The 57,671-nt window shown below is 70.2% G+C and carries 46 protein-coding genes (1 of these 46 running past the window's edge); 20 read left to right on the forward strand and 26 right to left on the reverse strand.

Annotated features, from left to right (window positions below):
* Positions 1-314: 314 nt before the first annotated feature.
* Positions 315-1,208, reverse strand: coding sequence for a (2Fe-2S)-binding protein (locus ACFYMC_RS19460; RefSeq protein ID WP_388526575.1), 894 nt, complete (start codon positions 1,206-1,208; stop codon positions 315-317).
* A 180-nt stretch (positions 1,209-1,388) separates the two neighbouring features.
* Between ACFYMC_RS19460 and ACFYMC_RS19465 the strand changes: the two genes are divergently transcribed.
* Positions 1,389-2,108 (forward strand): GntR family transcriptional regulator, encoded by a 720-nt coding sequence (locus ACFYMC_RS19465; protein WP_388526578.1) that lies wholly within the window; start codon positions 1,389-1,391, stop codon positions 2,106-2,108.
* Between the two features lie 17 nt (positions 2,109-2,125).
* Here the strand turns inward: ACFYMC_RS19465 and ACFYMC_RS19470 are convergent, their stop codons facing one another.
* Together ACFYMC_RS19470 and ACFYMC_RS19475 are read right to left on the reverse strand one after the other, a co-directional pair.
* Positions 2,126-2,899, reverse strand: coding sequence for a hypothetical protein (locus tag ACFYMC_RS19470; protein ID WP_388526580.1), 774 nt, complete (start codon positions 2,897-2,899; stop codon positions 2,126-2,128).
* 275 nt (positions 2,900-3,174) lie between these two features.
* A complete protein-coding gene (locus ACFYMC_RS19475; RefSeq protein ID WP_388526764.1) occupies positions 3,175-4,848 on the reverse strand; it encodes a PucR family transcriptional regulator in 1,674 nt (557 codons plus the stop codon).
* Between the two features lie 253 nt (positions 4,849-5,101).
* Between ACFYMC_RS19475 and ACFYMC_RS19480 the strand changes: the two genes are divergently transcribed.
* The 5 genes from ACFYMC_RS19480 (at position 5,102) to ACFYMC_RS19500 (ending at position 12,062) form a co-directional block, all read left to right on the forward strand.
* Entirely contained in the window at positions 5,102-5,998 is an 897-nt protein-coding gene (locus ACFYMC_RS19480) for an FAD binding domain-containing protein (protein ID WP_388526582.1), read from the forward strand.
* Between the two features lie 2 nt (positions 5,999-6,000).
* Positions 6,001-6,606 (forward strand): (2Fe-2S)-binding protein, encoded by a 606-nt coding sequence (locus tag ACFYMC_RS19485; RefSeq protein ID WP_388526585.1) that lies wholly within the window; start codon positions 6,001-6,003, stop codon positions 6,604-6,606.
* A gap of 2 nt (positions 6,607-6,608) precedes the next feature.
* Entirely contained in the window at positions 6,609-9,011 is a 2,403-nt protein-coding gene (gene pucD / locus ACFYMC_RS19490; protein WP_388526589.1) for a xanthine dehydrogenase subunit D, read from the forward strand.
* A 276-nt stretch (positions 9,012-9,287) separates the two neighbouring features.
* The gene (locus ACFYMC_RS19495) at positions 9,288-10,748 is read left to right on the forward strand and encodes an NCS2 family permease (protein WP_388526592.1); all 1,461 of its coding nucleotides are present in this window, start codon (positions 9,288-9,290) and stop codon (positions 10,746-10,748) included.
* A gap of 105 nt (positions 10,749-10,853) precedes the next feature.
* Positions 10,854-12,062 (forward strand): XdhC family protein, encoded by a 1,209-nt coding sequence (locus ACFYMC_RS19500; protein WP_388526595.1) that lies wholly within the window; start codon positions 10,854-10,856, stop codon positions 12,060-12,062.
* Between the two features lie 100 nt (positions 12,063-12,162).
* Here ACFYMC_RS19500 and ACFYMC_RS19505 read toward each other — a convergent pair whose 3' ends face one another.
* The 4 genes from ACFYMC_RS19505 to ACFYMC_RS19520 form a co-directional block, all read right to left on the reverse strand.
* Positions 12,163-14,412 carry a germacradienol/geosmin synthase gene (locus ACFYMC_RS19505; protein WP_388526598.1) on the reverse strand — a complete coding sequence of 750 codons (2,250 nt, stop codon included), beginning with the start codon at positions 14,410-14,412 and terminating at the stop codon, positions 12,163-12,165.
* Between the two features lie 354 nt (positions 14,413-14,766).
* A complete protein-coding gene (locus ACFYMC_RS19510) occupies positions 14,767-16,398 on the reverse strand; it encodes a glycosyltransferase family 2 protein (protein ID WP_388526601.1) in 1,632 nt (543 codons plus the stop codon).
* Between the two features lie 581 nt (positions 16,399-16,979).
* Positions 16,980-17,693, reverse strand: a complete 714-nt coding sequence (locus ACFYMC_RS19515) for a sigma-70 family RNA polymerase sigma factor (RefSeq protein ID WP_388526604.1) — start codon at positions 17,691-17,693, stop codon at positions 16,980-16,982.
* A 143-nt stretch (positions 17,694-17,836) separates the two neighbouring features.
* Entirely contained in the window at positions 17,837-18,490 is a 654-nt protein-coding gene (locus tag ACFYMC_RS19520) for a hypothetical protein (protein ID WP_388526607.1), read from the reverse strand.
* 247 nt (positions 18,491-18,737) lie between these two features.
* Here ACFYMC_RS19520 and ACFYMC_RS19525 point away from each other — a divergent pair, with 247 nt between their 5' ends.
* Positions 18,738-19,946: an MFS transporter gene (locus ACFYMC_RS19525; protein ID WP_388526767.1), complete on the forward strand. Its 1,209-nt coding sequence runs from the start codon at positions 18,738-18,740 to the stop codon at positions 19,944-19,946.
* Complete coding sequence (locus ACFYMC_RS19530; RefSeq protein ID WP_388526610.1) at positions 19,943-21,145, forward strand: sugar ABC transporter permease; 1,203 nt, start codon at positions 19,943-19,945, stop codon at positions 21,143-21,145. The genes ACFYMC_RS19525 and ACFYMC_RS19530 overlap by 4 nt, the downstream gene beginning before the upstream one ends.
* A gap of 95 nt (positions 21,146-21,240) precedes the next feature.
* On the opposite strand, the gene ACFYMC_RS19535 is transcribed toward ACFYMC_RS19530, so the two are convergent.
* On the reverse strand, positions 21,241-22,431 hold the full coding sequence (locus ACFYMC_RS19535; RefSeq protein WP_388526613.1) for an acyl-CoA dehydrogenase family protein: 1,191 nt from the start codon (positions 22,429-22,431) through the stop codon (positions 21,241-21,243).
* A 155-nt stretch (positions 22,432-22,586) separates the two neighbouring features.
* Here ACFYMC_RS19535 and ACFYMC_RS19540 point away from each other — a divergent pair, with 155 nt between their 5' ends.
* Entirely contained in the window at positions 22,587-24,491 is a 1,905-nt protein-coding gene (locus ACFYMC_RS19540; protein ID WP_388526616.1) for a CoA transferase, read from the forward strand.
* Positions 24,488-26,194, forward strand: a complete 1,707-nt coding sequence (locus ACFYMC_RS19545; RefSeq protein WP_388526619.1) for a class I adenylate-forming enzyme family protein — start codon at positions 24,488-24,490, stop codon at positions 26,192-26,194. Before ACFYMC_RS19540 ends, ACFYMC_RS19545 begins: the two co-directional genes overlap by 4 nt.
* A 187-nt stretch (positions 26,195-26,381) precedes the next feature.
* Here ACFYMC_RS19545 and ACFYMC_RS19550 read toward each other — a convergent pair whose 3' ends face one another.
* The 8 genes from ACFYMC_RS19550 to ACFYMC_RS19585 form a co-directional block, all read right to left on the reverse strand.
* A complete protein-coding gene (locus tag ACFYMC_RS19550; RefSeq protein ID WP_388526622.1) occupies positions 26,382-27,260 on the reverse strand; it encodes a metal ABC transporter solute-binding protein, Zn/Mn family in 879 nt (292 codons plus the stop codon).
* Positions 27,209-28,093: a metal ABC transporter permease gene (locus tag ACFYMC_RS19555; protein WP_388526625.1), complete on the reverse strand. Its 885-nt coding sequence runs from the start codon at positions 28,091-28,093 to the stop codon at positions 27,209-27,211. The genes ACFYMC_RS19550 and ACFYMC_RS19555 overlap by 52 nt, the downstream gene beginning before the upstream one ends.
* A complete protein-coding gene (locus ACFYMC_RS19560; RefSeq protein ID WP_388526628.1) occupies positions 28,093-28,728 on the reverse strand; it encodes a metal ABC transporter ATP-binding protein in 636 nt (211 codons plus the stop codon). Before ACFYMC_RS19560 ends, ACFYMC_RS19555 begins: the two co-directional genes overlap by 1 nt.
* 306 nt (positions 28,729-29,034) lie before the next feature.
* Complete coding sequence (locus ACFYMC_RS19565) at positions 29,035-29,757, reverse strand: YoaK family protein (protein WP_388526631.1); 723 nt, start codon at positions 29,755-29,757, stop codon at positions 29,035-29,037.
* A gap of 205 nt (positions 29,758-29,962) precedes the next feature.
* A complete protein-coding gene (locus ACFYMC_RS19570) occupies positions 29,963-32,758 on the reverse strand; it encodes an AAA family ATPase (RefSeq protein ID WP_388526634.1) in 2,796 nt (931 codons plus the stop codon).
* Between the two features lie 213 nt (positions 32,759-32,971).
* The gene (locus ACFYMC_RS19575; protein ID WP_388526637.1) at positions 32,972-33,388 is read right to left on the reverse strand and encodes a universal stress protein; all 417 of its coding nucleotides are present in this window, start codon (positions 33,386-33,388) and stop codon (positions 32,972-32,974) included.
* Between the two features lies 1 nt (position 33,389).
* A complete protein-coding gene (locus tag ACFYMC_RS19580; protein ID WP_388526640.1) occupies positions 33,390-34,910 on the reverse strand; it encodes an APC family permease in 1,521 nt (506 codons plus the stop codon).
* Positions 34,911-35,021: 111 nt separating this feature from the next.
* Complete coding sequence (locus tag ACFYMC_RS19585; protein ID WP_388526643.1) at positions 35,022-35,702, reverse strand: GNAT family N-acetyltransferase; 681 nt, start codon at positions 35,700-35,702, stop codon at positions 35,022-35,024.
* 388 nt (positions 35,703-36,090) lie between these two features.
* On the opposite strand from ACFYMC_RS19585, the gene ACFYMC_RS19590 reads away from it, so the two are divergent.
* The 3 genes from ACFYMC_RS19590 to ACFYMC_RS19600 all read left to right on the forward strand — a co-directional run bounded on the left by ACFYMC_RS19590 (position 36,091) and on the right by ACFYMC_RS19600 (position 38,288).
* Positions 36,091-36,294: a cold-shock protein gene (locus ACFYMC_RS19590; protein WP_388526646.1), complete on the forward strand. Its 204-nt coding sequence runs from the start codon at positions 36,091-36,093 to the stop codon at positions 36,292-36,294.
* Positions 36,295-36,480: 186 nt separating this feature from the next.
* Positions 36,481-37,965: a DEAD/DEAH box helicase gene (locus ACFYMC_RS19595; RefSeq protein WP_388526649.1), complete on the forward strand. Its 1,485-nt coding sequence runs from the start codon at positions 36,481-36,483 to the stop codon at positions 37,963-37,965.
* Positions 37,966-38,024: 59 nt separating this feature from the next.
* On the forward strand, positions 38,025-38,288 hold the full coding sequence (locus tag ACFYMC_RS19600; protein ID WP_388526651.1) for an SCO5918 family protein: 264 nt from the start codon (positions 38,025-38,027) through the stop codon (positions 38,286-38,288).
* A gap of 215 nt (positions 38,289-38,503) precedes the next feature.
* Here ACFYMC_RS19600 and ACFYMC_RS19605 read toward each other — a convergent pair whose 3' ends face one another.
* The gene (locus ACFYMC_RS19605; RefSeq protein ID WP_388526654.1) at positions 38,504-39,478 is read right to left on the reverse strand and encodes a hypothetical protein; all 975 of its coding nucleotides are present in this window, start codon (positions 39,476-39,478) and stop codon (positions 38,504-38,506) included.
* A 359-nt stretch (positions 39,479-39,837) separates the two neighbouring features.
* On the opposite strand from ACFYMC_RS19605, the gene ACFYMC_RS19610 reads away from it, so the two are divergent.
* Positions 39,838-41,919, forward strand: coding sequence for a M4 family metallopeptidase (locus tag ACFYMC_RS19610; protein WP_388526657.1), 2,082 nt, complete (start codon positions 39,838-39,840; stop codon positions 41,917-41,919).
* 112 nt (positions 41,920-42,031) lie between these two features.
* Here ACFYMC_RS19610 and ACFYMC_RS19615 read toward each other — a convergent pair whose 3' ends face one another.
* Positions 42,032-45,157: a tetratricopeptide repeat protein gene (locus ACFYMC_RS19615; RefSeq protein WP_388526660.1), complete on the reverse strand. Its 3,126-nt coding sequence runs from the start codon at positions 45,155-45,157 to the stop codon at positions 42,032-42,034.
* Positions 45,158-45,574: 417 nt separating this feature from the next.
* On the opposite strand from ACFYMC_RS19615, the gene ACFYMC_RS19620 reads away from it, so the two are divergent.
* Together ACFYMC_RS19620 and ACFYMC_RS19625 are read left to right on the forward strand one after the other, a co-directional pair.
* Positions 45,575-46,081, forward strand: coding sequence for a toxin-antitoxin system, toxin component (locus tag ACFYMC_RS19620; protein ID WP_388526663.1), 507 nt, complete (start codon positions 45,575-45,577; stop codon positions 46,079-46,081).
* Positions 46,082-46,091: 10 nt separating this feature from the next.
* A complete protein-coding gene (locus ACFYMC_RS19625) occupies positions 46,092-47,351 on the forward strand; it encodes an MAB_1171c family putative transporter (protein WP_388526665.1) in 1,260 nt (419 codons plus the stop codon).
* A gap of 60 nt (positions 47,352-47,411) precedes the next feature.
* On the opposite strand, the gene rox is transcribed toward ACFYMC_RS19625, so the two are convergent.
* Positions 47,412-48,848 (reverse strand): rifampin monooxygenase, encoded by a 1,437-nt coding sequence (gene rox, locus ACFYMC_RS19630; RefSeq protein ID WP_388526668.1) that lies wholly within the window; start codon positions 48,846-48,848, stop codon positions 47,412-47,414.
* 428 nt (positions 48,849-49,276) lie between these two features.
* Positions 49,277-49,660, reverse strand: a complete 384-nt coding sequence (locus ACFYMC_RS19635; protein WP_388526671.1) for a UBP-type zinc finger domain-containing protein — start codon at positions 49,658-49,660, stop codon at positions 49,277-49,279.
* A 275-nt stretch (positions 49,661-49,935) separates the two neighbouring features.
* Between ACFYMC_RS19635 and ACFYMC_RS19640 the strand changes: the two genes are divergently transcribed.
* The gene (locus ACFYMC_RS19640; RefSeq protein ID WP_388526674.1) at positions 49,936-50,949 is read left to right on the forward strand and encodes a MerR family transcriptional regulator; all 1,014 of its coding nucleotides are present in this window, start codon (positions 49,936-49,938) and stop codon (positions 50,947-50,949) included.
* A 33-nt stretch (positions 50,950-50,982) separates the two neighbouring features.
* On the opposite strand, the gene ACFYMC_RS19645 is transcribed toward ACFYMC_RS19640, so the two are convergent.
* The 3 genes from ACFYMC_RS19645 to ACFYMC_RS19655 are packed head-to-tail and all read right to left on the reverse strand — an operon-like array spanning position 50,983 to position 52,722.
* Positions 50,983-51,483: a DUF427 domain-containing protein gene (locus ACFYMC_RS19645; protein ID WP_388526677.1), complete on the reverse strand. Its 501-nt coding sequence runs from the start codon at positions 51,481-51,483 to the stop codon at positions 50,983-50,985.
* The gene (locus ACFYMC_RS19650) at positions 51,464-52,189 is read right to left on the reverse strand and encodes an SDR family NAD(P)-dependent oxidoreductase (RefSeq protein WP_388526680.1); all 726 of its coding nucleotides are present in this window, start codon (positions 52,187-52,189) and stop codon (positions 51,464-51,466) included. Before ACFYMC_RS19650 ends, ACFYMC_RS19645 begins: the two co-directional genes overlap by 20 nt.
* Positions 52,186-52,722 (reverse strand): DUF4383 domain-containing protein, encoded by a 537-nt coding sequence (locus ACFYMC_RS19655; RefSeq protein WP_388526683.1) that lies wholly within the window; start codon positions 52,720-52,722, stop codon positions 52,186-52,188. Before ACFYMC_RS19655 ends, ACFYMC_RS19650 begins: the two co-directional genes overlap by 4 nt.
* A gap of 204 nt (positions 52,723-52,926) precedes the next feature.
* On the opposite strand from ACFYMC_RS19655, the gene ACFYMC_RS19660 reads away from it, so the two are divergent.
* Entirely contained in the window at positions 52,927-53,106 is a 180-nt protein-coding gene (locus tag ACFYMC_RS19660) for a DUF6480 family protein (RefSeq protein ID WP_388526686.1), read from the forward strand.
* Positions 53,107-53,237: 131 nt separating this feature from the next.
* Here the strand turns inward: ACFYMC_RS19660 and ACFYMC_RS19665 are convergent, their stop codons facing one another.
* From ACFYMC_RS19665 to ACFYMC_RS19675, 3 genes are all read right to left on the reverse strand, one after another.
* On the reverse strand, positions 53,238-53,924 hold the full coding sequence (locus ACFYMC_RS19665) for a restriction endonuclease (protein WP_388526688.1): 687 nt from the start codon (positions 53,922-53,924) through the stop codon (positions 53,238-53,240).
* Complete coding sequence (locus tag ACFYMC_RS19670) at positions 53,921-54,220, reverse strand: hypothetical protein (protein ID WP_388526690.1); 300 nt, start codon at positions 54,218-54,220, stop codon at positions 53,921-53,923. The genes ACFYMC_RS19665 and ACFYMC_RS19670 overlap by 4 nt, the downstream gene beginning before the upstream one ends.
* Before the next feature lie 313 nt (positions 54,221-54,533).
* The gene (locus ACFYMC_RS19675; protein ID WP_388526692.1) at positions 54,534-55,694 is read right to left on the reverse strand and encodes a magnesium and cobalt transport protein CorA; all 1,161 of its coding nucleotides are present in this window, start codon (positions 55,692-55,694) and stop codon (positions 54,534-54,536) included.
* A 132-nt stretch (positions 55,695-55,826) separates the two neighbouring features.
* On the opposite strand from ACFYMC_RS19675, the gene ACFYMC_RS19680 reads away from it, so the two are divergent.
* Both ACFYMC_RS19680 and ACFYMC_RS19685 read left to right on the forward strand, forming a co-directional pair.
* The gene (locus tag ACFYMC_RS19680; protein WP_388526695.1) at positions 55,827-56,963 is read left to right on the forward strand and encodes a winged helix DNA-binding domain-containing protein; all 1,137 of its coding nucleotides are present in this window, start codon (positions 55,827-55,829) and stop codon (positions 56,961-56,963) included.
* A 299-nt stretch (positions 56,964-57,262) separates the two neighbouring features.
* Positions 57,263-57,671, forward strand: the 5' end (the start) of a protein-coding gene (locus ACFYMC_RS19685; RefSeq protein WP_388526698.1) for an AMP-binding protein. It continues 1,133 nt past the right edge of the window; only the first 409 of its 1,542 coding nucleotides appear in the window; its start codon is at positions 57,263-57,265; its stop codon lies beyond the right edge, outside the window.

Here is a 57,671-nt window from a genome sequence, read left to right on the forward strand (position 1 = left end):
AGGCATGCGTAGAAAGCACCCCGGAAGCGTGACGCTTCCGCGAACGCTTCCGGGCGGACGTCATCAGGCGGCAGACTCGCCATCACGGCCTTCGTCTCGGTCACGTGCACTCCTTGGTCGGAGCACAGAATCAGACGAAGGCCGCTCTCAGGACCGGCAAACCCCCAGGTGAGTGACCCCCGTACGAGACGCCGTTCGAGACCAAAAGAAAAAGAACAAGCTTAGGGCGGCGGCACGTAGATCAGGCGTGGTGCTCGCTGGGCGTGCCGGGTTTTCCCACGGCCTGGTGGCCGACACTGATCGTGGGAGCGTGCTCAAGGGCTGTCCGTCAGACGTCCGATCCGGTCGGCGTCGCAGGTGCGCGGGCACGTGGTGCAGGTGTCTCGCGGTCGGATCGTGTAGAAGAGGCAGCAACTCGCCCGGTTCCTCGTGGGCAGCTCCTGCCCCTGCGGGCCGACGAGGGTGCGGAAGCCCGCGGCGCCGGTGTACGGGGCGGTGCGGCCGGGCAGGAGGCGCTCCAACTCGACCATGGCCCGCGGTCCCTCACCGAGTAGTTGTCCCACGTACCAGAGCCCCTCGACGATCTCGTCGGTCGCCGTGCCCCAAAGTGCGCGGCGCCCCCTGCGCATGCGGGGCCCGAATCCCTCCAAGAGGGGTTGGAGGTGCTCGGCCACCGAGGCTCGTACCCGCGTGCGCAGGGCTTCCTCATCCGCCACGACCTCGGCCCCGGGGAGTGCTGCGGCGGGGTCCTCGGGTAGGCAGGCGAAGGTGTCGATGTGAACCGACATGCGTCCCGAAGCGCGGTGTACGGAAACCGAGGACACGGGCAGGCGGGGCACCCGTCGGTGGAGGAACCAGGGGACCGTGACCAGCAGGCAGGCCGGCCACGCGTAGCGGTGCAGTCCGAAGCTCGCCACCACGTCGGGGCGCGCTGATTGGCCGTAGTCCCGCCGTACCTGTGTCTCGTCGAAGTCGAGGAAGGAGTCGAGCGCTCCGGGATCGGCCGCGAGCTCGGCCGCGCTGAACCAGCCGTCTTCGCTGGGAGCGCCCAGCGCGGCGGAGCGCTCCTCCACCCGCAGTCCCGGGTACGCCTCGGTCAGGCGCGTGTAGGCCGCGGTGAGTGGTGATCCGCTCGATGGCGGGAGGGGTGTGGATGCCGGTGCGGGGCAACTGCGGGAGGTGGTGGGGAGCGTGGCCGTCGCGGTCATGGGCGTCACCGAATCAGCGATCGTTAGTAGGTAAAGCTTACCTTACCTGATATCGGATGTGCCTGCTGCTGTGCCCTGGGTCACGTCCCGCGTCCGCTGGTCATGGATGCGCCTATCGTGCAGGGGCGTACATTCGGGCAGTGCTCGGATCTGACCCGTGGACGAGGCGCAGCTGGGAGGATGGTCCGAGTGGAGCACGGAGCGTGCCCGCAGGGGGCGCGTGACCGGGTACCAGACCCCGACGCGCCTCTCGAAGCCAGCTCGGAACTCCCCGCCCAGAGGGTGTTCCGCCACTCGGTACGCGGCCAGATCCTGGACGCGCTGCGTGCGGCGTTGGTCGACGGGGACCTGGTGCCGGGCGAGCTCTATTCCGCACCAGCGCTCGGTGCCCGCTTCGGCGTGTCCGCCACGCCCGTGCGCGAGGCCATGCAGCACCTGGCGCTGGAAGGCGCGGTGGAGGTGGTGCTCAACCGCGGTTTCCGGGTCCTCGAACGCACGCCGCGGGAACTACGGGAACTGGCCGAGGTGCGGGCCCTGCTGGAAGTGCCCGTGATGTTGAACCTGGCGCGCACCGTGTCCGCCGACCAGTGGGCGGCGCTGCGCCCCCGGGCCGCCGCCACCTCGGCAGCGGCGGCGGCCGGCGACGTCGCCGGATACGCCGACGCCGATCGCGCCTTTCACCGAGCCGTGCTCGCCATGGCCGGCAACGAACAACTGCTGCTGGTCGCGGATCGCCTGCACCGCAGGGCGCAGTGGCCACTCCCGGGAGTTCCGGTCCGCCGCGCCGACCTGGTGGCCGACGCGGCGGAACACTCCGCCCTCCTGGAAGCCCTGATCGCCCGGGACCTCGTGGTGGTCGAATCACTCGTACGCGAACACTTCGCCGGCGCCGACCTCTGACGGGCCTGGCGGCCGGTTCAGATCCTTGACGGGGCCAACTGGGCGGCCAGCCACGTCGGCACCCCGCCGAGCAGTCGGAACAGTCGCAGGGCCTCGGCGCGCAGTCGGGCCGCCTCGGGCTCAGGCTCCGCCTCGGCCAGGGCGGCCAGCGCGGGTGCCGTTCCGACGAGGAAGCCGAGCTCCTCGCGGATGCGCAGGGACTCGGTGAAGCCGTGCCGGGCCTCGGCGAGCTCCCCGTCGCGCAGAGCGAGGCCTGCCAGGTGGCGCCAGGTGAAGGAGAGCAGCAAGGTGTCGCCGTGCGCCGTGGCGCCGGCGTGGGCGCGTCGGTAGGCGGGCCGGGCGCTCTGGGGGTCGTCGGCGAGGAACTCCGCGACCAGCCCCCGCCGGAAGTCCAACAGCGGACGGGCCCGGCAGCCGGGGGTCAGGAGGGCGGCGGCACGGCCCAGCGCGCTGCGCGCCTCGTCGGCCCGGTCTCGCACGCCCAGCACGGTCGCGGCGTAGGCCAGGTGGCCGCGCTCGCAGGCCGCTGCTCCGCGTTCGTCATCGTTGCGGGCCAGTGCCTCCGCGGCGCGCAGCGCGTCCTCCGCCTCCGGCCAGCCCTGACCGGTGAACAGGCACCGTTCCACCAACAGCGCGGTGCGTTGTAACGCGGGCCCTGGCTGGTCCGCGCGGTCCGTCAGCAGTTCCGCCGCGTCCGTCCAGCAGCCGCGCGAACGCAGCCGCCATATCGCTCTCTGGAGGGGGTCGTCCCCCCAGGCCGTTCCGGAACCGGACATGGCGGTGTCCGCCACATTGCCCTCCCCAAGCACGTCTTTGAGCCCTGGAGCGAATCTCAGCACGGATGAAGGTCATCGGCCAAGAGGTCAGGTGAATCTGTTCACAAAGGCCTGATCCATGCCTGCCGTGAACCAGGGGTACTGACCTGGCGGGCATCTTGGCACAGGATGCGAGGGCCGTGCTGGACTCCTGGGTCACTGAGCGGATCACTGACCAGGCCGGTGCCGCGAGTCGGGGGAGAGGCTGGGAAGCGGGCGGCCGGAGGTCCGTGATGGGTTCTGGTCGACCGTCAACTCATGCGCAGGGCAAGGAAGAAGTCCAACTTGTCCTCCAAGCGGGAGAGGTCGCGGGCCGTCAGCTGTTCGATCCGCCCCACCCGGTAGCGCAGCGTGTTGACGTGGAGGTGGAGTCGGCTCGCGCAGCGCGTCCACGATCCGTCGCAGTCCAAGAAGGCCTCCAGGGTCGGGATCAGCTCTGCCCGGTGGCGCCGGTCGTAGTCCCGCAACGGGTCCAGCAGCCGGGCGGTGAAGGCCCGCCGTACGTCGTCCGGCACGAAGGGCAGCAGCAGCACGTGCGAGGCCAGTTCGTGGTGACCGGCGGCGCACACCCGGCCCGGTCGTGCGGCGGCGACCCGCCGGGCGTGCCGCGCCTCCTCCAGAGCGCCGCGCAACCCCTCGGCCGAGTGGACGGCGGCACTGACCCCGAGGGTCAGTCGGCCGTCCTGGGCGAGACCGGCCGCGAGTGGCTCGCGTACGGTCGCCAGCAGGACGTCGGCGTGCAGCGCGGTGGTCTGCGGGCCGCCCTCCTCGGGGCCGGGCAGGGCCGGCAGCGGTACCAGCGCGATGGCTTCGTCACCCGAGTGGGCGACGGCGATGCGGTCGGAGGGCTCCGGCCCCGACACCTGGGGGTCCACCAGGATCTCCTCCAGGAGGGACTGGGCGACCGGGCCGGCGGGAACGTCCCCGTCCTCCCAGTCGACCCGGGCCACCACCACCTGCCAGTGCGGTGCGGTCCCCAGGCCCGGCAACAGCACCGGCGCGGCCACCCGCAACCGGGCGGCGATCTCGGCTGGCGGGGCACCGGTCTGGACCAGCTCCAGCACCTCCTGGGCGAGCCTGCGGCGCACGGTGCGGGCCGCGTCACGCCGATCGCGCTCCACCGCGATCAGTTGGGTGACGCCTTGGAGCAGGTCCAGCCGTTCGGCCGGCCAGTCCCCGGCGTCCGCCTCCACGGCCAGCAGCCAGTCGGACAGCACGCCCTCCCGGACATCGCGCGGACCCGGCCCCGTGGCGCGGGTGTTTCCCCGGATTGGGAAGAGCGAGTAGGTAATACCCTGAAGGGAGATCCGGTGCGGGCCTCGGCGGCCGGTGCGGACCGCGGCCATGTGCTCGCCGGCGAGCGTCGCGCAGACGGCGGGCGCCAGAGGCTCTCCGGCTCCGGCGATCTGCCGGCCGGTGGGGGAGAGCACCCATGCGCGCAGGTCGAGGTCGGTCGTGAGCAGATCGAGCACCACATCGGGTCCACCGCCCGCGGGCCCGGAGGTCATCAGGCGACGATGGCGGTCCACCACGGCTGCGAGGTCGCCCGCGCGCTCCCCGGAGACCTGCCGCACCACGTACTCCGTGATCGTGGCGAATGCAACGTCCTCGTTCACGGCGAACAGCGGGAGCCGGTTCCGCTCGCAGGCCGAGACGAGGTCCTGCGGGATGTCACCGAGCTCCGCCTCGCCCGCCGCGAGTCCGGCCACCCCCGCGCCCGCGAGGATTCGTACGAACGGCTCGGAGTCGGCTGAATCTCGCCGCCAGGCCAGTCCTGTGAGGACCAATTCGCCTCCGGACAGATATCGGCTCGGGTCCCTCAGGTCGGTGGTCATGACCCCGCGGACGCTGCGGTCGAGCTCTTCCTCGCCGCCGAGCAGCCGCAGGCCCAGTGCCTCGGTTTCCAGCAGTGCGCGCAGCCGCATGTCGTCGCCGCCGATCTGTCTCAATGTTGCCGTTGAAAATCGGCGAGATCATCCCGTCCCGCCTTTCATACGAATCTACAAGACGACGGAGGCCGCCAGCCAACTCCTTCATGGTTTCGGTGACTGCACCCGAGGGATGGGCGGCTTGTGTACTGACTCCACACCGCGTGAACACAACATGAACACCCAGTCGAGGGCCCTTCGCCCCACTGGCTCGAAGTGAACGACCCGATTACGTAGAAGAGAGCCACACATGGACTTCCTTCGCCCCGCCAGCTGGGAGGAGGCGCTCGCCGCTAAGGCAGAGCACCCCACGGCTGTGCCGATTGCGGGTGGCACCGATGTGATGGTCGAGATCAATTTCGATCACCGCCGTCCGGAGTACCTCCTCGACCTGAACCGCATCGGTCTGCTGCGGGAGTGGGAGGTTGGCGAGGAGGACGTCCGGCTCGGCGCCTCCGTCCCGTACGCGCAGATCATGGAGAACCTGCGCGCGGAGCTCCCGGGCCTGGCCCTGGCATCCCACACGGTCGCCTCACCGCAGATCCGCAACCGCGGAGGAGTCGGCGGGAACCTCGGCTGCGCCTCGCCCGCCGGCGACTCGCACCCGGCGCTGCTCGCCGCGGGTGCCGAGGTCGAGGTGGAGTCCGTACGTGGAAGCCGCCTCATCCCGATCGACGAGTTCTACACGGGCGTCAAGCGCAATGCGCTCGCCCCGGACGAGCTCATCAAGACGATCCACATCAAGAAGGCGGACGGCCCGCAGCAGTACTCCAAGGTGGGCACCCGTAACGCCATGGTGATCGCGGTCTGCGCCTTCGGTCTGGCGCTGCACCCCGAGACCCGCACGGTGCGCACCGGAATCGGGTCCGCGGCACCGACGCCGATCAGGGCCAAAGCCGCCGAGGAGTTCTTGAACGCCGCGCTCGCGGAAGGCGGCTTCTGGGAGTCGGGGAAGATCATCACCCCTTCGATCGCCAAGCAGTTCGGTGAGCTGGCCTCCGGGGCCTGCAACCCGATCGACGACGTCCGCGGTACGGCGAAGTACCGCCGCCACGCCGTCGGCATCATGGCCCGCCGCCAGCTCGTCTGGACCTGGGAGCAGTACCGCGGTACCGGAGACGGCCGCTCGCTTGAAGGAGCTGCATAAGCATGCGCGTCAATTTCACGGTCAACGGTCGCCCTCAGGAAGCCGACGACGTCTGGGAGGGTGAGTCGCTGCTCTACGTCCTGCGGGAGCGGCTGGGCCTGCCCGGCTCGAAGAACGCCTGCGAACAGGGCGAGTGCGGCTCCTGCACGGTCCGCCTCGACGGCGTGCCGGTCTGCTCCTGCCTGGTCGCCGCGGGACAGGTCGAGGGGCGCGAGGTGGTGACCGTCGAAGGTCTCGCCGACTTCGCCAAGCAGCGCGCCGAGCACGGTCACGGCGGAGCCTGCGGCACCGGCGGCTGTGGCTCCGCGCAGGGCGTCTCGATCGACGAGGCCAAGCGGTGGTCCGCCAAGCCCGGGGACTCGCAGACCGGTGAGGGCGCCGAACTCTCCGCGGTCCAGCAGGCGTTCATCGATGCCGGAGCCGTCCAGTGCGGTTTTTGCACCCCCGGTCTGCTGGTCCAGGCGGACGCGCTGCTGGAGGAGAACTCCGACCCGTCCGACCAGGACATCCGTGAGGCCCTGTCCGGCAACCTCTGCCGCTGCACGGGCTACGAGAAGATCCTCGACGCGGTCCGCCTGGCGGCTGCCCGTCAGGGAGAGGCGGTCTGATCATGACTCAGAACACGCGCACGGCTCCGGCCGGTACGCCCACCAACGTCACCCAGAAGCACAACCGGGGTGGCATCGGCGAGTCCACGCTCCGCCCCGACGGCACCCTCAAGGTCACCGGAGAGTTCGCCTACTCCTCCGATATGTGGCACGAGGACATGCTGTGGGGTCAGACGCTGCGCAGCACCGTCGCCCACGCCGAGATCGCGAGCATCGACGTCTCCGAGGCACTCGCGATGCCCGGCGTCTACGCCGTTCTCACCTATGACGACCTCCCGGCCGAGATGAAGAACTACGGTCTGGAGATCCAGGACACCCCCGTCCTGGCCAACGGTCGGGTACGCCACCACGGTGAGCCCGTCGCTCTCGTGGCGGCGGACCACCCGGAGACCGCCCGCCGCGCCGCGGCCAAGATCAAGATCGACTACCGGGAGCTGCCCGTCGTCACCGACGAGGCGTCCGCCCTGGCTGCCGACGCGCCGTTGCTGCACCCGGGACGCGATGACCACCACGCCGGCCACGTGCCCCACCCCAACGTCGTCCACCGCCAGCCGATCGTCCGCGGCGACGCCGCCGAGGCCGCCAAGCGCGCCGATGTCATCGTGACCGGCGAGTACACCTTCGGCATGCAGGACCAGGCCTTCCTCGGCCCGGAGTCCGGCCTCGCGGTACCGGCCGAGGACGGCGGGGTCGACCTCTACGTGGCCACCCAGTGGCTGCACTCGGACCTCCGGCAGATCGCGCCCGTCCTCGGCCTGCCCGAGGAGAAGGTCCGCATGACGCTCTCCGGTGTCGGCGGTGCCTTCGGCGGTCGAGAAGACATCTCGATGCAGATCCACGCCTGCCTGCTGGCCCTGCGCACCGGCAAGCCCGTCAAGATCGTCTACAACCGGTTCGAGTCCTTCTTCGGACATGTGCACCGCCACCCCGCGAAGCTCTGGTACGAGCATGGCGCCACCAAGGACGGCAAGATCACGCACATGAAGTGCCGGATCGTGCTGGACGGCGGCGCCTACGCCTCGGCCTCCCCGGCCGTCGTCGGCAACGCCTCCTCCCTCTCCGTCGGCCCGTACGTCATCGAAGACGTGGACATCGAGGCGATCGCCCTCTACACCAACAACCCGCCCTGCGGCGCCATGCGCGGCTTCGGCGCCGTCCAGGCATGCTTCGCCTACGAGGCCCAGATGGACAAGCTCGCGGCGAAGCTGGGCATGGACCCGGTGGAGTTCCGCCAGCTCAACGCCATGGAACAGGGCACCATCATGCCCACCGGTCAGGTCGTGGACTCCCCGGCCCCCGTCGCCGAGCTGCTGCGCCGGGTCAAGGCCCGCCCGTTGCCTCCCGAGCGCCAGTGGGAGAGCGCAGGTCAAGGGGCGGATGTCCGCGCCCTGCCCGGCGGGCTGTCCAACACCAGCCACGGTGAAGGAGTGGTACGCGGCGTCGGCTACGCGGTCGGCATCAAGAACGTCGGCTTCTCCGAGGGCTTCGACGACTACTCCACCGCCCGGGTGCGCCTGGAGGTCATCGGCGGCGAGCCGGTCGCCATGGTCCACACGGCCATGGCCGAGGTCGGGCAGGGCGGTGTCACCGTGCACGCCCAGATCGCCCGCACGGAACTGGGCGTCACCCAGGTGACCATCCACCCCGCCGACACCCAGGTCGGCTCCGCCGGTTCCACCTCAGCCTCCCGCCAGACGTACATGACCGGCGGGGCGGTCAAGAACAGCTGCGAGGCCGTCCGCGAGAAGGTGCTGGAGATGGGGCGCCGCAAGTTCGGCTCGTACCATCCGGCCTGGGCGACCGCCGAACTGCTCCTGGAGGGCGGCAAGGTGGTCACCGACGGCGGTGAGGTCCTCGCCGACCTCGTGGACGTCCTGGAGGGCGAGGCGGTCGATCTGGAACTGGAGTTCCGTCACCGTCCCACCCAGGCCTTCGACCTGGTCACCGGCCAGGGTGACGGGCACGTCCAGTACACCTTCGCCGCGCACCGCGCGGTGGTGGAGGTGGACACCGAGCTCGGCCTCGTCAAGGTCGTCGAGCTGGCCACCGCACAGGACGTCGGCAAGGCGCTGAACATGCTCTCCGTCGTCGGCCAGATCCAGGGCGGCACCACCCAGGGCCTCGGCGTGGCGGTGATGGAGGAGATCATCGTCGACCCGAAGACCGCGAAGGTGCGCAACCCCTCCTTCACGGACTACCTGATCCCCACCATCCTCGACACGCCGACCATGCCGGTTGACGTCCTGGAGCTCGCCGACCCGAACGCCCCCTACGGTCTTCGCGGTCTCGGTGAGGCACCCACCCTGTCGTCCACCCCGGCCGTCCTCGCGGCGATCCGGAACGCGACCGGCCTGGAGCTCAACAAGACGCCGATCCGTCCCGAGGCCCTCACCGGCACCTTGTAGGACGGGCATCCGTCCGGGGGCCGAGCGGCCCCCGGACCCCTGAACTCTCCGGGCGGTGCGGTCCCACAGGGAACGTCACACTTCCACGGCCCACCGCCCGGAGCTCGTGAGAACAGCACAACTGAACCCCCGTGATGCAGCGAACCTGTGATCCACCCCTTGAGTAGCACCGTTCGTCTCGGGCCGTCCCCCGGGTCGTGCAGCCCACGCACCATCCCAAATCCCGCGTCTCCAGTCCCCATGCGGGTGCCCCTTTGAACCTTGGGAGTAGGCACCATGACCCAGTCGTCAGTGGAGCCGAAGACCACCGCGGAAGACGCGGGCTCCGGCTCGCGCACCCCCGCCGGACGGTCTTGGCTCGACCGGTACTTTCACATAACCCACAGGAGATCCACGGTCGGAAACGAGGTCCGTGGCGGCGTCACGACCTTCATGGCCATGGCGTACATCCTTCTGCTCAACCCCTTGATCCTCTCCGGTAAGGACGCCGCGGGCGACACCCTCAGCCAGAAGGCGGTGATCACGGCCACCGCGTTCGCCGCGGCCGTGACCACGCTGCTCATGGGCTTCGTCGGCAAGGTCCCGCTGGCACTCGCCGCCGGGCTCTCCGTCTCCGGGGTCCTCGCCTCGCAGGTCGCACCCGTCATGACCTGGCCGCAGGCCATGGGCATGTGCGTGATGTACGGAGTGGTGATCTGCCTTCTGGTGGTCACCGGCCTCCGCGAGATGATCATGAACGCGATCCCGCTGGCGCTCAAGCACGCCATCACCATGGGCATCGGCATGTTCATCGCCCTCATCGGCCTGGTGAAGGCAGGCTTCGTACACGCTTCCCAGGGCGGCGGACCGGTGACCCTCGGCCCAGCCGGTGAGCTCGCCGGCTGGCCCGTGCTGATCTTCTGCGTCACCCTCCTCGCCATCTTCATGCTCCAGGCCCGCAAGGTCCCCGGTGCGATCCTGATCGGCATCACCGGCGGAACCGTCCTCGCGGTCGTCCTCAACGCGGTGGCCGACATCAGCCCCAAGGCCTGGCGCAGTGGCCCGCCGGAGCTCTCCGGCTCCGCCGTCTCGACCCCGGACTTCTCCCTCTTCGGGAAGGTCGAGTTCGGAGGCTGGGGCGAGGTCGGCGCCATGACGGTCGGCATGATCGTCTTCACGCTGGTGCTGGCGGGCTTCTTCGACGCGATGGCCACCATCATCGGTGTCGGTACCGAGGCCAAGCTGGCCGACGAACAGGGCCGCATGCCGGGCCTGTCCAAGGCCCTCTTCATCGACGGCGCCGGCGGGGCCATCGGCGGCATCGCGGGAGGCTCCGGTCAGACCGTGTTCGTCGAGTCCGCCACCGGCGTGGGGGAGGGGGCCCGCACCGGATTCGCCTCCGTCATCACCGGCCTGTTCTTCGCCGCCTGCATCTTCTTCACCCCGATCACCCAGATCGTCCCGGGTGAAGTCGCCTCCGCGGCCCTGGTCGTCATCGGCGCCATGATGATGCAGAACGCCCGCCACGTGGACTGGTCCGACAGCGCGGTCGCCATCCCGGTCTTCCTGACCGTGGTGATCATGCCGTTCACCTACCAGATCACCGCCGGTGTGGCGGCCGGAGTCATCTCCTACGTCGCGATCAAGGTCGCCCAGGGCAAGGCCCGGGAGATCGGCGGCTTCATGTGGGCTCTGACCGGCATCTTCCTGGTGTTCTACGCACTGCACCCCATCGAGGGATGGCTCGGCGTCAGCTGAAACATCCGGTTGCGGCCGGATCCACCGGCCGCAACCGGCCACCGGCGAACCCCGCCGGGGCCCGCGCACCCGATACTGGAAACCGATACCTCCGAGGAGGCCGACATGCTGGACATCGCCGAAGAACTGCACCGGTGGGTCGAGCAGGGACGTGACTTCGCCGTAGCCACCGTGGTGGCAGTGGGCGGAAGCGCACCCCGGCAGCCAGGAGCGGCCCTCGCCGTCGACAGCGAGGGCACCGCCATCGGTTCGGTCTCCGGCGGATGCGTGGAAGGAGCCGTCTACGACCTGTGCCGGCAGGCCCTCGAAGACGGCCGTAGCCTCCTGGAGCGCTTCGGCTACAGCGACGACGATGCCTTCGCAGTGGGTCTCACCTGCGGCGGGATCATCGACATCCTGGTCACGCCGGTGCGCGCGGACTCCGCCGGCCGCGCTGCCTTCGGCGCGGCGCTGGCCGCCGCCGCCGGCGGTGAGGCCGTTGCCCTCGCCCGCGTGAGCGAAGGGCCCGGTGAACTGATGGGCCGCGCCCTTCTGGTCCGTTCGGAGGGACCCCACGAAGGCGGCCTCGGTGGGCACCCGGAGCTGGACCGGACGGTCGCCGCGGAGACGCGTGCGATGCTGGACGCCGGTCGGACCGGCACCCTGGAGATCGGCCTGGGCACCGCCCCGACGGAAGGCGCCAGCGAGGACGGCGCCTGGCAGGGCGGACGGCTGTGCGGCGAGCCCCTCAAACTGCTGGTGGAGTCGAGCGTCCCCGCCCCCCGAATGATCGTCTTCGGCGCCATCGACTTCGCTGCCGCCCTGGTACGGATCGGGAAGTTCCTCGGCTACCACGTCACCGTGTGTGACGCCCGCCCCGTCTTCGCGACCGAGGCGCGCTTCCCCGAAGCCGACACCATCGTCGTGGACTGGCCCCACCGCTACCTGGCCGCCGAGTCGGAGGCCGGCGCCGTGGACGGCCGCACCGTGTTGTGCGTCCTGACCCACGACGCCAAGTTCGACGTGCCGCTGCTGGAGACGGCGCTGCGGCTACCGGTCGCCTACGTGGGCGCGATGGGATCACGGCGCACCCACGAGGACCGCAACAAGCGTCTACGGGAGGTCGGCGTCAGCGAACTGGAACTGGCGCGGCTCCGGTCCCCGATCGGCCTGGACCTCGGAGCGCGCTCGCCGCAGGAGACCGCCCTGTCCATCGCGGCCGAGATCGTAGCCAACCGCCGGGGCGGCAGCGGAGTCGCGCTGACCGGGGCGCACACCCCCATCCACCACGACCGGACGGCGGCAGTGGTCAAGAGGATCGGCTCGGTGGCCTGAACCCGAGCAAGCAAGGCGCGCCTCGTGCCGGCCGGCCTCCCGGCGGCGCGAGGCGCGAGGGGCCGCTCGGCATCGCCGGGAGGTCAGCTCCGCCGCCGCTTCAGCCGATCACCGCCATGCCTGTGGAAGGCGGCGATGCCGGCAGGCTCAGGCGCATCGCGGAACGGCCGAAGTCCGCCGGTAGCCCGCCGAAAGCGCCGACCTGCCCGGTGCCGAGGTCCCCCTCGCGGTAACGACGCGCGTGCTGGTGCCAGTTCAAGATGCCGGCCAACCAGTCCTGGAGCTCGACCACATAGCCGTCGAGTACCTCTCGCGCCTGAGCGTCGAGGCCGAAGTCCTCGTAAAGGAGGGGGAGCTGGTTCTGCGCGATGTGCTCGAACTCCTCCGTCCGTTGCTTCATCAGCGCGACACAGATGTCGAAGGCCTCCCGATAGCCGATATCGAAGAAGTTCTGCGTGACCAGGATGTGGTTGTGCACCTCACCTTCGTGCTCGATCTCCTTCTGGTACGAGAAGATGTCGTTGATCAAGCAGGCGACGTCCGCCGCGGCGCTCTCCAAGGAGCGCACGGTGCCGGAAGCGTAGATCTCGTCCGGAACTCCCCGCCCCTCATGGCCAAGCCGACACAAGTACATGGTCAGGTGCGAACCGAAGGTGTAGCGCCGCATCTCCGCGTAGTCGACCGGATCGGGAATGCGGTTCTCGATGGCGTTCTCCACCTCCCACACCCAACTCTCCAGCATCAGAACCAGCGTGGCGCGGAACTCCTCGCGCTGGCGGGTGCCCATGTCGCGAACCGTACGTGCCCACAGGTCCGCCAGGCTGCGCTCCATCGGGATCACGGGGGTCGGTGCCTCGTCGAGGTCGACGGGCAGCATCGAGATCAGCCGCGCGGTACAGGCCTTGGCCGCCGCCAGGTTCTTGCTCGCGCTGAAGACGACCGGGTAGTAGTCGTCCCCGTAGGTGCCCCAGGTGAGCCACTCGGCACTGAGGGTCAGCTGCTCCGGGCCGGCGTCCGGATCCAGGCCAGCCGAACAGAGGGCGAAGTCGTACCCGCGTAACCGGTTTTCGCTCCAGATGTGCGAGCCGGGGTCACCCGGATGCGGGTCCAGCAACCCCATGGACCTGGCCCAGGAAACCGATTCCTGACGTGCCACGTCCACATGGGGGTTCAGCGTCAGCTTGAACGGGAGGTCGAATTCGGGCAGGAGGCTCGGACCGACCTTCTGGAAGGGGACGTGACTGAAACTGCGGCGGCGCAGTTCCCAGGCACGGGGCTGGAAGACCGACCGGACGTCCAGGGCCGTGGTGCCGAGCCCGCTGGGCAGGAAGGGCAGTGCGAGTGGGGTCGTGCTGCGCGCGCCCTCGTTCATGTACCGACTGGAGACCATGTGCCATTCGTGGCCGCCGGACTGCCAGTCCTGTAGGCCCTTGGCGTAGGCCAACACCGCTGCGACCTCGACCGGGTTCAAGCCGTGCTCGGTGAACAACTGCGGGAGCTCGGTCAGGGCCGTGTGCTCGAACTGCTGCAGGCGCGAGGTCAACAGGTCGTTCGAGGCCTCCGCGGCCTGCTGCGTCGAGCAGCCGAGGAAGGTTTCCAACACGAGGATGGCATTGGACAGTTCGCCCTCCTCGCTCACTTCGCGTTCGTACGAGAAGATGTCGTTTCGGATGTGAACGGCATCGGAGAAGGCGTCCCGGAGCACACCCAGTGGCCTGGAGTGGGCCACCTGTGCGGGCACTTCGGCTTGGGCCGCGAACTCGACCAGCCCCGCCGACCAGGGTGCACCACCCACCTTGCGGCGCATCTCGATGTATTCGAGGGGGTTCGCGACGCGCCCGATGTCGATGTTGGAGAGCTCCCACATGGACTCGTTGAGCAGATTGCGTGTGCTCAGTGCGAAGCGGCTGCGCCAGTCCATCGACATGGCCGGTACGGTGCGGGTCCACAGGTCGGCGAGTCCGGCTTCCACGGGGTTGGTCGCCTCGGGGAAGCCCTCGCGGAGGTCCATCGGCATGAAAAGTGCCAGCCGGTCCAGATAGGACTTGGCCCCCGCGCGGTCCTGGGATCGTTTGAAGACCTCCAGGAAGTGGTCGTCGAAGAAGAAGACCCATACGTACCAGTCAGTGACCAGGGACAGTGTCGCCCCGTCGCAGTCGGGATGGGTGTAGGCGCACAACAAGGCGTAGTCGTGCGAGTCCAAGTCGCGTTCCTCCCAGACCCCGGACCCCTCCAACATCTCCAAGTCCCTTGCCCATTGCTTGGTATGAGCCCTCGCTTCCTCCAGGTGAGGGTTCAGTCGTGCCGGATACGGCACGTAGAAGTCCGGCAGTTGGAACGGCTGCGTCACGGGGCGGGGCCTCTCTGGGTCGGTGCGGGGGCCGCACCACGGCCCCCGCACGAGATCAGCACTGCACTACCCAGGATTCCTCCGCCATATGGGGGAGTTCACCTCATCAGGTGATCCTTCGATAAACCCGGCGCATGGGCGTTGGGTATGCCCGAAGGGCGATGCCGCAGGAGCGCATGAAGGGAGCTCCGTCGAGGGGATGTGCCCGCCAGAGGGAGGGACGGGAGCCCAGGGCGGCACGGCACGGTGCAGCCGCGGGACCCTCGCTTCCGGCGCGCTCGGGTGAACCGGCGCCCGGCGGAGCACTTCGCGCCCTCCCGCGACCCCGGCCCCGGGAGGCATCCCGGCCAGCCCCTAAGTGGCGCGCCCCGCCTGCACACGGTGGGCGATCCGCTGCGCCATGCCGCGTATGGGCCCCTTCGGGGCGGGCACGGGGGTCGGCTCGACCCGCACCACGAGGTTGTTTCCGGCGTCGAACTCCGTACCCACCGGCACGGGCCGTGCGTCGGGACCGAGGGGGAGCGGCCGGGGCCGGCCCTGAACCGCCACTTCCCTGGTGCGGGCCGCTCCGAGCCGTCCCGTCGCAGTCAGCCCGCGGGCGGTCGCGCTGATGCCCACCTCCCAGATCCCGCAGGGCAAGGGCGCCCCGCCGTTGACCGTGGCGAGGTCGATGACTGCCTCAAAGCCGGCCCGCCCGTAGTCGTAGCGCTCCTTGCCGCGGGCCGCCGTCAGGTGCGGCGTCGGAGTCTGTCCGGCGGCGACGGTGAGGACCTCCTGAGTGCCCCGCCGTCGCAAGGTGATCTCCGTCGTCAGCTTGTCGGTGTCCACCTGGTCGAGGTAGGCGTACCCCGCGAGTTTGATCCGGGTGCCCTCTTCGCTGAGCAGTTCCAGCCGCCTGCGCGGGCTGTTCCTGGCCATTTCCCCGGTGATATCGCAAAGATCCAGCGGTAGTTGCCCCGAGTGGCCCGATGCCGGCCAGGGGACAGTGGCGTACAGCCGGCCGTCGCGTACGGTGGCCCGGCCCGGCCGGCCTGCGAGGTCCCACCTGACGATCTCCACCAGTGCGTCGACGTGGCCCTCCCGCAGGCAGTGCACCCGCAGTCGCGCGGCTACGTCCAGCTTGGCCATGACCTCGGGGGTGACCCACTGGCGGGCGTACGGACGCGCGAGCTCCACCCACTCGGCGCGGGTGGCGGCGTCGGCCTCGACGAAGCGGCGGTCGAAGCGGCGCAGCAGCTCAACGCGGACATGACGGTAGATCAGATGAGTGCGTACAGGACCTGGTTCGGTGAGATCGGTGACCAAGCCGACCATCTCGGCGGCCTGTTCGACGACCTTGGAGTAGTCCAGGGAAGTGGAGGTGATGTTGCCGTCGTCGGCACGCTTCACGACGTAGTAGCAGTCGTAGTCGCCGACCACGGAGATCCTGCGGCTGTGCAGATAGGCGCGGGCGACGAAGTGTTGGTCCTCACTGATGCGCATGTGTTCCGGAAAGCGGATCGCATGCCTTTCGATCAGATCGCGACGGAAGAGCTTGAACGGCATCAAGGTGAAGTAGACGTCGCTGGCCAGCTCCGCCCGGTCCACGTCCTTCGCGAAGACCGCCTTGGGTACCTGCCTCCCGACCCCCACCAGCTTGGCGAGCACCGTGTCCGAGTCGTTGCGCTCGGCCATCGCCACCAGTCGCTCCAGAGCCTGCGGCCCCAGACAGTCGTCGGCGTCCACGAAGAAGACGTAGCGGCCCGTCGCCAGGTCCAGTCCGGCGTTCCGCGGCCGGCTCGGGCCACCGGAGGCCTTTTGGTGAAGGACGGTCATGCGCCAGGGCCGGGTGGTCCAGTGGTCGAGGAGATCGCCGCTGCCGTCCGTACTGCCGTCGTCGACGGCGATGACCTCCAACGCGTCCCTGCCCAGGGTCTGGACGTACAAGGACTCAAGGGTCCGCTCCAGGTAGGGCATGGCGTTGTGCACCGGGACGATCACGGACACGAGCACCGGGCTGGGAGTCGGGGAGTTCACCGAGAGCCTTTCAGTTCGACTGTCGGGAGGCCAACACCTTAACGGGGCACAGCCCTCGGCCGGGTGTACCGAGGGCTTTGGCGATCCGCGCCTGCGAGCACGGCCCCAGACCGTGTCCCGAGTGGACCTCCCTACCGGTAGAGATGAGGTGCATGGGTCATTGGTTCCCCCCGGGGCCCGGCGTGTCACCCCACCGTGTCGAGGGGCCCGTGCTCGTCGTCGCCGTCGGCCCACCGCCAAAGGGGTGTCCCGAGCGGCTCGACCGGGACCCCGACGGGTCCAGGGGGGCCGCTGCGGCACTCGCCACGTTGTCGGATCACCGCAGCGCGCTCCGTACGGGGGCGGTCCTCCACCGTCCGACGCACCGCATCCGACGCCGCACTGGTCCAAGGGGGACGGGACAGACCTGGCCCGGCTCGGCGACATGTGACGAAGGGCGGGTGCCTCGTGGGACTGCTCCTTGCGGTGTCGCGGTCACGCACCGGCGCGACCGCACGGCAGAGCCGGTGGGGGCCGGGCCTGGCCCGCGCCGTGGCCCGGCCCCGGTGGGCTCAGCCGGCCAGGGGCAGGCTCTGTCGGGCCTCTTCGGAGTCCGCGATCAACTGCATCAGCGTGCTACGGGCCCGTGCCACCCTGGAGCGCACGGTCCCGACCGGGATGCCGCCCGCCAGGGCGGCCTCGGCGTACGGAAGCCCTACCAGTTGGGTGAGGACGAAGGCCTCGCGCCGCTCGGCGGGAATGGCGGCGAGCAGTTCGGCGAGGGCGATTCCGTCCTCGAACCCGGGAAGCCCTTGTGGCTGGGCCTGCTCCGCCGCACTCTGCCAGTCATCGCGGTCGGAGAGGCGGGGACGGGCGGCGTTGTAGCGGAGGCTGTCGACCACCGTGCGGCGGGCGATGGAAAGGAGCCAGGTCCGCGCCGAGGAGCGGCCCTCGAAGCGGTGCAGGCTACCCAGGGCGCGCAGGAAGGTGTCCTGGGACAGGTCGTCTGCGGACTGAGGGTCCGCGGACAGGTGTGCGACGTACCGCCATACGTCACGTTGTAGGGCGCGCACGAACCCCTCCACGGCGTCCGGGTCCCCGTCACGGGCGGCGAGGGCCAGTCGGGTCGCTGACTCGTCGGCTGACTCCCGGGCGGCGGAACGAGGAGTCGGGGTTCGTGTGATGCCGGCGCGGGCGGTGTCGGTCGGTATTCGGCGCAGCCCCGCGGTGTGGGTGCGGCGATCGGTACCGTGGGGTGTGAGGCGCGAAGGCAGGGCAGTGGTCATCGCCAGGTGTCCTTCTCGAAGACGGGCCCGGGCCGCGCGCAGCTGGGCGGGGCGTCCGGGACCGGTGAAAGGTGGGTACAGGCCACTCGTGGAGTGGTCCGATGCCCGGGGTGCGTCGGATCGCGTCCCCGGGGAGCCGGCTGTCAAAGGACAGCTGTACCCACCGGTGGACCTCGCGAAGTGAGGCTGTAGACGAGCAGGAGACGCTTGGGCGCATCGGCGCGGTGGCCGATGCGGGGTCGCAGTTGCTGGTGCCCGGGGTTCAGGGCCCGACGGAGCAGTTGGCGAAGAGGGGCGAAGAGCCATCCGGCGAGCGCCCGCAGGAGGCGGAACGTGGCGCGTTCCCCGTGGCCGAGCCACAAGCCGCACAGCAGCGCCGCGAGGAGGTGGGCGCTGAGCATGCCGGGGGGTGGGAGGAGACCCATGTCATGGGCACCCGTCATCGGTGACATTGCAGTGTGGAGTACTTCGGTGCCGTTCGCCATCTGCTCATGAACGGCCGGCGCGACGGAAGCTGCGTGCGCTCCGTGCACCTGGTGCATGGCGTGCCTGGTGCCCGCCCCGTAGGGATCCGTGCCCGGCGAAGCCTGCGCCCAGGTGAACCCGATGTGCAACAGGGTCTGTGCACCGACCGCGGCGCCTGTGACCGCTGCCATGCCACGCTCACAGGAAGCCAGCGCCCACGCCGCTCCATAGGTGAGGACGAAGCCAGCGGACAACGACCACCACGGCACCCCCTGATCGGACATCAGAACGTGTCCCAGGGCCGCGAGCAGCACACACAGGGCTGCGAACACCGCAGCCCTCAACGCGCGACAACCCCGACCCGCCATCATGGCGCCCCATCCTCGCATCCGTGACTAGAGCGTCAACTGAGCCTCCACAAACTTGTGTTGCACATACCAAAGTCCATCGACTGTGACCGGTGACACAGCCCTTCGGGGGAACTGGTCCTCGCGCGGATCCGACCCCTGCAGAGACCAAAGAGCACTGAACACGGCGGGAAGGATGAGTTCGTTGGCAGCGGAGCACCGAGCGGCACCGATGGCCGGCACCGGTTCGCCGGCGCCCAAGGGCGTGACGGAACCCGGTCGGGACCGAGCACTCACGGCGCTGCTCACCAGTGCCATGGCCTACTCCATGCTGCAACTGTTCCTCCTGGGCGCCCTTGGGCCACGGCTCGTCGATGATCTGGGTCTGTCTCCCACGGTGTTGGGCCTGACCACCACCATCGGTTTCGGCACAGCAGCTCTGCTGTCTCCGGCCGGCGGCCGGTTGGTGGACCGGATCGGCCCGCGACGGGCTCTGGTGCTGCTGCTGCTCGTCTCGGCGGCAGCGCTCGCGCTGATCGGAGCCGCGCCCGGAGCGGGATTCCTGCTGTTCGCCGTCGCCCTGGGCGGTCTTCCGCAGGCCCTGGCCAACCCGGCCACCAACAAGGCGATCCTGGCCGTAGTCCCGGGCCCTCGCCGGGGGCCGGTGACGGGGGTGAAGCAGTCCGGCGTGCAACTGGGTGCCTTCGCCGCTGGTTTGCCCCTGACGGCCCTGGCGGCCGGAATCGGTTGGCGCGCAGCGTTGTGGACGGCCGCGCTCCCGGCCGTCGCGGTCGCGCTGTGGGCCGGGCGGGCGCTCCCGGCTGACCCCGCGCCGGGCCCGCCCCCCTCTGCTCGCCCCACCCTCGTGCCGCGCGGCACGATCGCCTGGCTCGCCGGCTTCTCCCTCTTGCTCGGTTGTGGAATCTCCTCGGTCAACACCTATCTGGCGCTCTTCGGCACGGATCGCTTGGACCTCGGGCCGACGGCAGCCGGCGCGCTGGTCGCGGTGCTCGGCGTGGCCGGCATCGTCGGGCGGGTGGGGTGGTCCAAGGCAGCCCGACCGGGGCGAGCTGAGTGGCTGCCGGGCATCCTCGCGGCGGGGTCCGTGGGCGCGGCGGTGCTCTTGTTCGCGGCGCAGGACGTACATGCCCTGGCGTGGCCGGCTGCGGTGGCGGTCGGGGTGTTCGCGGTGTCCGGCAACGCGGTGTCGATGGTGCTGGTCATGCAGCGGGCTGGCGCCGCCCGGGCAGGGCAGGACTCCGCCCTGGTCTCGGCCGGATTCTTCGCAGGCTTCGCCTTCGGTCCTCCGGTGTTCGGCCTGCTCGCCGCTTCCGGCCGGTACGGTGCCGGTTGGCTGCTGGTCGCCGTCGAGTTCGCGGCGGCCGGTGTGGTCGCGCTGCTGTGGGCGTACCGCGATCGTCACCGCGGAGCCGGTGCGTGAGCGCGCGAGGACCGGTGCCCGCTGGGCCGTCTCCGCTCTCCCGCTGGGCACAGCGGGAGTTGGACCAGGTGCTGGCCAGAGCCCGCGAGACCCAACGGGAAGTCGGGCCGCGCTACCCCCTGTTCGCCGACCCTGAGACGGGGCGGTGGAAGACCACCGGTCGCGGTTCGTGGACCGGAGGCACCTGGGCGGGGCTGTTGTGGCTCATGGCCCTGCGCAGCGGTGATCCCGAAGACCGCGCGAACGCTCTTGACTGCACGAGCCGCCTCGCCGTCTGGACGGATGCGGACACGGCGGCCCGCGGCTTGATCTTCTGGTACGGGACGGCCCTGGCCGGCGGGGCCGACGAGGTGGCCGCGATGCGCACCCGGGCAGCGCGGACCCTGCTGTCCTCCTTCGAGCCACAGCTCGAAATGGTCCCTTGGGGAACGGCGTTCGGCGGGCCGCGGTGGGTAGCCCGACTGGATGCGGTACCAGGAGTACAGCAGCTCCTGGCTCCCTTGGGGGAGGGCGGGGCGCGCGCGGCCCGGGGTCATCTGCTGCGCCACTGCGCCCTGTGGTCGGCTGATGTGGACGGATCGACAACGAGGGCGCGTCCTTCCGCCTGGCAGTTCCTGACGCCCCCGGGAGGCGGGGCGGAGCGCGGGTGGGTCGCCATCGGTGAACCGCGACCCGGTTGGAGCCGTGGCACGGCCTGGTTGTTGCTCGCGGTGGTCGATGCGCTCGTAGTGGCCGAAGGCGGCGAACGCCTCCCGCTCACTCCTGGCCGCACTTCAGGCTCCGAGGAAGCAGGTCGGCCGTCCTGCGCTGCCGGGGCCACGGCCGGCGAGGCCGCTGTCCTCATGTCGACGGCAGCGCTGCTGATTGGGGCCCTCGGGCACCCGGGCGGACCCCTGGTGCCGCCCGCCGTGTTGGGCTGCGCCCAGGCTCCCGCCGACACCTCCGCCGCGGCGATCACCGCGGTCGCCCTGCTCAAGCTCGCGGCGTTCGACCGGCCCGGGGCCGCCGCACACCACGAGCGAGGTGTGGCAGTTCTGGCTCACTTGGTACGCCGGCACTGCGTGCGAGGGCGTCTGCTCGACGGCTGCTACGACCTCGCCGGGGACCTGGCGGTACGTCACGAACTCGTGTGGGGGAACTTCTTCCTCGCGCTTGGCCTGGCCTCCCTGTGCGGCCTGGTGGACCTCCGCGCCCTGTGAAGGTCCCAGCGCGCTTCGGGGATCGTTCTCGCAGCCATCGTGTGCCCCTGCCGCCGTCAGGGGACTTCGGTGTCCGCCTGTCGTCGAGGCCCTGTTCAGTAGGTGCGCAGCACCCGCTTGGCCACGGAGGTGATGTGGAGCTCGTCCGGTCCGTCCAGGATGCGGGCAGCCCGCCCCGTGCGCAGGAGGGCGGGCAAGGGCGTATCGGGCCCGAGGCCGGCGGCGCCGTGGACCTGGATGGCGGCGTCGGCGATCTGGTGTAGGGTCCGGGCCGCCGCGACCTTGGCCAGGCCCGTCTCCACGTGGGCGTCCTCTCCGGCCGAGAGCGCTGACACCGCCTCGTAGACCAGTGGCCGGCAACTGCGCAGGGCCAGCAGTGACTCGAACACGTGCTGCTGCACCAGTTGCCGATCGGCGAGACGCCCCCGGCCGGCAGCTCTTGCGCACATCAGATCGAAGGCCCTGCGTGCCTGGCCCAGCCACCGTAGGCACCGCAGCGTCCGGCCCAGCTGGAGCCGTTCGGCGGCCACGGACAGTGCGTCACCGCGGGGACCCACCAGGTGCGAGTCTGGTACGCGAACCCCGTCGAGTGCGAACTCCCACTGCCCCGCGGCACCGAGCACCGGGAGCTCGCGCACCAGGCGGAACCCCGGGGAGGTGGTGGGGACGAGCAGGAGCGAGAGGCCGTGGCGGTCTTCTTCCTTGCCGTCCGTACGGGCCAGGACCGTGACGAAGTCCGCTTCTGCGGCGCCGGTGGTGAACCATTTGCGGCCGGTGACCACCCAGGTCCCGTTGTTTTCCTGGTGAGCCCTCGTGGTGGTCGATAGCGGTTCGGTGCCCGGTACGCCGGGCTCGGTCATCGCGTACGCGCAGTGCAGCTCTCCGTGAACCAGGCCCCGTAGAACCCGTTCCTGCACCTCGGGACGGGCGTGGTTTCGCAACATCCGCACGTCCAGCAGCGGGGCCGAGCCGAGCGCCGAAGCGCCGTGGTCGCTCGCCCCCTCGGCCTCGGCCAGATGGGCGTAGAGGTCGAGGGGCAGCCCCTGTCCGCCCAGTTCGACGGGTAGCGGCATCGCCCACAGGCCGGCCTCCAGAGCCGCCCTGCGCAGGTGGGACCAGGCGGCTGTGGCCGGCGCTCCTCCCGCGTCCAGCAGCCGCTCCGCCGGCTGCACCCGCTCGTGTACGAAGTCGCTGACGCGATCGCGCAACTCCTGGACGGGGGCTGGGCACCGGGGGGTTCCGAGGGTTGCGGGAGCCTTGGCCCCGGCGGGTTCTGTCGCCGCCACTTTTCGTCATTCCTCCTGCTTCGTCGGGAACTTCGGGGAACAGCAGTCCGACTGTCTGTCTGTGGAACTGGTCGGGTGCGCACGCCCCGGGGTTCCCGAGACCACACGCTTTTCGCGCGCCGGCCGATCGCCGACCACGCCAGGAGAGGAGAGGCATGGCGTCACCAGTCGCCACCACCAGCCACTCGACGGTCCGAATCCACGACGGAGTCGACCAACCCCTCGCAGGAGTGCACCTCGAATACAGCGGGCAACCGGAGTTGGTGGATCCAGTAGTGACCCACCTGCGTCTGCTCGGAGCAACTGCGGCAACCTCCGGCCGTCGAACGACGGAAGGCTGCCGACTGACCTTGAGCGGAGCCGAGTTCGAACCCGTCCATGCCCGACTCGGGTGGGGTGTGGGGCTGACGGGTGAAGCCGCCGTTCAGGCAGTGACCGGCATCATGGCGGTGCACGGACGCAGGGACGGCCTGCCGCGCGGACTCGCCGTCGACTACGCCGCCAGTGCCGCTGCGGTGCTCTCGGTCCAGGGTCTGCTGGCTTCGTTGATCGGCCAGTTGCGTGGCGGTCCGAGCGTCGAGGTCAGCTGCACCGCCGAGCGCGCGGCCCTGCTCGCCGTCTCCCAGTACCTGGCAGCAGCTGGAGCCGACGAGGCGGAGGCCGTGGAGCTCGCCGCGGGGGGTCCTCCTTTCACCTCCACCGACGGCGTGATGTTCGAACTGGAGACCCTCGACCCTGGGGCCTGGGCGTCCTTCTGGCGCGAACTGGGCGCGAACAAGGAGGAGATGCGTACCGGTTGGCGTCCCTTCCAGTTCCGCTATGCAACAGCCTGCGCCCCCTTCCCGCAGTCTCTCCACGGGCTCACCGCGCGGCACACCTGGTCACGGATCAGGGCAGCCGCCGAGAGGTCCGGGGCGCAGGTGTGTGCCCTGCGTACCCTGGCGGAGCGGTCGGTGGAACACGATCCGGGGCAAGCGCCCTGGTCGCTAAGTCCGTTCACCGGTCCGGTGCGGAAGCGCACGGCGTCTGCGGCGAACCCCACCGCCCGGCACCCGCTGGCCGGTCTGACCGTCATCGAGGCCGGGCGTCGCATCCAAGCTCCTTTGGTGGCGCACCTGTTGGGAAGGCTCGGCGCCGAGGTGATCCGCATCGAGCCGCCAGGCGGGGACCCGTTGCGTGGGATGCCACCAACCTGTGCGGGAATCTCCGCGCGATGGCTCGCGCTGAACCGGGGGAAGTCAGCGGTGGAAGCGGACATCAAGACCGAAGCCGGGCGGCGCAGGGTCGTGGAACTGGCCGCCGAGGCGGACGTCTTCCTGCACAACTGGGCTCCCGGGAAGGCCGCAACGCTGGGCTTGGACCGCCCGGACCTGCAACTCGCCAACCCCTCTTTGGTCTACGCCTACACCAGTGGTTGGGCCGACCGGATCACCGACGCCCCCATGGGTACGGACTTCATGGTCCAGGCGCGCACCGGGCTGGGCGAGGCCGCCCGGTGCGCGGACGAACTCCCGGCACCCTCCTTGATGACCCTGCTCGATGTACTGGGCGGTCTCCTGGGGGCCGAGGCGGTCCTCGCCGGCCTCCTGCTGACCGTACGGACCGGCGGCCGGGGCGTACAGGTGGACTCCTCCTTGCTCGGTGCCGCCGAGATGCTCACCGCGCCCGCGTTGGGTCGCATTCGCCGGGGAGAGCTCGGCCGTCGTCCCGCTGGCTTCCGGCGCCCCCTACGCACCGCCGACGGCTGGGTCGCGCCGGTCGAGGAGAGTACACCGGCCCTTACGGAGCACGGTCTCGACCGGCTGCCCACCGGCGAGGCGCTGGAGCTGTTGGCCGCACAGGGGGTGACGGCCGTACCCGTGGTCACTGATCTGCGCCAACTCCTGGACGCTGCACCACAGCCCGCGCCCCGGGGGGCCCAAGCCGCCGGTGCCCGTGCCGCGGTCGAACCGGACGCAGCCGCGCCGGTCGACGCCGCGGGGCCCCGCGTCCCCTCGTCCCAGATCGGCCGTGACGATCACGGCGCCCCCGTAGTTCCCGACCCATGGAGCTTCGCATGACCGTCGAACTGACCGATCTCCTGCCCGTCGAACTGCGCCGCTCCTGGGCAGCGGACGGCACCTGCCCGGACCTGGACCTCTACAGCCTCTACCGCGCTCGGCAGATCGCTGACCCGCACCGCACCGCGGTCATCGATGCCAAGGGCAAACTGTGCTACACCGCGCTCGATCGGAAGGTGCGCTGCCTGGCGGCCGGACTACACGGGCTGGGCATCGGCGAGGGTGACGTGGTGGGTGTGCAACTCCCCAGTTCGAGGAACGCCGTCATCGCCGACCTGGCCCTGGCCGCGCTCGGCGCGATCGCCCTGCCCTTCCCGGTTGGTCGGGGCAGATCAGAAGCCGAGAGCCTACTGAGGCGCTCCGAGGCCGTTGCCGTGATCGCCGCTGTCGAGCACCGCGGCAACCGGCACGCCGAAGAGCTCCTGGCATCCGCACCGGACCTCCCTGCCCTACGACAGGTCATTGCGGCTTCGCCGGGAACGGCACCCGAAGGAACGATCCCTCTTTCCTCCCTGCTCCGCTCGGACCCGGCAGCCTTCACCCCGGCGCGCCCCGATCCCGACAGCGCGGCACGCATCCTCGTCTCCTCCGGTTCCGAAGCCGAACCGAAGATGGTCGCCTACTCGCACAACGCGCTCGCCGGTGGCCGCGGCAACTTCCTGGCCTCGCTCATGCCCGAGGACACTCCGCTGCGCGCCCTCTTCCTGGTCCCGCTGTCCTCCGCCTTCGGCTCCAACGGAACCGCGGTCACGCTGGCCAGGCACGGCGGAACGCTCGTGCTCATCGACCACTTCACCCCCGAGGACGCCCTGGCCGCGGTACGCGAACACGCCCCCACCCACATCCTGGGGGTGCCGACGATGGTGCGGATGATGCTGGACCGGCTGGAGGCACAGGCCACGGCGGACGGGTTTGCCGGCGAGCTGCCAGTGCCCACCGCGGTGGTCCTTGGCGGCGCCGCGCTGGATGAGGCCACGGCCAAGGACGCCCGGCGGGCCTTCGGGTGTGCGGTGGTGAACCTGTACGGCTCAGCCGACGGCGTCAACTGCCATAGCGGGCTCGACTCCGACGGGGCAGAGGTCGGCGGCGCCGCAGGAGTCGTGGCGGGCCGTCCGGACCCGAAGGTGGCGGACATCGTGATCGCCGCCCCGCACCGGGAATCCACAGCGGATGGGGCTGCCGTTGCCGATCACGGCGAAGAACCCGAACCCGTGTCCGCCGGAACCATCGGCGAGATCATCGCGCGTGGGCCCATGACGCCCCTGTGCTACGTCGCCTCGCCCGAACTCGATGCCCGCTACCGCACGCGCGGCGGCTGGGTCCGCACGGGCGACCTCGGGTACCTGGACGAGGGCGGGACCTTGCACGTAGTCGGCCGGCTCAAGGACATCGTCATCCGTGGTGGTGCCAACATCAGCCCGGCTGAGGTCGAACGGGCCCTGGCCGCACATCCGTTGGTTCGAGACGTCGTGTGTCTGGGTGTTCCGGACGAGCTGATGGGCGAGCGCCTGGCCGCCTGTGTGGTGCCCCGCGGCGGCGAGGCGCCGACCCTGGAGGCGCTGACCGCGCACCTCGGTGAGCAGGGACTTGAGCAGCGCAAGCACCCCGAGCGATTGGTCGTACTCGGCGAACTCCCCCTCAATCCCGCGGGCAAGCCCGACCGCGCAGCCCTGCGTCAGCGGTTCGTGGCCCCGCAGCGCTGACGAACAGCGCGTCCGAGTAGGAACGCGTGAAGGGGCGTGCCGTCCGCAGCCGGTTCAACAGGCCTTGGCGGCACGTCCCTTGGGGAGCGGTGCCGGGGCCACCAACAACCGGGACGCACAGGTCCACGTGGTTCCCCGTGCGTCGCCGGTGGCCGGACGGGACCCGCCCAGCCACCGGCGAGCGGCCTCAGCCGCCAAGAGCCTTCTTCAACTCGGCCGCCGCGTTGCGGAACACCGGCATCAGGTCGAGGTCGTTGTCCGGGTAGTTGACGATGGCGATCTGTCGGGCCTTGGAACCGGGCAGTACCGTTCCGGTCGACATGTGGGCGTTGTCCAGTACCAGCGAGGGCTTCTTCGTGGAGAGCTCCGCCAGCTGCGACGGAGTGACGGCCTCGGGGCCGTAGGTGCCCACCGTGTTGAACCCCCCGAGCTCCGCTGACCAGACGGTGAAGAGCTGAGCCACCACCTGCGGGCGTTTTCCGCCCGGCCAGGCGGACTTGACCTCCTGGGACAGCGTGGCGTACTCACCCTTGAAGGACTCCTGCCACTTGGACGCAGCCTCCTGGGTGCCGAAGAGCGCCCCCAGCCGGCCCACTTCGGCCTCCACCTTGGCGGCACCGTTGTCCAGATTCACCTCGACCAGTTTCGCCTTGGAGCCGGCAGCCTCCTTGATCTTCGCCGCGTAGGGCTCGAACGGCGCGTACAGCACGAAGTCGGCCTTGGCCACGGCGGCGAGGTCCGAAGGCTTCGGATCGTAGTCCGGTGCGTGGTGGACCGACTGGGGGACTATCACCTGCACGTCCTCGGCGCCGGCAGCCTTCGCGAAGGCACCCTCCCAGGTGGTGGTGGCCACGACCACGGGCTTGCTCTTGTCGCTCCGCCCACCGGTCTGCCCGGTGCCCTTCGGATCCTGTGCCCCGGCCTGTACGTTCTCGTGGTTGCCCTCGTGCCCGTCGGCCGAGGCGTCGCCCTTGGTGCAGCCGGTGGCGAACCCACCGAGGGCCAGTGAACCGGTCAGTGCGACGAGGGCAGGGATCCGGATGATGCCGGCACGGATGCGCGCCATGAGGTGATTCTCCGATCGGGGATGAGATGGACGCCGAGGACCGCGATCCCGGCGGTGAGGACGAGGACGGGCCCAGGAGGCCAGTCCCGCCAGAGGGCGATGAGGAAACCCACGACGTTGACGGTGACGCCGATGGCCATCGCCCACAGCGTGATGGACTTCAAGGAGGTGCCCAGACGGCGAGCCGCCAGCGCGGGCAGCAGCGTCAGCGCGTCGACCAACAGCGCGCCCGTCAGCTTGATGGCACCGGCCACCGAAACGGCCACCAGGACCAACAGGACCAGAGTGAGGGCGCGCACCGGCACGCCCGAGGTCAGCGCCAGCTCGCGGTCGTAGAGCAGCAGCCCGATCTCTCGTCTGCGCCACCAGAAGAGGGCCGGTACGGTGACGGCGAGGACGGCGAGGACCACGAGGTCGGCGGTCCCGACGGACAGGATGGAACCCCAAAGGAGGGCGAAGGCGCCGGATGCGTTGACGCCCGAGACCGCGAGGATCAGCAGCGCGGCGGCGATCGCCAGACTCATCAGCAGCCCCATGGCTCCGGAAAGCCCGTCGGGGGTTCGGGCGAGGGGAGCCACGCCGGCTCCCGCGAGGGCGCAGGCGACGAGCGCGCAGAGCATCGGGTCCAGGCCGGTCAGCAGGCCGATGGCAATGCCCAGTAGGGCCACGTGCATCATCGCGAAACGCACCGGCATGATGTCCAGGCCGACGATGACGACACCGATTACCGGCAGACCCACCGCCGCCAGCAGGAGCGCGATGCCGGCCCGCTGGACGGGTACGAGCTGGAGCAGCGTGCCGATGTCGGCGCTCGCCAATGTGAGCGCGTCCATTACCGCACCTCCCGAAGCCGGCCGGCCGCCATCTCCAGGACGCGGTCGCACCGACCGGCCAGCGCGCGGTCGTGGGTGACCACGACCAAGGTGACAGGAAGGGCGGTGAGCACGTCCGCGGCCTCCTCCTGCCCGGCGAAGTCGAGCGCGGCTGTCGGTTCGTCGGCCAGGAGGACCTGTGCGCCGGCGGCCACACAGCCGATCGCGCGCGCCAGGTACATCCGCTGCAACTGGCCGCCGGAGAGGGTGTGCAAGGGGCGGGAGACCAGTGCGCCCACGCCGAGTTTCGCAGCGGCCTCGCCCGCTTCCCGGGGTGCGGCGCTACTCGCGAGTAGTTCCCTTCCCAGCAACGGGAACCGGCCTGTGGCCGGCTTCTGCGGGATCCAGGCGCAGGCGCGCCGTCGCCAAGCCCATTCGGCCGCCGTGCGGGTCTCCCGCCCGCCGACGGTGATGCGTCCGCTCGTCTGACGGTGCAGACCGAGCACGGCCCGCAGGAGCGTGGTCTTTCCGGAGCCGTTGGTGCCGGTCAGCGCCACGCGTTCGCCCGCTGCGATCTCCAGGTCCACGGCGGCCACGGCCGCTACCCGCCCGTGCCGGCAGCCGACCTCCCGCATCCTGATGTCCAGCCCGCCCATTCCGTGCCCTTCGCCTTCCCCATGTGCCCTGCTGCTGCAGTAGTCGGAGGGAAGGGCGGACTGGTTCCCGGGAATGCGTTCAGTCGGCTGCGGCGGGATCGGCATCGCCCGGGCCGTGCCTGTTCGGGGCCGGAGTCACCGGTGAGTACGCTCAATTTCCTCGATATGCGCCACCGCAGTGTCAGCCGTGACCGTGCACTGCTACACCTGACTTTCGAGTTCCGCCCAGCTCGCTCCGCTGCCTCCGCGCCGAGTGCGGGAGCCGCTGTCGGGCGGTGGGACGAGCCAGCTGCGTCGACCAAGCGATCAGCCGTGAGCTGTGTGGGGGGCGGGGCCGGGCGGGTGGGAGGCGGCCGACGCCCCGGCGACTGCCGCCAACAGGGCCAGTGCCAAGACCAGGGCCGCTGTTGAGCCGTGGTGCAGCTGAAGGAGCCCACCCACGAGAGCGCCCGCGAACATCGCGACGACGGCCGCCAGTCGCCGCACGCTCGCTGGCCCCGGACGGTCGGCGGCGAGCCCGGTGAGGGTCATCGTCAGGACGGTGGTGGTCAGATCGGGCACGGCGAGTCTGCGGACGACGGCGTTCTGTAGCCCCATGCCCACGGCCAGTAGCACGATGACGGCGGAGCGGGGCAGTTGCGCCAGCACCGCGCCGATCGCGCCACCCACCAGGACGGCGTGGGCAGCGACGAGTGTCGTGAACAACCGCATCGGCTCGTTGAACCGGTGGGCCACGAAGCGGCCCCCGATCACAGCGCCGCAGACGAAGGAGGCAGCCGCCAAGGCAGAGGCGGTGGCGGACAGCTCGCGGTCACCGGCCAAGGCGAAACCCAAGAGCACGACGTTCCCCGTCATATTGGCCACGAAGACGTGGTCCAGGCCGAGAAAGCTGACGGCATCGACCGCTCCGGTGACGAAGGTCAGCGCGATGAGCAGCGGAGGGAGGACTCCATGCTGCCCCTTCGGGTCCTGGCCCGGGAACAGTCGCACCGCCAACTGGCGAAGCCGCGAGACGAGCCGTGAGTCCATCGTGTTTCCTAGCGGCGAGGCTCGGCTCCAGCCGAGGGGGAATCGCTTCCCCGTCCTTGGTGGTCATTACAGATCGGTGCGGGACCGTTCGTTGCGGTCCTCGACCACGGGCGTGGGGTACCCGAGGCGCGGAGCGGCCAAAGAGGTGTTCCCTGTCCCTGCCCGGCGCCGCACGCAGTGACGCAGCAGACTTAGCCCTTAGCCCTTAGCCCTTAGCCCCTGCCGCTGCTCGACGTTCCAGCGCCGATCCGAGCTGGCCCCGAGCGGACACCCCCAGCTTGGGGAAGAGCCGGTACAGGTGGGTGCTCACGGTCCGGTGCGACAGACCGAGGCGGCCTGCTATCTCGCGGTTGGAGAGCCCCTCAGCAGCCAGGCGCACGATCCGCTCCTCCTGCGGGGTCAAGGCATCCCGGGGCGCCGACCCGGTACGGCCCCGGGCCGCGCCGGTTGCTCGCAGCTCCCGGCGGGCCCAGGTCTCCCAGGGGTGCGCCTCCAGCGCGGTGAACGCCTCCCGCGCGGCGCGTAGCGCCGACCGGGACTCCCGTACCCGGCGCTGCCCCCGCAGCCTCATTCCGTGGGCGAGTCGCAGCCGGGCGTGCAGCAGCGGCGCGTCGCGGGGGTCTCGGGCCAGTCCGGCGGCGAAGGCCTCGTCCGCGAGGCGGTCTTCGGCCAGGAAGGCCCTGGCATGCGCCACCCCGGCAAGCAACACAGGGGAGCCGGTCGCGTCGGCCACCGGCTCCAGGACATCCAGCCAGGAGCGGGCTTCGGCGATCGGCCGGTCGCCGGCTCCGGCAGCGGCCTCGGCGAGGTCACCCAGTGCGCGGTGCCGGACGAAGGAGTGGTACACCGGGTCGGCGCGGTCGAACACCCGGCGCAGCAGCCCGTAAGCCCTCTCGTACTGGCGGGACGCCAGAGCCGCGAGTCCGCGGGCGGTCTGCGCCTCGGCGAGCATCGGGCCTGCTCCGAGGGCGAGGAGGGGCTCTTCCCCGAGGGCGACTTCGCTCGCGCAGCGCGCACCGTCTCCGAGGGCGGCTGAGGCCCGGGCGGCGATCAGATGGGCCATGGCCGTGTGGTGGACGAGACCGGCCTGTTCGGATTCCTTCACCGCAGTCTCGGCAGCGGCCAGCGCCTCCTGGTGCCTGCCGAGTTGGAGCAGCGTCACCGCGTGGGCTGTGAGCATCTCCACCCGTGCTGAGGTCCCGCCGCTGTCGGCCGGCATCCGTACGGCCACCTGAAGGAAACGATGGCTTTCGCGGAAGTCGCCGAGCGCGCAGGCAGCCAGTGCGTAGTTGGTGAGGTCGGGCAGTGTTTCTGCGGACAACTCGGTCACCTGTGAAAGGCGTGCCCGTACCTCCCGAGCGGTATGTACGGGCGCCGCGCAGGCGAGCGCTGACAACAGTCGGGCGTCTTCATGCGGCAGCTGGAAGCGTCCGGCGCTCTCTGCGACCTGCTTGCGCAAGCCGTCGTCGAGTCCTGTCCACCAGCAACGCTGCGCCGCCGCGTGCAGGTACTCCAGGGCGCACTCCTCGCGGCCCGATGCGCGCATGCGTTCCACGGCGCCCACGGTCTGAGCCACCCGGTCTTGGTCGCTCCACGGGCCGGTGCCCAGCACCTCCAGGAACCAGGCCAACTGGGCCCGGTCCACCGGGCGCAGCGGGAGCCGGCCAGCCTCGGTGAGCAGCCGACGTGCCCTCGGGAACCGGCCGGCCCCGACCGCGGCGTCGGCTGCCCGAAGGAGGAGCTCGCCGCGACGGCCGGGGTCGTCCGAGAACGCTGAGGCAAGGAGAAGGGTTTCCACTGCTGCCGAGCAATCGCCCCGGGCGCCGGCCCGCCGGGCGGCGGACTCCAGTGAGGCCGCGATGTCGGGGTCGGGTGGCTGGGAACCGCAGGCGTGATGCCACAGGGCACGATCCGGCTGCGTCGCCAACTGTTCGGCGAGGGCCTGGTGCGCGGCCTGACGGGCCGTCGGCCCCGCGCTCTTGCGGACGGCGGAGCGCATCAGCGGGTGGCGAAAGAGTAGACGTCCGCAACTCGACTCGACCAGCCCGGCGGTGGTCGCCACCTCGACCGCTTCGAGAGTGACGGGCTCCTGGTCGGGTTCGGCGAGGCGCTGGGCGGCGCCCAGAGCCTCGGCGAGGCGGTCTCCGTCGTTGAGGGCGGCGGCCAGGAGCAGGGAGCGGGAGCTCGCGGGGAGTCGGCCGTAGCGGTGGGCGAAGGTCTGCTCCAACCGATCGGACAGGGGCGGGCGTTCTTCACCGACCAGGTCCGGCCCCACTGGCGCGAGGGGGAGTTCGACCAGCGCAAGGGGGACACCGGCCGCTTCGCGCAGGAGGCGTTGACGCATGATCGCCAGGTTCGGTCGGGTCACCCGCAGGGCAGCCATGGCAGGTTGGGCGTCTAGTAGTCGACCTGCTGCTCCACCGGGCAGTGGTGTGAGCGGAAGCCGCTCCAAGCCGGTGTCGTCGAAGTCGTTGTCGGGCTGACCGTCGCGTCTGGCGATCAGCATCAGGACGGGTACCGGGCGCAGCCGACGGGCCAGGAACGAGATCGCCTGGGCGCTGGAGGCGTCCAACCAGTGCGCGTCTTCGACCACGACCAGGAGCGGGCGGGCGTGTGCGCGGTCGCAGAGGAGGGCGAGGGCGGCCATGGCGACCTTGAGTCGATCGGTCCGAACGCTCGACGCGGTCATCCCCAATGCGCCCGACAGGCAGTTGCGCTGGGCTTCCGGCAGCGTCTGAGCTTCGGGTAGCACGGGGGCGAGGAGTCGGCGTAGCCCTGCGTAGGGCAGCGGGGGCTCGGGCTGGATGCCGGCGACCTCCTTGGTGCGGATGCCGCGTCGCGCGGCCCGATGTAACGCGTGGCGGAGCAGTGCGGTCTTGCCGATGCCGGGACCTCCGCTCAGGACGAGCGATCCGCCGGTTCCGGGCAGCGCCGCCAAGAGCCGGTCCAGCACGGCGGTTTCCTCCGCGCGGCCCACTGGTTCGGCTTCGTCCGCCCGCATCGCTGTCCGCCTCCCGGGTAGGGGGCGGCGGCCCGGGCACGCCCCTTCGAGGCGGTTCACCCTACCGGGGCGGCGGCCCGGGAAGATCCCGAACGGCGGTGTAACCGGTAAGTACTTCGGGTGGGTGACGCCCCGCCGCGAAGGGCCCCCGTGGCGGGTGAGCGGCCGGTCCGCACGCCCGTCCGCGGACCGCAGGGCCGTCGGCGGGCAGGTTCAGGTGTCGGTCGGCACGCACAGCACTGGTAGCGGCGAGAGGTGGAGGAGCTTGTGGGGGGTCGAGCCGAGGAGGGCGCCCCGCATCGGGCTCTCGCCCCAACTCCCGACGACGATCACCCTTGCATGGTGCCGCTCGGCCGCTTCGAGGAGGGCCTGGGCAGGCTTCGCGTCGAGGATCTCCATCGCCGAGGGGACGCCGGCTTCGTCGGCGAGCGCCACCCCGTGGGCCAGCGCGTTACGTCCGGCCTGCCGGATCGCCTCCCGGTGGGCGCCGGCTTCCTCACCCATGCCGCCGGGGGCGGCGGCCCCGTACACCAGGACCAGGGCCTCGCCGAAGGCCGCCGCGATCTCGATCGCCACCCTCAGGGCCCGATCGGCGCCCGGCGATTCGTCGTATCCGAGGACCACGGACATCTCAGCCCTCCTTCGCCGAGCGCCGGTGGTCGACCAGAGCGGGGTCGACCACCCCACGGCGCTCCGTCCAGAAGAGCCCCGACCGCAGCCGCCAGTAGCACATGAACAGCACACCGACGAGGGCGATGCCGATGCCGATCACCAAGGGCGGCCCCAGCCCGAACCAGGAGACTCCGCTGTAGGAATTCGCCGGGTTGGACATGTCCCCGATCGATTCCACGAGCAGCCAGGCCAGCAGCCCCGCCCCCACCACCGGCCCGATGCCGATGAAGAACAGGTTGTGCAGGCTCTCGGTGAGGTGCCGACGGTAGTAGATGGCACAGGCGAGGCCCGTGAGCGCGTAGTAGAAGGCGATCAGCAGGGAGAGGGCGGTGAGCGAGTCGAAGAGGGCGTTCTCGCTGATCTGGTTCACCACGAGGTACCAGGCGATGGCGATGCCGGCTACCCACCACGTGCTGACCTCAGGAGTGCGAAACCGCGGGTTGATGTGGGCCAGCTTCGCCGGCAGCGCATGGCGTCGGGCCATCGAAAGGGCGGTGCGCGAGGCCGGGATGATCGTGGTCTGGGTCGAGGCCAGAGCGGAGGTGCACACGGACAGCAGCACCACCCAGTCCCAGCCTCCCATCACCTCGTGGGCGAGGACGGCGAAGACGGCTTCCTCCTCGTCGGCGTTCTCGGCGAGGAAGGCGGTACCGGCGTAGGCGACCACTGCGAATCCGACCGACAGGTACGTGACCAGCAGGATGACCGTGGACCACAGGCCGGCCTTGCCCGGAGCGGTCGCCGAGTTCTCGACCTCCTCCGTCAGGTTGACGGCCGATTCCCAGCCCCAGTACATGAACACGCCAAGCAACAGGCCCCCGGTCAGGGCCGCGCCGCCGGCCCCGAAGGGATTGAGCCAGTCGATGGCGGGCTTGATCTCGTCCAACGAGCTGCTGTCGGTGTACACCCGGTAGATCGCTACGGCGGCGAAGGCCAGGAGGAAGAAGACCTGGGCCAGGATCAGGACGTCCTGGAGGTGGGCGGACAGCTCGGTGCCGATCACACAGATGGCGGTCATCACCAGGATCACCAGGACGGTCAGACCCTGCCGGACCAGTTCGTTGGCGGCCCAGCTGTCGAGGCCCACGGCCAGCAGGCCGAAGTTCACCGCCACGTCGGCGAGCGACCCGATCACCAGCACGCCGGTCATCGTGATGGCCCAACCGCCGAGCCAGCCGGCCCAGGGGCCCATGGCCCGGGTCACCCAGGAGAAGGTAGTGCCGCAGTCCTGGTCGACCTTGTTGAGGTAGTAGAACGCGGACGCGATCAGCAGCATCGGGACGAACGAGGCCAGCATCACGCCTGGCGCGTAGACCCCCACCAGGGCGACGATTGGCCCGATGACGGCCGCGAGCGAGTAGGCGGGCGAGGTGGAGTTCAGGCCGATGACGAGTGCATCGAGGAAGCCGATGGCGTTCGCTTTGAGGCTGGTGGGCGGGCTGCCCGCGGGCGGGGTGCCGCCCGCGACTTCTTGAGCCATGGTCCCTCGCTTCACGCCGAGGCGGTTGAGGCCGATGCAGCACTAGGCATCTTCGCCCAGCGGGCAGCGCCTCGCACGGCGGCGGACGGCCGGAGCCCGCCGGCCCTCCGCTCAGGCGGGCACCAAGGGGGTGGTACGGGGCCGCCGCGCCGTATTGGTCCGCAGCTCCAGCAGCGTGCGGACGGTGGGCCATTCGCAGTCCAGGACGGAGTAGAAGGCCGTGTCGCGCACCTGGCCGTCGAGCCCACGCGAATGGGCCCGTCGTACGCCTTCGTGGGTCACACCGAGCCCTTCGACCGCTGCCCGGGACCGTAGGTTCCGGGCGTCCACGCGCAGGCTCACCCGCTGGACCCGCCAGTTCTCGAAGGCGTGGCGCAGCATGAGCAACTTGGCTTCGGTGTTGATGCCGGTGCCCTGTGCCCGCGGCGCCAGCCACGTGTTACCGATCTCGACCGCATCGGGTACGGCGGTGAGCGGGTCGCCGTAGGGGAGCCCGGGGACGGAGGGCCAGACCGGCGGTCCTTGCCAGTAGTCCAGTTCCAGGAAGCGGGTAGAGCCGACCAGCAGACCGTGGGGTGCGGTCATCACCGCGAAGGCCAACGCCCGCCCGGCCGCGTGTTCGGCCCTGGCCCGCTCGATGTAGGCGTGGGCAGCGGTCAGGCTGTGTGGCACAGGGGTGAACCCGTAGGTGGTGCGGTCCTCGCTGCCGGCTTCGGCCAGGGCTTCGGCGTGGTGTGCTGCGAGGGGTTCCAGCCGCACGCGGCGGCCGGTGAGGATGACGGGCACGGGCACGGAGCGCTCGGTCCTTCTGGGATGCTCTGGAGGGGTGGTCAGCAGTGTGCGACCAGGCCCTGCCGTGGTGGGTGAAGCGGAGATGAAAGCCGTACGACGGACAGGTGAACGGCGGCCCAGGGCCCTGCCGAGACCTCCGCCACGTGGGTGAATATTTAACGCTTCCGCCGGCTCGTTCAGAATTTCGATCCCGGGCCGGTGAACCGCCGTGCTAAGGTTGATCCCAGTTGCAGTTGTGGTTCCCATAGACTTCAAGTGCCTTTGATGACTCCTCGTCGTCAGGCTCTTTTTTGTTTTCGGTGCTTTTTTCCGGATGGGGCGATCATCGCGGCGACGCCGGAGCTCGCACAGTGCGAGCCTCCGGGCACTGCCTCGAAGGAGATTGAGCATGGCTACCGGAATCGTGAAGTGGTTCAACGCTGAAAAGGGCTTCGGCTTCATCGAGCAGGAGGGTGGCGGCCCCGACGTCTTCGCCCACTACTCGAACATCGCCACCCAGGGCTTCCGTGAGCTCCAGGAGGGCCAGAAGGTGAACTTCGACGTCACCCAGGGCCAGAAGGGCCCCCAGGCGGAGAACATCGTTCCCGCCTGACCACGAAGTCAGTGATGTAGCTGGGGCCCGCACGACCAAGTGCGGGCCCCAGCTCATTGCCGGTTCCGGGTTCTGCACTGCCTTCGGCCGGCGCATTTGAGTTTTTTATCAGGCACGTCTCCGCAATTTATCGGCTTATCTGTGCCGAGAATTCCTCGATACGCGCCCTATCGGGAAAGGTTCTCCATGAGTCGATCGGCCGGTGCGAACAACCGCTCCTCCCAGGCCCGCCGAGCAGGTCGCCCCGACCAGCGGTCGGCTGCCAACAGGCGACGGCCCTCGGCGCCGCAAGGAGAATTCGCCCTGCCGGTCACCACCACTCCGCCGCTGCCCGCCGTCACGGGCTTCGCGGAGCTCGACCTCCCGGCCGCGGTGATCGAGGTGCTCACCGGTCTGAACGTCACCGAGCCCTTCCCCATCCAGGCAGCAACGCTTCCCAACTCGCTCGCGGGTCGGGACGTGCTGGGCCGCGGGCGCACCGGGTCCGGCAAGACACTGGCCTTCGGTCTTCCGCTGCTGGTCCGCACCGCGGGCAGGCGGGCCGACTCCAAGGCCCCGCTCGCCCTCATCCTGGTCCCCACCCGGGAACTCGCCCAGCAGGTGACCGACGCCCTCACGCCCTACGCGCAGGCGCTGAAGCTGCGGATGGCCACCGTGGTGGGAGGAATGTCCATCGGTCGGCAAGCCCGTGCCCTGCGCACCGGTGCGGAGGTGGTCGTGGCCACGCCGGGGCGCCTGAAGGACCTCATCGAACGCCGGGACTGCCGTCTGGACCGGGTCGGGATCACCGTGCTGGACGAGGCCGACCAGATGGCCGACATGGGTTTCATGCCCCAGGTGATCGAGCTGCTGGACCTGGTGCGCCCGGGCGGGCAGCGGATGCTGTTCTCCGCCACCTTGGACCGCAACGTGGACCTGCTGGTCCGGCGCTACCTCAGCGACCCCGTGGTGCACTCCGTCGATCCCTCGGCGGGCGCTGTCACCACGATGGAGCACCACGTCCTTCAGGTCCACGCCGCTGACAAGTACGCGGCCACCACCGAGATCGCCGCCCGCGACGGCCGCGTGCTGATGTTCCTGGACACCAAGCACGCAGTCGACCAGCTCACCCGGCATCTGATGCAGAACGGTGTGCGGGCCGCGGCGTTGCACGGCGGGAAGTCCCAGCCGCAGCGGACCCGGACGCTGAGTCAGTTCAAGAGCGGTACCGTCTCCGTGCTGGTGGCCACGAACGTGGCGGCCCGCGGGATCCACGTCGACAGCCTCGACCTCGTCGTCAACGTCGATCCGCCCGCAGACCACAAGGACTACCTCCACCGGGGTGGACGTACGGCCCGAGCGGGTGAATCCGGCATCGTCGTGACGCTCGTGCTGCCACACCAGCGCCGTGACATGGCGAGGCTGCTCTCCGACGCCGGGATCACCCCGCAGGTCACTCAGGTCCGATCCGGTGAGGCCGAACTGAGTCGGATCACCGGGGCACAAGCACCCTCGGGGATCCCCATCGGCGGCAGCGGTCCCGCCACCGCCGAGCGGCCCGCACGGGGCGGGGCCCCCTTCCGCGGGATCGGGACCCGGCCCGGGCGCGCCGGAGGCGAGTCCCGCAGGGCAGCCGAGGCACGTCAGACGGCTGAGGCCCGCAGAGCGGCCCGGGTGCGGCGTGCTTCGTAGACCCGCCGTGTAGGCACACTGAGAAGGTCAGGCCGGTCCCGCCTAGCTGTGGAGGCACCATGCGTCTCGTCATCGCCCGCTATCCCTTCGACCTGACCAAGAGCGAGGTCGTCGAGGCGATGAAGGGTAAGAAACCTGAGTCGGTCACGGGAGACTGCGTGACCGTCGGCCGCCGGACCTACCCCGTCAAGCAGGTAGGCGAGGTGATCACGGGGCAGGACCGGCGCGATTTCAGTACGGGGGAGATCGTCCGAGCCCTGACCCGGCTGGGCTTCACCTGCCGGCCCGCTCCCGACCCGACGCCGCCGCCGAGCGACGGCTGAGGCCGCCGCACCTCCGCTTCGGCGATCGAGCCCCTGACGGGCGCCGGCGCATCCGGCCGGCGATCAGCCGTTCGCCGGGCTGCGGAAGGTGGGGTGCCGTCTCCGCCCCCGTCCTCACCGAGCCCCAAGGCACCAGCTACGGGACGAGGGCGGACCGCTGTGACGTGTCGCAGGTGCCCGCGGGGCTGATCGCCGCCGCGCCTTCATCCATCCGCTCAGTCCCATTCCCAGCGCATCGCGTGGAACCCGGGCACCGGATCCTGGACGACGAGTTGCGCCAGGCCCGCCGAGCTGATCCAGATCGGCTCGGGGTCGGGCTGGGGACCCGGGGCGGCGGTGCCCGCATAACGGTAGCAGCGCACCGGAACGGCATCGGGGTGGAAGGCCACCTCCAGGGTGTAGAGGCGGGCCGGCGCCGTGAATCCCCGCCCGCACTCCCGTGAGGTGCCGCCGTCCGGCGGGTAGTCGTACGTGTACTCGATCACCGTGGTCTCCCCGGCGGAGAGCACGCGGTCGAGGAAGAGCTCGATCACTGCCAACGGCACCGTCTCGTCCGTGCGGATCCGTCCCGGTCGGGCGTTGCGGACGCGACTGAGTACGGGCAGTCCTTGGGCGGGGTCGTCCCCCCTGGTGATGATCAGGCAGCGGTCCACCCGTTCCCGTTCCGCCCGAAGGACCAACGTGGTGCGGAACTGCAACTCCGCCCCGTTGGGGCCGATTTCGCAACGATCATGCGCTGAGAGGCGGGTGAGTCCGTCGTCCGCCGAGCCCATGTCGCCCAGCAGCCCCGGGAGGCTCTCGTAGCCCTGCCACAGTTGCTCCGTCTCCACGCCGGTCGCGACGCGGTTGGTCCACCGCCCACGTGGACGCTGCGGGCCGAGGAGGGAGACCAGCGAGTCCGTCGGCAGGCTGAGCATTTCCTCCAGCACCCGGACGGCCTGGCGGGACTGGGGGCGTTCCGGTCTGCTGCGCCCGCGCCTCCAATAGCTCAAGGTGGTGACGCTGATGGCGATGCCCCGTGCCGCCAGACGGTGCTGGATCCGGTCCATGCTCAGTCCGCTGGCTCGGATCGCGCTGTCGAGAGCCGCCTCGAACGGGCCTTTGCGTAGGGCTTCGCGCACTTCGTGGGAGCCCGGGGAGCGGGGCGGGAGAGCGGGGGCTGTTCGAAGAGACTCTGTTCTGCTGGTCATGGTCGCCTCCGGCCGGACATCACGCGCCCGATGGGCGGCGCGGCCTGTGACGGCACTGTCGCAGGAGCTGGGTGTGGGGATGGGGATGTTTGAACGTGGGGCCAATGAGATGGGTGTTTCACGTGGCGCGGGAGTAAATGGCGGTGAAGCGGGGCCACATGGTAACGAGGCGCGAGCCATGCGTACATCGTTGTTTCACCACGTGAACAGTTTTCTCCCGACCTCCTGGCCGCAACGGCCCCGGGCGCCCTGTCCCAACAGGCCGATGGGTCCAGTGCGCGCCGTTCACTGCGCTTCGTCCTTAACAGAGTTCCTACGGCGTTGACCTGGTAGGTCGTCAGAAGCCAGGCTCCGGGCCCATGAATCGATCCGTTCTCGTGGGACCGCTGGCGCTGGCCGTCAGCAGTCTCCTCATAGCCGGAGCGGGCACCCCCGCCACCGCGGCCGACTCCCCACGGCCGACCCCCCCGAAGGCGACCAAGAACGATGCCCTGCGCGATGCCGCCAGGGCGGTCTCGGACCACCCCGAGACCGTTCGCGCCAGTGAGCACGACACCTTCAAGTCCCGGGCCGTCGTCATCGACAAGGACGGCTCGCGCCATGTGCACCTCGACCGCTCCTACCGCGACCTCCCGGTCATCGGGGGCGACGTGGTCGTCCACTCTGCTCCGGACGGCAGCCTGCGCGAGACCAGCCTGACCCTGAAAGGCAAGCTGAACCTGCCCACCACCGCGAAAGTGAAGGCGTCCCGGGCCGAGGCCGTGGCCCAGAAGCTGTTCCGCGGCACTCGCGGTGAAACCGAATCCAACCTCGTGGTGGACGCCGTCACCGGCCAAACGCCGCGGCTGGCCTGGCAGGTCGTCGTTCACGGCATCGCCCCGGACCAGTCGCCCAGCCACTTCAACGTGCTCGTCGACGCTCGGACCGGCAAGGCCGTCCAGACCTGGGACGACTTCCACACCGCCAGCGGAACCGGTCACGGATACCAGGTCGGCGACGTCACCTTGTCGACCACCGCGGTAACCGGCGGATACCAGCTCAAGGACGCGAGCCGCGGCGGTGGCGAAACCCGCGACGCCAACAACAACGCCCTTCCCGACGAAGTGGCCGTGCCCTCCGGTTGGGGGTCGGCCCTCACGGACTCGGACAACGTGTGGGGCAACGGATCCCTTTCCGACCGCGCCACCGTGGCTGTTGACGCACACTACGGAGTGCAGGCGACCTGGGACTACTTCAAGAACGTCCACGGCCGCAACGGCATCAAGAACGACGGTGTCGGGGCTCGATCCTTCGTCCACTACGGCCAGAACTACGGAAACGCCGGTTGGGACGACGACGGATTCGCCATGATCTACGGCGACGGGGCGCCCGGACAGAAGCCCTTCACCCAAATTGACGTCGCCGGCCACGAGATGAGCCACGGAGTCACCTCCGCGACCGCGAACCTGGACTACTTCGGTGAGGCTGGTGGCCTCAACGAGGCCACCAGCGACATATTCGGAACGCTCGTCGAGTTCAATGCCAACAACCCCTCGGACAGCCCCGACTACCTCATCGGCGAGAAGCTCAGCACCAACGGCACTCCGCTGCGCTGGATGGACGAGCCCGGCAAGGACGGTCTCTCCCAGAACTGTTGGAGCACCAAGACCAAGTCCCTGAACCCGCACTATTCCTCGGGTGTCGGAAACCACTTCTTCTACCTGTTGGCCGTCGGCTCCGGCTCCTCCTCCTGGGGCAACAGCCCCACCTGTAACGGATCCACGGTCACCGGCATAGGCAACTCCGCCGCGGGCAAGATCTGGTACCGGGCTCTCACCGAGGGCATGACTTCGGCGAGCACCTACGCCGACGCCCGCACCGCGACGATCAAGGCTGCCATCTCCTACTACGGCGCCGACTCCACCCAGTGCACCGCCGTGGAGAAGGCCTGGAGCGCGGTCTCCGTCGCCGCCACCGCCACGACCTGTGGAACCACCGTGCCAGGTGGCTCGAACCTGCTGGGCAACGCCGGCTTCGAATCCGGCGCCACCACCTGGAGCGCGAGCACCGGTGTGATCACCAACAGTTCGGACGCCTCCGCACGCTCCGGCTCCTGGTACGCCTGGCTGGACGGGTACGGCTCCTCGCACACCGACACCCTGGCGCAGACCGTGTCGATCCCCAGCACCGCGACCGCCCCCAAGCTCTCCTTCTACCTGGCCGTCAGTACCGAGGAGAGCGGCTCCACCGTGTACGACACCCTCAAGGCGCAGGTCGTCTCGGGCAGTACCACCTCGACCCTGGCCACCTACTCGAATGCCACGCCCAGCGGGTACACCCTGCGTACGCTGGATCTGTCGGCGTACCGGGGCAAGACAGTCACGATCAAGTTCACCGGCACGGAGGACTCCTCCAACGCCACCAGCTTCCTCATCGACGACACCGCGGTGAGCAGTAGCTAAGGCGCGGCGATCCGCCCTCGCCGCCCGGACCCGCCTCGGGTCCGGGCGGCGAGGCGCTTGGCCAGTGTCATGCGGGGCGCCGGCCGCGCGTCCGCCGGGCTCTGGACAGCCCTTAGGTGACGGCCTCCTCGTCGATGAACGCGGCGGCAAGGGCGGGCAGAAGGGAGTTGTTCCCTGCCCCAGCCAGGGCGCGCCGGATGTCCAGGCTCTCCTCGGCAGCGACCAGGGCCTCCTCGGCGCGCCCCAACGCGTTCAGTTCGGTGGCGAAGTTGTCCAAGGAGGTCGCCAGGTCCCTGAGATGCGATTCGGACTCGGACCCGGCCAGCGCCCGTCGCAGAGCGACGGCTTCCTCGACCGCCGCCAAAGCATCCGTCCTGCGGCCCAGGTCGCGCAGTGCGATGGAGAAATTGTGAAGGGACATGGCGAGCCCCGACGAATGGGCGTCAGGGCCATCCCCGGCCAACCCCCGGTACACCTCGATCGCTTCCCCGAAGGCGGTGAGGGACTCCTCGTGCCGCCCCGTGGAGCCGAGGTCCACAGCGAGGTTGTTCAGAGCGCCCGCGAGTTCGTGGAGATGGGCGTCCGGGTGGGCCCGGGCGAGTTCGCGTCGCAGGTCGACGGCTTCCCGCACGATGGATAGGGCGGCCTCCCGCCTTCCCAACGCGCCGAGTCTGACTGCGAGGTTGTTCAGTGCGCCGGCGAGTTCGGGCAGGTGCACGTCGGGTTGGGCAGCGGCGAGTGTACGGCGAATCCGCACGGACTCCTCAACGGCTGACAGGGCTTCTTGGAGCAGGTGCTGCCCGCCCAGTGTGACGGAGAGGTTGCTGAGTGCCGCGGCAAGGGCGGGTAGCCGGGCCGGGTCGGTCAAGGCGAGGCTCCGGTAGAGCGACACGGCCTCCTCGATGGCCGCTCGGGCTTCCTGGCGCCGCCCCAGATCGCCGAGGTCCACCGACATGTTGTTCAGGGCACCGGCGAGATCCACCAGATGCGGATCAGGTCGGGCATCGGCGAGCGCGCGCCAGATCACGACGGCCTCCTCGACCGCCGCCAGTGCCTCCCGCTGCCGCCCGAGGTCACCCAACCTGATGGAGAGCGTGTTGAGGCAACGGGCGAGCTCGGCCCTTGGCCGGGAGAAGGACGAAAGGCTGCGGTAGCGCTCGCTGAGGAGGCGGGCGAGGTCGGCTGCCCACGCGGCGAGGCGGTGACTGGTCGGCGGAAGGTGGTCGTTCAACTGCTGGAGATCGGCAAGTGAAGTGGTCGGGTCGTCGCTGACCTGCGTCAGCGCTCTGATGAGGGGCCCGGGGTGTTCAGCCTGGGTGGCGGTGGCGATCAGCTGTGCGGTCAGCGACTTGTGGTGGCGCCGACACAGCGCGGTCAACTGGGTGTCGAGCCGGTCGTCGAAGACCGGGTGGGCCGCTGCCCGGCTGTAGACGGTCAACAGGTGGGCGGCCCGGGCACCGTCGAGGCCGGAGATCAGGCGCTCCGCGAGAGCACCATCGGCATCCAGACGGCGCCCCACGAGGCGTTCGGCGAGCCGGTCGGGTTGCAGGACGCCCCAGGACAGGTGCGGTCCAGGGGCCGGGTACAGGCCGGCGATCCACCTGGTGACGCGGTCGCGGTGATCGCGCGGTTGGTCGGCGAGCGAGGGCAGGGCCAGCCAGGTGGCGTCGGCCTGCTCCCGCGTGGTGGCGCCGACGAGGAAGGCCGCGGCGAGGGCGTCTTCGAGGGTGTGGCGATCGAGGCCCGCGGTGAGACCCTGAGTGGCGGCGGTCCGGTCCCAGTAGCGGCCCTCGTGGCCGAGCAGGCGGTCTTCCACCCCTTGGGCGGCGCCATCCGGGGGCCCGGCAGGCGCCGGCTCCGCGGGCAGTTCGACGTCGAGGAGGTCGGCGAGGGCCGTCATGTGCAGGGTGAGCGCGTTGTCGAGGCCGTCCCGGTCGAGCCGACGGACCGGGAGTGCGGATGCCGCGGTGGGCCAGTTCCGGGCTCCGAGTCCGCGCACCTGGCCGAGCGCGGCTGCGAAGGCGTGGACGGCCCGCCGGTAGGCATCAGGACGACCGGCCGGGCACGGTTCCAGCGGCGCCAACGCCACGACGGGAGCGCCTTCGAGGAAGTCCTCGGCGGCCGATGTCATCGTGGTGGCCCGCGCCCACCAGTCGCCGGCCGTTCGGGCCAGCAACAGGACCCTGAAGGCCGTGTCGCCGCAATGAGCCCGAGCCGCCTCCAGTATCCCGGCGAGTTGCCCGGTACGGGTCTCGGCGTAGTCGACCACCACCATCAAGGGCCGGGCCGCATGCCGTAGTTCGGCGAGTTCACCGGGCGGCACATCCGCGCGTGGCCACACCACCGTCCAGCCTTCGCCGGCGCGGAGCTCACCGAACCGGTGGGCGAGCCGGGTCTTGCCCTGTCCGCCTGGGCCGTGGATCAGCAGGGCCTCGAATCCGCCCCCCTCGCACCAGGTGCCCAGCTGCTTCAGCAGGGCTTCCCGTCCCTGGAAGGGGACCGTTGCCCGCCCCGGCTGCAGCAGAGCAGCCGGCGACCGTGGAGCGCCGGCCGCCACCGGGGCGCCACCGGCGTCCGCGAGGTGCTGGAACTCCACCGCCTCCAACGAAGGACGGCCTGCCCCGTACGCGGACAGCGCATCGCGAAAGAGCGGATCGTGGTGCAGTACGTAGGAGGGAACCACGCTCAAGGAGGCGTGCCGGGAGTGCTGGCGATCAGCGGCGACCACACCGACCAGAAGACTGCCCGAGAAGACCGCCGCCCCCGACAAGCCGCCCCAGGGAGAAGAGGCCGCGCAGGGCCAGCGTGGCGGTTGGGCGCTCAGGTCCAGCACATACTGGTTACCGACGAAACCGCTCCCCGGATTCATCCGCCCCTCCAACTGGGCGGCCTCCACCGCGGCACCGGGCCGCTGGAAGAGCTCGGGCACTCCCCAGGTCTCACATGCCAGACCGGGCCGGTCGGTGACCAGCCGCCCCCAGCGGGTAACGGCCCCGGACAGTGGCCTCCAGGCCCCGTCCCCGACGTGGACGAGCGCGGCGTCGTCCCGTGCGCCGGGTGAGCCGCACCACACCACGGCGCCCTCGAAGGACCCGACGCCACCGGGCCGGAAGACCTCCACCCCGGCACCCACGGTGCTCACCACGTGGGCGGAGGTCAACACCAGCCCCGGACCGACCTCGTACCCCGAGCCGGCCCCACCCGACCCGTTCACCGCGACCAACCGCCCCCGGTCCACCACACACGTCCTTCCTGACGCACCATCATCATGGTGTGCCCAGAGTAGGGTTGCTCGCCATCGTGGTGAGGAGCGCATGCTCGTCGAGCAGCCCGCCCGGCCTACCGGCAGCGGTAGCGGTCAACCCGCGGCGGGCTGACGGGGCCCTGAGCCCGTCCCCGCGAGGCGCCTCGACCAACCACGTGGCGGATCCCGGTGACCGGCCCCCACCGCCACGAACACATCCATCCCGCCGCGTCCCCTGCGGGAGGAGTTCGCGAGAGACGCGCAGAGCACCTCGCGAGTGTCAGGCACAATGACGTCGATTGTTCGCGGTGTCCTGGAGGCACGGTCAAGCAGGCACATGCCCTGCGGGCGAGGTGCAGGACTGTGCTTCAGGCGGAAGACGGGTGGCACGGGGTGCTGGTAGCGCGTGCGATGAAGCGCCATCGTGACGAACTGTACGCAGGGCTGCGACAGCCGGTTCCCGAGGACCCGGTGGAGCTGTTGAGCGCGATATGCATGTCCGCGGCCAACTGCAACGGTCGCGGTGTGCGTCTGATGCTCAAGGAGTTCCCCGCGGATACCGTGACCGGCCTGTGGCTCGACATGAGCGAGTACGACTTGATCGTCCTTGAGGCGAACACCTCGCCGCTGCATCAGATCGTGATCCTCGGACACGAGCTGTGGCACGTCAAGGAGGGGCACAGCGGCCATGGCGCCGGCGCGATGGCCGCGGCGCGTGTCCTTGGAGACCCGCGGAGCCTGGGCGAAGTGGTCGCTCATGTCGCTGCCCGAACCGATCCGGGCCTCGAAGAGGAGCGGCGTGCCGAGCGGTTCGGCCGGATGCTCGCCCAGAGGTTCCGGCCCCACCTGGAGGGCAGGAGCAGCGCGCCGCCATCCGCCGGGGTGGCCGGTCGCATCTGGGCGTCACTCGAAGGCTGAGGCGGAGCGCGTGAACCTTTACATTCCGGCGGGGGCGCTCGCACTCGTGCTGCTCGCCAAACTCCCCTCTCTGGCCAGGCGTTGGCGCACCCCTTTGGTCCGCAGCGTCAACACGGTCATCTTCTTGCAGGCTGCGGCCTTCTTCTTCTCGGCGCCACCCACCGTGACCACCGTCAACGAGCTGACCGGCGTCAGTAACTTCGCCGCCCTGCTCGACTACTGCATCCTGATCGCCTACGCCGGTGCCTGCCTGGTACTGATGGAGAACTGGCGCGAGGACGTTCGGACCCAGACGGGGACGCGCCGTCGCGTCCGGCGCTGGGTCTGGGCCCACGGCGCAGTGATCGTCCTGGTCATCGGCTGCTTCATCCTGGGTGAGGCACCGGTTGAGCGACTACGGGACTTCGACACGTACTACGCCAACACCCCGTTCATCCGGGAGATGGTGACGCTCTACCTACTGGCCAACATCGCGGCAGCCACCGCGGCGGTCGGCGCCTGCTGGAGCTGGGCCCGTGACCTTCGTCGGGAGCGGCCCGAGGGCGGCACGGGGGCGGGAGGCACGCTACGCACCGGGCTCGCCGTGCTGACCGTCGGCTTCCTGTTCAACCTCGTCTACGGCACGGCAAAGATGGTCACCGTCGTCGCTGCCTGGAGCGGTCGGGACTGGGAAGCGCTGAACCGAGTGCTCACTTCCTTCATCTCCCTGGGCACCCTCCTGATCGCCCTCGGGTTCGTGATCCCGATCGCCGGGCCCTGGCTGGCCGAGCGGGTGATCTGGCCCCTGCGCACCCTCCATGCGCTGGGTCCCCTGCGCAGGGCCGTACGCCCGCCTGCCAACGGGGGATCCGGCATGCGGCTCACGACTCCCTGGTACGCCAGCCCGGGCCGGCGCCTGACGGACCGGATGACCGACATCCACGACCGCCTGTTGGAACTCGTCCCGCACTGCGCGTCGGAGGTGCGCGAGCGCGCCCAGGCAAAGGCGCGGCGCAGCGGCACGAGCGAGCCGGAGAGCGTGGCCATAGGCCTCGCCACCATGTTCCAGGCGGCAGCGGACGCCCGCGAGGGCGGGGTACCGCCCGACCGGGAACGGGGCCTGGTGGCTGTCCGAGCCCTACGCGCCGCCGAGGCCGAGTACGGCGATCTTCTGGTCCTCGTCTCCCGGTCGCTTCGCGTTGTGGACGCCCCATCCCCCGGGGATCCGATCGGGCCATCCTGTCGTACCTCCGGCGTGGGGTCGGCGGCCGGGAGCGCCGGGCCGTACTGATGGTCCCTTGGCTGGCGGACCGGGCGCAGCGCTTGACGCCGACAGGCACCGGCGATGCTCTCAGCCGCTGGCGGCGCCGAACCACCGGTGCAACTTGTCGAGGAGGTCCTGTTGGTCCTCGCCCGCCCAGACCACATGGCCGTCCGGCCGCAACAGCACTGCGGGCGCGTCAAGTTCCTCGCATGCGTCGAAGACGTGGTCGACCCGATCCGTCCAACCCGCCGGCGAAAGCCGGCCGGTCCGGTCCAGCAACAGGCCGCGACCCGCGTGCATCAGATCGTAGAGCCTTCCCTGCCCCAGCTGCACGTCCCGCAACCGCAGGCCGAGCAGTTCGTGGCCGGGGCCGAGGTCGTAGCGGACCGCGAGCGCAGTGATGATCCCGGTCACGCAGCGGTTCACCTCCTCGAAGTCCATCAGCTTCGAGAACAGTTCCCGTAGCGCTGTCGGGCCTGGGCCGGTCCCCAACAGGGTCATCTGCGCGCGGGTGTTGCTCAGCACGGCGGCGCCCACTGGATGTCGTTCGCTGTGGTAGGTGTCCAGCAGGCCCTCGGGTGCCCACCCGTTGACCTCCGCTGCCAGTTTCCAGCCGAGGTTGAAGGAGTCCTGCACACCGAGGTTGAGGCCCTGCCCGCCGGTCGGCGGGTGGATGTGCGCCGCGTCCCCGGCCAGCAGCACCCGGCCGACCCGATAGCGCTCGGCCTGCCGGGTGGCATCGCCGAAACGGGACAGCCACCGCGGCGCGTGCGCACCGAAGTCGGTCCCCGCGGTCGCCCGCAGCTGCTGTTTGAACTCCTCCAGGGTCGGCGCGGCCGTACGGTCCTCGGACACCCCCGCGGCGGGGACCACGATACGGAACACCCCCTCCTTCCCGTCCACATCGGCGATGACACCGAAGCGCGGTTGGCGCTGGTGGACCTCTGCGGACACCGCGGCGATCCTTTCTCGCTCCTCGGTCACCTCCATGTCACCCAACAGCGTCTCCACCGTCGAGGGTTCGCCCGGGAAGGAGACACCGATCAGCTTGCGTACCGCACTGCGTCCACCGTCGCAGCCCACGAGGTAGCGCGAGCGCAGCGGCGCACCGTCAGCCAGCACGACACGCACTCCCTCCATGTCCTGGCTCAGCCCCACCACTTCGCAACCGCGCCGGATCTCCGCGCCGAGTTCCACGGCGCGTTCGTACAGCAACCGCTCGGTGACCGGTTGTGCGGTGGTGAGACCGTACGGGTGCGCCGTGTCCAAGCGGTCCGGCCAGGGCTTGAGGACGCCGCCGAAGAGACCGCCCACCTGGAACTTCTCACTGACCGCGAGGAACCGCTCCAGCAGTCCCCGCTGGTCCATGATCTCCACGCTCCGTGCGTGCAGACCGCGCCCACGGGACTGCTCGGTCGGCTCCGCCAGCTTCTCCAGTACCACCACGTGCACTCCGTGCAGCCGCAGCTCGCAGGCCAGCATCAAGCCGGTCGGTCCGCCGCCGACCACGATCACGTCAATCATCGCCACACCCATTCGTTGAATCCGGATCTCCCCGCCGCTCCGTGCGGCAGCCGGACGGTGCTCTCCCGCCCCGCGCGTCGATCCACCGCCTGGCCGTCGCGAAACAGCTCACCGGTCGCGGCGCCGGTGCGATCTGCACCCCGCACCGCGCGAGCATCGGGTGGATCTTTCGTTTCCGCAGGTCGGGGCTCTGTCCGGTCATTCTGCGGCTCACCGGGGGCCTTGCCGCAAGGCCCCCGGTGAGCTATAAGTTGAAAGAGGCAAGGAGCTCGAACGCTCCTTGCCTTCGTCATGTGCGGACCTCTGCCGAGGGAACAGCCGGCACCCGCCCCGGGGGCTTGGGGCACAGCGACCCCGGCCAACGGGCCACGGCGTCCCGCCCGGCCAAGCGGCACGCCCGCCGGGTACTGCGGAACGCCTCAGGGAGTTCAGCGGTTCGGCGGGGCGCCACCGGGGCGAGCTGCCGGGACGAGGAACACCTCGTCCACGTAGCACCACGCCCAGTGCTCGCCGTCCTCGGCGGAGCGGGCCAACGGGTGACCCGTCGCCTCGGCGTGGGCCCAGGCGTGCTGTCCGCGCGAGCTGTCACAGCAGCCCACGTGCCCACAGCTCAGACACGACCGCAGGTGCACCCACTGCGCTCCCGCGGCCCGGCACCGAGCGCATCCGAAGTCCGAAGGGCGCTCGACCGGTGAGGTCGTGCTGCCCACCCCGTCGAGTGCCGTGGTGATTTCGGCGAGATGGGCACAGAAGCGCCCCTGTGGTCGTCCCCCGTCGGGGGCGACCACCCATTCCGGATCGACTGCGGTCATACCCGTCACCGACACCTTCCCTGCCGTGTCCCGTCCCGGGCCGGTGGGGTCCGTACGGCGCCGTGGGAGCGGAAGCCCACGAGCGTCCGGCCGGGACCTCTTCCCGTCCCCGACCAAGGACTGCCCCCGGTGCGACCACGATACGAGCGTCCCCCGCGAGGCGACCCCTGCATCGAACGTGCACCAACCCGCCAGTCTTGCCCTGCTCCCAGACGGGCCGTGGTTGCGGAGCTCCGCCTCCCACCCACGGCGAGGAACGGTCGTATGGTGGGCGGGTGAGGCCGCACGAGACACCGCCGAAGGCCCAGACCCCAGCTGGCGTCGGGTTGAGCACCGGCGCGGTGGCCATGCGACTGGGTGTCGCCCCTGCCACCTTGCGCTCGTGGGAACGTCGCTACGGCATCGGCCCAGCAGCCCGTGTGAACGGCCGGCACCGCCGTTGGCTGCCGCAGGACATCGCCCTCCTTGAAGAGATGTGTCGCCTCACGTCACGCGGGATTCCTCCCGCGGAGGCCGCGCGCGCCGCACGGCTCGCCGCCGCAGGAGCGCCCGGCGGCACCCCTGGTCCGGCCGGCGGAGCAGCCCTCCGATCCCCTGGCGGTCGGGACATGCTCCCGTTGGAACGTGCACGTGGAGAGTGCCGAGGGCTGGCAAGAGCGGCGGTCCGGCTGGACTCCGAGGCGGTCGAGGACCTCTTGGACCGTGCGCTGAGCGAGCACCGCTGCGTCACGGCGTGGGAGGAGATCATCGCCCCGACCCTCCACGCCGTGGGCCGCAAATGGGCGACGGCGGGGGAGCGATACATCGAGGTCGAGCACCTGCTGTCCTGGCTCGTCTCGCTGGCCCTGCGCGGGGTGCCACGCCGGTCACCGACCCGGGACGTCCCCCCGGTCCTGCTCGCCGGCGCGCCCGGTGAACTGCACAGTCTGCCGCTCGAAGCCTTGTGGGCCGCGCTCGGCGAGCGCGGCCTGCCGGTGCGGATGTTCGGCCCCGCCGTTCCGCCCGACGCGCTGGAGGCGGCCGTGCGTCGCACCGGCCCCTCGGTGGTCGTGGTGTGGGCGCAGAGCCGGACCACTGCGGTCCCCGAGGTCCTGAGCGCAGTCGAGGACGTCGAATGGGGGCTGCGGGGCGCTCGGTCCCGCTCCCGGCTGCTGCTCGCTGGCCCCGGCTGGAGCAGTCTCCCGGGCGCCGGCTCCCGCAGGCTCACCGGACTCCGCTCCGGACTGACCCTGATCGAGAACCTGCTCACCGGCCCAGGGATGCCAGCCGGGCGCGGGCCAGCTCGATGACGCGACGACCGGTGGCCGAACCCTCGGGCGGGCTCACCATCCCTGCGAACCGGGCCCACCCTTGAACGGACCCTCGATCTCGGAGGTGATCCACCCACCGTAGAAGTCCCCTGGCTGGGCCACCACCGGCTCCCCCTCGACCCAGCAGCCCTCGACCCGGGACGGGTAGAACGCCAGGCAGCCGGTGAGCGCCGTGTAGCCGGCAGCGGGGGCCTCGTAGCTCCACGCCGCGTCGGCGGCCCTGACCCGGCCCGCGACGACCAGATCCCAGTACGTCGCTACGCCCTTCCACTCGCAAAGTGTCCGGGAATTCGATCGGACGAGCAGCCCCGGGAGAGTATCGGCGCGCGGAACGTAGAAGACGGGCGGATGACTCGTCTCCAGGACGCGCAGGGCACGGTGGGTGTCCGCCACCCGCATGCCCGCGTAGGTGACGACCACATGGCGGCCATCCGCCTCCACCCGCGGTGGGCGCGGATAGTCCCACACAGATTCCGCCGCGCGGCCCGCGCCTTCAGGGCCGGTTCGCAACACCGGTGCTCCTTCCCAGCCGGGGCGCCGGGGTGTCGTGCTCGGGACCCGCGTCGGCGAGCCGGTCGACCATCGCTTGTACCGCCGCCACGGGGTCCGCTCCCGCGGGCAGGTCCGGGGTGAGCCCCGTCACCGGGTGATCCGCGAATCCCGTGTCCAGGTGCGGCGGTTGGAAGTCGAACACCCGCAGTCCCCTCACTCGAACCTCCCGCGCCAGTACGCCCAGCCAGCAGCTCAGCGCGGTCTTGGCGGCGGCGTAGTCGGCGGTGCCGAGCATCGGCGCCGCCACGATCGCGCCGGTGACCGCGGCCAGGAAGCCGCCGGCGCTCACCTGGGTGACGGCAGGGCGCAGGATAGCCGCCGGACACAGCGAGTTCACCTGGAACATGTGCTCAACGGCCGTCTCCGGTACCTCTCCGACCCGGCCGAACCCCGCCACCCCGACCATGACCAGGACACCGTCCAGACCGCCCAGTTGTTCGTGCGCCCACGGGGCGAGCGCGGCGCAGCCTTCCGTGTCGTACGCGTCCATCTGGCGGGCCGGTCGCCCTCCGGCCCGCGCGGCCAGCTCGGTGAGCCGCCCGGCATCCCTGCCGGCAAGGGCGAGACGGGCGCCTCGTGCGCCGAGCTCCTCGGTGGCGAGCCGGCCGAGCGCCCCGGTGGCGCCGGCGACGAGTACGCGGGTACCCGCAAGGCTCCGGCGGGTCATGGCGCCGTGGAGTCGCTGCTGGTCAGCGCGCCTGCCTCCCGCCGGAGCGGGGCGGTGGACTCCATGGCGTGCCGTTGGGGGTGCCGTCGCTGCCAGTAGGGGTTGTCGTGTGGCAGGCCGCCGCTGACTCGCCCGTACATGCCGAAGGTCAGCAGCAGGAGTCCCACGACGAAGCTGAAGATCACGTTCGACATGCTGAAGTCCAGCGGGTTCAGGTCCTTCCCGATGAGGAAGAGGTGCAGGAATCCGCTGAGGAGGAAGACCACAGCGACGGACATGTTCACAGTGGAGGCCGTGTTACCGCCCACGACCGCCGCTCCGGTCAGGAGCAGGCCGACGAGGACGGAGATCAGGCTCAGCAAGCCGTTGCTGGAGAGTCCGGCGATCCGCGTTCCGTCGGTGCTGAAGAAGGGCAGCTGGTCGGCGAAGCCGAGACTGCCGAAGACCAGCAGGATCACGCCGCACAGGGCAGCGCCGACGCGGTACACGGTGTTCAGCCGGTGATCCACCGGCAGCTCGTCACGCAGGTCCATGAGCACGCTCCTCGTGGTGTGTGAGCAGGTAGCTCAGCATCGGACCCCGCACCCGGTGAGGCATCTCGCCACGTTTGTGCAGCGGATGGAGCGCAGTCGACCTCTGCAACGGAGCGGCGTTGCACAAGCGGTGCGACATGTGGTGCCTCGTGCCCACTGGGACCGTACGGGAGTACGCCCACCTCGACCATCCCGGGAGGAGCCATGAGCGCCCAGCGAGTCCCGCCGGAAGAGACCCCGCCCGCCGAGGGGAGCACTGCCGACGCCCACCAGGAACGCCCCGACGGCGGCTTGTGGGAACACCCCGGAGTCCTGCTGTTCCTGGTGGCAGCAGGCGCCGTCCTGTTCGCCGGCTTCTTCGCCGCCCGGATTGTCGGATGGTGACGCAGCTGGGTGGACCGGCTACGACGCCACCGCCACTACCTGCGCCGGTCGGGGGGCGAGGTGCGGGGCAGTCCGAGCGGTGGAGCAAGCGCGGTGTGACCCGCCGTTCCCGGCGGGTCGGGCTCTGCGTCTCATGCCGCCCGGCGCCAGGGCAGGCGGGGGCGCCGGGAGGGCAGTCCGAGCAGTTCGTGCAGGGGCTTGCCCTTGTGGGCCCACTGGTCGAGTCGGTCGCGGTCGATCCAGTGGACTCCGTGGCGGTCGCCCCAGGCCATGGCGTCGCGGGTGAAGGAGCCGTTGGTGATGACGACCGCGTGGTCCGCCTTGTGCGCGGGCCCAGCGGTGCCCTTCACCTGGTACATCACCGACGAGCCGACCTTGCCGCCGACGCTGGTGTGCTTCGCCTGCACCACGATCCGTCCAAGGGGTAGCAGGACGCCGATCACGTCCGCGGCCTGGTCCCCGCCCCGGCCCACCTTCGTGGCCGCCCAGCCGTCGCGGACGAGGAGGTCACGCAGCACGTACTCGAACTGCTGGTCGCCCATCGCGTCCAACTCGGACAAGGTGATGCGCAGGCGCGCCAGCCTCGCGCTGTCCGCGCGGTTCCGGCGGGAGCTTCGTATCCGGAGGAAGGCCGAACCGACGGCGAGGGCGAGACCGATCAGGATCAGCAACGGCCAGGCCTCGGCGGCCTTCGTCAGAAGGTGCGATGCGGCCTGTGCCAGGGCGACCGCGAGCGCGAGGGCAACGGCTACCGCACCCAGGACGTCTGCGGTACTGCGCGGTCGCCACCGGATGCTTCGCCGCCGCCGGGCCGTCACTGCCCGCCCGCCGGCGCGGAGACGGCCGGCTTCGGCGCGGGCTGTTGTTCGGCGGAGCTCTCGCCGAACCCGAAGACCTGGCCCCAGAGCCAGACCACCGCGCACAGGCCGGCGACTACCCAGACGCTCAGGCCCTTGGCGGACTTCGGGACCGGCTTGCGGCGGAGTTGGCTTCGTACGCGCACGTATCCGTCGGGAACCTTCGGCATGCTGAATCCCTCCCCATCGGCCCGCGCCGTGCGGACCTCCAGTTCGGTTGTAGCGGCGGCCACTGACAGAACCTGATGCACCGTCATGATCGTGCGGTCGGCAAGGGCGTAAGTCGGCCATGTCTTCGGGAATGCCTGGCAGGCTTGATGGCCCGCTGGCCTGCGTCGAGGGCTTCCGGCTGTGTGTCACGCTGTGGGAATGCAGGGCGTACCGAATGGCCTGTTCCCGAGGGGCGCGGTCGGTGACGACTGCGCCGGGCGCCGCCCCCTGGTGAGTGGCGACGCTGCGTCTTGGCCGTCGCCTTGCCGCGCATGCTCCCCGGATTCTCCCCACGGGGCCCGTGGGGGTACGGTCCGCAGTCCGCTTACGGTAAGTGGATCAAGCTTCTGCGCCGGTTCGCTACAGCCAGTCGCGCTTCTTGAAGATGACGTACAGGCTCACGCAGACCACCGCCATCAGCAGGATTGCGAAGGGGTAGCCCGCCGCCCAGTTCAGTTCCGGCATCCGCTCGAAGTTCATGCCGTAGATCGTTCCCACCAACGTGGGTGCGAACAGAATGGCGGCCCATGCGGAGATCTTCTTGATCTCCTCGTTCTGCTGGAAGCCCGCCTCGGCCAGGGTGCGCATTTCGGCGTTCTGCTGTTGTGCCACGAGGGTGGCGTTGACGGTGAGGATCTCGGTGAGGGCCTGGCGGAAGCCGTCCACGCGTTCGCTGGTGTGGGTCACGTGGTCGGCGACGTCCCGGAGGTACCGCTGGAGTTCCTCGTCCGTGCCGTACTTGGCGAAGCCGGCCATGAGGCCGTGGAGCATGCCGATGAGGGGGCGGGTCGCCCTCTGGAACTCGACCGTCTCGCGGGAGAGTTCGTAGATGCGTCGGGAGACCGTGGGGTCGCCGCGGAAGACTTCCGTCTCGATCTCGTCGATGTCCGTCTGCACGCCTTCGACGACCGGGGCGTAGCCGTCCACGACGGCGTCCAGGATGGCGTACAGGACGGCTTCGGGTCCGAGGGCGAGGAGTTCGGGGCTCTGCTCCATGCGGTGGCGTACGTCGGAGAGGTCGGGTGCGGCGCCGTGGCGCACCGTGATGAGGAAATCCGGGCCGACGAAGACGTGTAGTTCGCCGAAGGCGACCTCTTCGGCGTCGTCGAGGTAGCGGGCGGCGCGCAGGACGACGAAGAGGGTGTCGCCGTAGCGTTCGAGCTTGGGGCGCTGGTGGGCTTCCAGGGCGTCCTCCACCGCGAGCGGATGGAGGTCGAACTCCTGGGAGAGGGAGTGGAGCTCTTCCTCGCTGGGGCGGTGGAGCCCGATCCAGGCCATGCTGTCCGGCTGTTCGCGGAGCCGACGGAAGGTCTCGGTGAGGGTGTCGGGCGCGTGCACCCGGTGGCCGCCCTGGTAGACGACTGCCTGGACCACGCTGCGGCGGTCCTCGGTTACGGACTCGCCCCGGGGGTCTGCCTCGGGCTCGCGGTGGTGGGTGGGTGGTAGGGGCGGGCGGGCAGGGGGGCGATGCCACCGGGTCCCTTTGACGGATGGACCGGGGCGGATGCGGCGCTCGGGCATCGAGGCTCACCTCCCTGCGGGATTCGAACTGGTGCAAAAAGACGCGGTCGGTTCTCTGGTGTGCAGGATATCGGTACTTTCCCGAGCCAGCAGGGGACAGGCCCCGTCCGCAAGGCTCAGTAGCGTGAGGCCATGCCCTCGCACGCGAAGCCCCCGGCGCCGCTGCTCGGCCGCCGCGCCCTCAACCGTGCCACCCTCGCCCGGCAGCTGCTGCTCCGTCGCGAGCGGATGGGTGCCGAGGACGCGGTCGCCTACCTGGTGGGGCTCCAGGCGCAGAGCGTCCAGCCTCCCTACTACCAGTTGCTCGCCCGGATCGCGGATTTCGGGACCGACGAACTGGCCGAGCTCATCAAGTCCCGCCGGGTCGTTCGGATCGTGACCCTGCGTTCCACTCTCCACGCGCACACCGCGACGGATGCCCGCGCCTTGAGTGCGACCGTTCAGCCGGCCCGGGACCGGGAGGTGAAGCAGTTCCGCAAAGGGCTGGCCGGGGTGGACCACAAGAGGCTGCTCACGCTCGCCCGTGCGCTGGTCGAGGAGGAGCCGCGGACCCCGGCTCAGATCCGCGAGGCGATGCGCGTGAGGTGGCCCGGGGCCGACCCGCAGTCCCTGTTCGTCGCCGTGCGTTGTGGGCTCCCGCTCGTGCAGGTCACGCCTCGCGGGGTCTGGGGCAGCAGCGGTCAGGTGCGTCTGACGACGCTGGGTAAGTGGCTGGGGCAGGACGACCGTGATGCGCAGCCGGCCCCGATCGAGGAGGTGGCACGCAGGTATCTCGCGGCCTTCGGACCTGCGTCCGTCCAGGACATGCAGAGGTGGTCGGGGTTGACCGGGCTCCGCCCCGCCTTCGAGCGGTTGCGGTCGGAGTTGGTCGTCTTCCGGGACGAGGGCGGCGTCGAGCTCTTCGACCTGCCTGAAGCCCCGCGCCCCGACGAGGACACCCCCGCCCCGCCCCGTTTCCTTCCCGAGTACGACAATGTCCTGCTCTCCCACCGGGATCGCACCCGGATCGTTCCCGCCGAAGCGAAGGGCCGTCTGTGGAAGGGCAATGTCCCCAATCGGGCCCTCCTGGTCGACGGCTTCCTCGCCGGCATCTGGAACCTTCGGCAGCAGGGCGGGGCCGCCGTGCTCACAGTCGAGGCGTTCAGGGCCTTCACTGAGGCGCAGACCGAGGAGGTAGCGGCGGAGGGGGAACGACTGCTGGGGACGATGTCGCCGGCGGGAGGACGCCGGGTGCGGTTCGGGCCCCTGGCGGCCCCACCATCCAGCTGAGGACGCCGGTGTCGACGGCGCGCCGACCGTGCGGTTGTGTCCCGCACGCCCCTGCTGGTCCTCGGTGGCTCGACGAGGTGTACGGCCGGTGCGTCGGGGCGCTGACCACGCCCATGGGCCGGTGCTCGACCCGGGCCCGTAGGCGCGCGCGGGTGAGGATCGCCTCAGCTGGCCGAACCGGGTGACATTCGGCTCCCGTTGCGGTTGGTTGGGTGATCACCAGGGGAGGGCGCCGACTGGGCCCCCGCCGGGTGGCTGCGGGTCCCATGTCGTCGTTGTTTGTGGACACAGGAGAGAGCATGCGCGTTCCGATGACCATCGCCGACTTCCTCGACAGGGCGGAGCTGGGGTTCTCCTCCAGCCCCGGTGTGGTCGACGAACCCGGTCAGCCAGCGGTTCCGGTTCCGGAGTCCACGTACGGGCGGCTGGGCGAGCGGGTGCGCGCCTGGCAGGCGGGACTGGATGCGCTGGGTGTCGCGGAGGGTGAGCGGGTGGCGGTGGTGAGCCACAACTCGGCCCGCCTGCTGGAGCTGTTGTTCGCCGTGCCGATGAGCGGTCGGATCTGCGTGCCGGTCAACTTCCGACTGAAACCAGAGGAGGTGGAGTGCGTGGTGCGGCAGAGCGGGGCCTCGGTCCTGCTCGTCGATCCGGAGCTCGACGCCGCACTCGCCGGTGTCAAGGCGCGCCACCGGTTCGTACTCGGCGAGC

This window comes from Streptomyces sp. NPDC006879, assembly GCF_042869595.1.
GTDB lineage: Bacteria > Actinomycetota > Actinomycetes > Streptomycetales > Streptomycetaceae > Streptomyces.

Bases quoted from the DNA above. Each gene is read 5' to 3' on its own strand.
- ACFYMC_RS19660 (WP_388526686.1), top strand. From the start codon at position 52,927: ATGAGCGCCCAGCGAGTCCCGCCGGAAGAGACCCCGCCCGCCGAGGGG.
- ACFYMC_RS19600 (WP_388526651.1), top strand. From the start codon at position 38,025: ATGCGTCTCGTCATCGCCCGCTATCCCTTCGACCTGACCAAGAGCGAG.
- ACFYMC_RS19570 (WP_388526634.1), bottom strand. From the start codon at position 32,758: ATGCGGGCGGACGAAGCCGAACCAGTGGGCCGCGCGGAGGAAACCGCC.
- ACFYMC_RS19565 (WP_388526631.1), bottom strand. From the start codon at position 29,757: ATGGACTCACGGCTCGTCTCGCGGCTTCGCCAGTTGGCGGTGCGACTG.
- ACFYMC_RS19620 (WP_388526663.1), top strand. From the start codon at position 45,575: ATGAAGCGCCATCGTGACGAACTGTACGCAGGGCTGCGACAGCCGGTT.
- ACFYMC_RS19525 (WP_388526767.1), top strand. From the start codon at position 18,738: ATGGCCGGCACCGGTTCGCCGGCGCCCAAGGGCGTGACGGAACCCGGT.
- ACFYMC_RS19670 (WP_388526690.1), bottom strand. From the start codon at position 54,220: ATGACGGTGCATCAGGTTCTGTCAGTGGCCGCCGCTACAACCGAACTG.
- pucD (WP_388526589.1), top strand. From the start codon at position 6,609: ATGACTCAGAACACGCGCACGGCTCCGGCCGGTACGCCCACCAACGTC.
- ACFYMC_RS19680 (WP_388526695.1), top strand. From the start codon at position 55,827: ATGCCCTCGCACGCGAAGCCCCCGGCGCCGCTGCTCGGCCGCCGCGCC.
- ACFYMC_RS19540 (WP_388526616.1), top strand. From the start codon at position 22,587: ATGGCGTCACCAGTCGCCACCACCAGCCACTCGACGGTCCGAATCCAC.
- ACFYMC_RS19650 (WP_388526680.1), bottom strand. From the start codon at position 52,189: ATGACCCGCCGGAGCCTTGCGGGTACCCGCGTACTCGTCGCCGGCGCC.
- ACFYMC_RS19605 (WP_388526654.1), bottom strand. From the start codon at position 39,478: ATGACCAGCAGAACAGAGTCTCTTCGAACAGCCCCCGCTCTCCCGCCC.
- ACFYMC_RS19495 (WP_388526592.1), top strand. From the start codon at position 9,288: ATGACCCAGTCGTCAGTGGAGCCGAAGACCACCGCGGAAGACGCGGGC.
- rox (WP_388526668.1), bottom strand. From the start codon at position 48,848: ATGATTGACGTGATCGTGGTCGGCGGCGGACCGACCGGCTTGATGCTG.
- ACFYMC_RS19590 (WP_388526646.1), top strand. From the start codon at position 36,091: ATGGCTACCGGAATCGTGAAGTGGTTCAACGCTGAAAAGGGCTTCGGC.
- ACFYMC_RS19610 (WP_388526657.1), top strand. From the start codon at position 39,838: ATGAATCGATCCGTTCTCGTGGGACCGCTGGCGCTGGCCGTCAGCAGT.
- ACFYMC_RS19635 (WP_388526671.1), bottom strand. From the start codon at position 49,660: ATGACCGCAGTCGATCCGGAATGGGTGGTCGCCCCCGACGGGGGACGA.
- ACFYMC_RS19545 (WP_388526619.1), top strand. From the start codon at position 24,488: ATGACCGTCGAACTGACCGATCTCCTGCCCGTCGAACTGCGCCGCTCC.
- ACFYMC_RS19560 (WP_388526628.1), bottom strand. From the start codon at position 28,728: ATGGGCGGGCTGGACATCAGGATGCGGGAGGTCGGCTGCCGGCACGGG.
- ACFYMC_RS19595 (WP_388526649.1), top strand. From the start codon at position 36,481: ATGAGTCGATCGGCCGGTGCGAACAACCGCTCCTCCCAGGCCCGCCGA.
- ACFYMC_RS19480 (WP_388526582.1), top strand. From the start codon at position 5,102: ATGGACTTCCTTCGCCCCGCCAGCTGGGAGGAGGCGCTCGCCGCTAAG.
- ACFYMC_RS19575 (WP_388526637.1), bottom strand. From the start codon at position 33,388: ATGTCCGTGGTCCTCGGATACGACGAATCGCCGGGCGCCGATCGGGCC.
- ACFYMC_RS19675 (WP_388526692.1), bottom strand. From the start codon at position 55,694: ATGCCCGAGCGCCGCATCCGCCCCGGTCCATCCGTCAAAGGGACCCGG.
- ACFYMC_RS19580 (WP_388526640.1), bottom strand. From the start codon at position 34,910: ATGGCTCAAGAAGTCGCGGGCGGCACCCCGCCCGCGGGCAGCCCGCCC.
- ACFYMC_RS19475 (WP_388526764.1), bottom strand. From the start codon at position 4,848: ATGCGGCTGCGCGCACTGCTGGAAACCGAGGCACTGGGCCTGCGGCTG.
- ACFYMC_RS19515 (WP_388526604.1), bottom strand. From the start codon at position 17,693: ATGACCACTGCCCTGCCTTCGCGCCTCACACCCCACGGTACCGATCGC.
- ACFYMC_RS19485 (WP_388526585.1), top strand. From the start codon at position 6,001: ATGCGCGTCAATTTCACGGTCAACGGTCGCCCTCAGGAAGCCGACGAC.
- ACFYMC_RS19500 (WP_388526595.1), top strand. From the start codon at position 10,854: ATGCTGGACATCGCCGAAGAACTGCACCGGTGGGTCGAGCAGGGACGT.
- ACFYMC_RS19555 (WP_388526625.1), bottom strand. From the start codon at position 28,093: ATGGACGCGCTCACATTGGCGAGCGCCGACATCGGCACGCTGCTCCAG.
- ACFYMC_RS19460 (WP_388526575.1), bottom strand. From the start codon at position 1,208: ATGACCGCGACGGCCACGCTCCCCACCACCTCCCGCAGTTGCCCCGCA.
- ACFYMC_RS19655 (WP_388526683.1), bottom strand. From the start codon at position 52,722: ATGGACCTGCGTGACGAGCTGCCGGTGGATCACCGGCTGAACACCGTG.
- ACFYMC_RS19465 (WP_388526578.1), top strand. From the start codon at position 1,389: ATGGTCCGAGTGGAGCACGGAGCGTGCCCGCAGGGGGCGCGTGACCGG.
- ACFYMC_RS19550 (WP_388526622.1), bottom strand. From the start codon at position 27,260: ATGGCGCGCATCCGTGCCGGCATCATCCGGATCCCTGCCCTCGTCGCA.